Origin of the sequence: Accumulibacter sp., from assembly GCF_031732815.1 — a bacterium.
Lineage (GTDB): Bacteria > Pseudomonadota > Gammaproteobacteria > Burkholderiales > Rhodocyclaceae > Accumulibacter.
In genome coordinates this window covers 1-56,331 of sequence record NZ_JAVMKF010000003.1, presented here as the reverse complement: position 1 = coordinate 56,331, position 56,331 = coordinate 1, and the positions used below count along the sequence as shown (strand labels likewise).

General features: G+C 63.6%; 55 protein-coding genes (1 of these 55 only partly in view). 29 read left to right on the top strand and 26 right to left on the bottom strand.

From position 1 onward, the window contains the following. The 7 genes from trpE to dsbD all read left to right on the top strand — a co-directional run. Positions 1-60, top strand: part of the annotated coding region (gene trpE / locus RKP46_RS00375; RefSeq protein WP_311104788.1) for an anthranilate synthase component I (this coding region is incomplete at its 5' end). 1,295 nt of the annotated region lie to the left of the window's left edge; 60 of its 1,355 annotated nt are in view. 73 nt (positions 61-133) lie between these two features. Next, positions 134-1,633, top strand: a complete 1,500-nt coding sequence (locus tag RKP46_RS00370; RefSeq protein ID WP_311104787.1) for a sodium:solute symporter family protein — start codon at positions 134-136, stop codon at positions 1,631-1,633. Between the two features lie 126 nt (positions 1,634-1,759). Next, positions 1,760-2,866, top strand: a complete 1,107-nt coding sequence (locus RKP46_RS00365) for a VanZ family protein (RefSeq protein WP_311104786.1) — start codon at positions 1,760-1,762, stop codon at positions 2,864-2,866. A gap of 62 nt (positions 2,867-2,928) precedes the next feature. After that, positions 2,929-3,237, top strand: coding sequence for an NAD(P)H-dependent oxidoreductase subunit E (locus RKP46_RS00360; RefSeq protein ID WP_311104785.1), 309 nt, complete (start codon positions 2,929-2,931; stop codon positions 3,235-3,237). Between the two features lie 75 nt (positions 3,238-3,312). Then, a complete protein-coding gene (locus RKP46_RS00355; RefSeq protein WP_311104784.1) occupies positions 3,313-3,951 on the top strand; it encodes a serine aminopeptidase domain-containing protein in 639 nt (212 codons plus the stop codon). Positions 3,952-4,056: 105 nt separating this feature from the next. Continuing rightward, positions 4,057-4,380: a divalent-cation tolerance protein CutA gene (cutA, locus tag RKP46_RS00350; RefSeq protein ID WP_409194083.1), complete on the top strand. Its 324-nt coding sequence runs from the start codon at positions 4,057-4,059 to the stop codon at positions 4,378-4,380. Continuing rightward, a complete protein-coding gene (gene dsbD / locus RKP46_RS00345) occupies positions 4,381-6,168 on the top strand; it encodes a protein-disulfide reductase DsbD (RefSeq protein ID WP_409194082.1) in 1,788 nt (595 codons plus the stop codon). A gap of 13 nt (positions 6,169-6,181) precedes the next feature. Here the strand turns inward: dsbD and hemL are convergent, their stop codons facing one another. From hemL to RKP46_RS00330, 3 genes are read right to left on the bottom strand one after another with little or no spacing between them, the layout of a single operon-like run. Continuing rightward, a complete protein-coding gene (gene hemL / locus RKP46_RS00340) occupies positions 6,182-7,465 on the bottom strand; it encodes a glutamate-1-semialdehyde 2,1-aminomutase (protein WP_311104783.1) in 1,284 nt (427 codons plus the stop codon). After that, on the bottom strand, positions 7,452-8,105 hold the full coding sequence (gene thiE / locus RKP46_RS00335; RefSeq protein WP_311104782.1) for a thiamine phosphate synthase: 654 nt from the start codon (positions 8,103-8,105) through the stop codon (positions 7,452-7,454). The genes hemL and thiE overlap by 14 nt, the downstream gene beginning before the upstream one ends. Then, positions 8,102-8,941, bottom strand: coding sequence for a hydroxymethylpyrimidine/phosphomethylpyrimidine kinase (locus RKP46_RS00330; RefSeq protein WP_311104781.1), 840 nt, complete (start codon positions 8,939-8,941; stop codon positions 8,102-8,104). The genes thiE and RKP46_RS00330 overlap by 4 nt, the downstream gene beginning before the upstream one ends. A gap of 456 nt (positions 8,942-9,397) precedes the next feature. On the opposite strand from RKP46_RS00330, the gene RKP46_RS00325 reads away from it, so the two are divergent. The 5 genes from RKP46_RS00325 to RKP46_RS00305 all read left to right on the top strand — a co-directional run bounded on the left by RKP46_RS00325 (position 9,398) and on the right by RKP46_RS00305 (position 18,360). Further along, positions 9,398-9,757, top strand: a complete 360-nt coding sequence (locus RKP46_RS00325) for a response regulator (RefSeq protein WP_311104790.1) — start codon at positions 9,398-9,400, stop codon at positions 9,755-9,757. Between the two features lie 47 nt (positions 9,758-9,804). Further along, positions 9,805-10,167 carry a response regulator transcription factor gene (locus RKP46_RS00320; RefSeq protein WP_300332709.1) on the top strand — a complete coding sequence of 121 codons (363 nt, stop codon included), beginning with the start codon at positions 9,805-9,807 and terminating at the stop codon, positions 10,165-10,167. Positions 10,168-10,181: 14 nt separating this feature from the next. Continuing rightward, positions 10,182-10,691, top strand: a complete 510-nt coding sequence (locus tag RKP46_RS00315; protein ID WP_311104780.1) for a chemotaxis protein CheW — start codon at positions 10,182-10,184, stop codon at positions 10,689-10,691. Between the two features lie 88 nt (positions 10,692-10,779). Next, entirely contained in the window at positions 10,780-12,945 is a 2,166-nt protein-coding gene (locus RKP46_RS00310) for a methyl-accepting chemotaxis protein (RefSeq protein WP_311104779.1), read from the top strand. Between the two features lie 39 nt (positions 12,946-12,984). Beyond that, entirely contained in the window at positions 12,985-18,360 is a 5,376-nt protein-coding gene (locus RKP46_RS00305) for an Hpt domain-containing protein (RefSeq protein WP_311104778.1), read from the top strand. On the opposite strand, the gene RKP46_RS00300 is transcribed toward RKP46_RS00305, so the two are convergent. Further along, positions 18,338-19,789: a deoxyribodipyrimidine photo-lyase gene (locus RKP46_RS00300; protein ID WP_311104777.1), complete on the bottom strand. Its 1,452-nt coding sequence runs from the start codon at positions 19,787-19,789 to the stop codon at positions 18,338-18,340. The genes RKP46_RS00305 and RKP46_RS00300 overlap by 23 nt on opposite strands. Positions 19,790-19,839: 50 nt before the next feature. Between RKP46_RS00300 and RKP46_RS00295 the strand changes: the two genes are divergently transcribed. The 5 genes from RKP46_RS00295 to RKP46_RS00275 are packed head-to-tail and all read left to right on the top strand — an operon-like array spanning position 19,840 to position 23,583. Further along, positions 19,840-20,400, top strand: coding sequence for a YqgE/AlgH family protein (locus tag RKP46_RS00295; RefSeq protein WP_311104776.1), 561 nt, complete (start codon positions 19,840-19,842; stop codon positions 20,398-20,400). Next, on the top strand, positions 20,393-20,878 hold the full coding sequence (gene ruvX, locus RKP46_RS00290) for a Holliday junction resolvase RuvX (protein WP_311104775.1): 486 nt from the start codon (positions 20,393-20,395) through the stop codon (positions 20,876-20,878). The genes RKP46_RS00295 and ruvX overlap by 8 nt, the downstream gene beginning before the upstream one ends. Further along, positions 20,865-21,371: a bifunctional pyr operon transcriptional regulator/uracil phosphoribosyltransferase PyrR gene (gene pyrR / locus RKP46_RS00285; protein WP_311104774.1), complete on the top strand. Its 507-nt coding sequence runs from the start codon at positions 20,865-20,867 to the stop codon at positions 21,369-21,371. The genes ruvX and pyrR overlap by 14 nt, the downstream gene beginning before the upstream one ends. After that, a complete protein-coding gene (locus RKP46_RS00280; protein WP_311104773.1) occupies positions 21,364-22,323 on the top strand; it encodes an aspartate carbamoyltransferase catalytic subunit in 960 nt (319 codons plus the stop codon). The genes pyrR and RKP46_RS00280 overlap by 8 nt, the downstream gene beginning before the upstream one ends. 3 nt (positions 22,324-22,326) lie before the next feature. Beyond that, on the top strand, positions 22,327-23,583 hold the full coding sequence (locus tag RKP46_RS00275) for a dihydroorotase (protein WP_311104772.1): 1,257 nt from the start codon (positions 22,327-22,329) through the stop codon (positions 23,581-23,583). A gap of 130 nt (positions 23,584-23,713) precedes the next feature. Here the strand turns inward: RKP46_RS00275 and RKP46_RS00270 are convergent, their stop codons facing one another. The 4 genes from RKP46_RS00270 to RKP46_RS00255 are packed head-to-tail and all read right to left on the bottom strand — an operon-like array spanning position 23,714 to position 26,048. Further along, complete coding sequence (locus RKP46_RS00270) at positions 23,714-24,004, bottom strand: DUF167 domain-containing protein (RefSeq protein ID WP_311104771.1); 291 nt, start codon at positions 24,002-24,004, stop codon at positions 23,714-23,716. A gap of 3 nt (positions 24,005-24,007) precedes the next feature. Further along, positions 24,008-24,547: a YggT family protein gene (locus tag RKP46_RS00265; protein WP_311104770.1), complete on the bottom strand. Its 540-nt coding sequence runs from the start codon at positions 24,545-24,547 to the stop codon at positions 24,008-24,010. Next, complete coding sequence (proC, locus tag RKP46_RS00260) at positions 24,544-25,362, bottom strand: pyrroline-5-carboxylate reductase (protein ID WP_311104769.1); 819 nt, start codon at positions 25,360-25,362, stop codon at positions 24,544-24,546. The genes RKP46_RS00265 and proC overlap by 4 nt, the downstream gene beginning before the upstream one ends. Continuing rightward, a complete protein-coding gene (locus RKP46_RS00255; protein WP_311104768.1) occupies positions 25,359-26,048 on the bottom strand; it encodes a YggS family pyridoxal phosphate-dependent enzyme in 690 nt (229 codons plus the stop codon). Before RKP46_RS00255 ends, proC begins: the two co-directional genes overlap by 4 nt. Positions 26,049-26,117: 69 nt before the next feature. Between RKP46_RS00255 and RKP46_RS00250 the strand changes: the two genes are divergently transcribed. Both RKP46_RS00250 and RKP46_RS00245 read left to right on the top strand, forming a co-directional pair. Beyond that, entirely contained in the window at positions 26,118-27,164 is a 1,047-nt protein-coding gene (locus RKP46_RS00250) for a type IV pilus twitching motility protein PilT (RefSeq protein WP_311104767.1), read from the top strand. 26 nt (positions 27,165-27,190) lie between these two features. Then, on the top strand, positions 27,191-28,327 hold the full coding sequence (locus RKP46_RS00245) for a PilT/PilU family type 4a pilus ATPase (protein ID WP_311104766.1): 1,137 nt from the start codon (positions 27,191-27,193) through the stop codon (positions 28,325-28,327). Between the two features lie 145 nt (positions 28,328-28,472). Here RKP46_RS00245 and RKP46_RS00240 read toward each other — a convergent pair whose 3' ends face one another. Genes RKP46_RS00240 through RKP46_RS00230 form a run of 3 tightly spaced genes read right to left on the bottom strand, consistent with a single transcriptional unit; the run spans position 28,473 to position 30,984 of the window. After that, positions 28,473-29,648, bottom strand: a complete 1,176-nt coding sequence (locus RKP46_RS00240; RefSeq protein WP_311104789.1) for a THUMP domain-containing protein — start codon at positions 29,646-29,648, stop codon at positions 28,473-28,475. 20 nt (positions 29,649-29,668) lie between these two features. Next, positions 29,669-30,085: a CopD family protein gene (locus RKP46_RS00235; RefSeq protein ID WP_311104765.1), complete on the bottom strand. Its 417-nt coding sequence runs from the start codon at positions 30,083-30,085 to the stop codon at positions 29,669-29,671. Continuing rightward, complete coding sequence (locus tag RKP46_RS00230; protein WP_311104764.1) at positions 30,073-30,984, bottom strand: SDR family oxidoreductase; 912 nt, start codon at positions 30,982-30,984, stop codon at positions 30,073-30,075. Before RKP46_RS00230 ends, RKP46_RS00235 begins: the two co-directional genes overlap by 13 nt. Positions 30,985-31,023: 39 nt before the next feature. Here RKP46_RS00230 and RKP46_RS00225 point away from each other — a divergent pair, with 39 nt between their 5' ends. Continuing rightward, the gene (locus RKP46_RS00225; protein ID WP_311104763.1) at positions 31,024-32,097 is read left to right on the top strand and encodes a CDP-6-deoxy-delta-3,4-glucoseen reductase; all 1,074 of its coding nucleotides are present in this window, start codon (positions 31,024-31,026) and stop codon (positions 32,095-32,097) included. Continuing rightward, the gene (locus RKP46_RS00220) at positions 32,090-33,265 is read left to right on the top strand and encodes an HDOD domain-containing protein (protein WP_311104762.1); all 1,176 of its coding nucleotides are present in this window, start codon (positions 32,090-32,092) and stop codon (positions 33,263-33,265) included. Before RKP46_RS00225 ends, RKP46_RS00220 begins: the two co-directional genes overlap by 8 nt. A gap of 12 nt (positions 33,266-33,277) precedes the next feature. Here RKP46_RS00220 and RKP46_RS00215 read toward each other — a convergent pair whose 3' ends face one another. The 7 genes from RKP46_RS00215 to ilvD all read right to left on the bottom strand — a co-directional run bounded on the left by RKP46_RS00215 (position 33,278) and on the right by ilvD (position 40,822). After that, complete coding sequence (locus tag RKP46_RS00215; protein WP_311104761.1) at positions 33,278-33,982, bottom strand: ABC transporter ATP-binding protein; 705 nt, start codon at positions 33,980-33,982, stop codon at positions 33,278-33,280. A 15-nt stretch (positions 33,983-33,997) separates the two neighbouring features. Then, complete coding sequence (locus tag RKP46_RS00210; protein ID WP_311104760.1) at positions 33,998-34,774, bottom strand: ABC transporter ATP-binding protein; 777 nt, start codon at positions 34,772-34,774, stop codon at positions 33,998-34,000. Positions 34,775-34,776: 2 nt separating this feature from the next. Further along, a complete protein-coding gene (locus RKP46_RS00205) occupies positions 34,777-35,850 on the bottom strand; it encodes an ABC transporter permease subunit (RefSeq protein WP_311104759.1) in 1,074 nt (357 codons plus the stop codon). After that, positions 35,847-36,770, bottom strand: coding sequence for a branched-chain amino acid ABC transporter permease (locus tag RKP46_RS00200; RefSeq protein WP_311104758.1), 924 nt, complete (start codon positions 36,768-36,770; stop codon positions 35,847-35,849). Before RKP46_RS00200 ends, RKP46_RS00205 begins: the two co-directional genes overlap by 4 nt. Before the next feature lie 197 nt (positions 36,771-36,967). Continuing rightward, complete coding sequence (locus tag RKP46_RS00195; RefSeq protein WP_311104757.1) at positions 36,968-38,275, bottom strand: branched-chain amino acid ABC transporter substrate-binding protein; 1,308 nt, start codon at positions 38,273-38,275, stop codon at positions 36,968-36,970. Positions 38,276-38,445: 170 nt separating this feature from the next. After that, a complete protein-coding gene (locus RKP46_RS00190; protein ID WP_311104756.1) occupies positions 38,446-38,751 on the bottom strand; it encodes a c-type cytochrome in 306 nt (101 codons plus the stop codon). A 214-nt stretch (positions 38,752-38,965) separates the two neighbouring features. Beyond that, the gene (ilvD, locus tag RKP46_RS00185; RefSeq protein WP_311104755.1) at positions 38,966-40,822 is read right to left on the bottom strand and encodes a dihydroxy-acid dehydratase; all 1,857 of its coding nucleotides are present in this window, start codon (positions 40,820-40,822) and stop codon (positions 38,966-38,968) included. A gap of 81 nt (positions 40,823-40,903) precedes the next feature. Between ilvD and lgt the strand changes: the two genes are divergently transcribed. The 4 genes from lgt to ppk2 all read left to right on the top strand — a co-directional run bounded on the left by lgt (position 40,904) and on the right by ppk2 (position 44,975). Beyond that, positions 40,904-41,701 carry a prolipoprotein diacylglyceryl transferase gene (gene lgt / locus RKP46_RS00180; protein WP_311104754.1) on the top strand — a complete coding sequence of 266 codons (798 nt, stop codon included), beginning with the start codon at positions 40,904-40,906 and terminating at the stop codon, positions 41,699-41,701. Positions 41,702-41,740: 39 nt separating this feature from the next. Continuing rightward, positions 41,741-43,129 carry a malonyl-CoA decarboxylase gene (locus RKP46_RS00175; RefSeq protein WP_311104753.1) on the top strand — a complete coding sequence of 463 codons (1,389 nt, stop codon included), beginning with the start codon at positions 41,741-41,743 and terminating at the stop codon, positions 43,127-43,129. A gap of 64 nt (positions 43,130-43,193) precedes the next feature. Beyond that, positions 43,194-43,670, top strand: a complete 477-nt coding sequence (locus RKP46_RS00170; RefSeq protein WP_311104752.1) for a VOC family protein — start codon at positions 43,194-43,196, stop codon at positions 43,668-43,670. A 210-nt stretch (positions 43,671-43,880) separates the two neighbouring features. Continuing rightward, a complete protein-coding gene (ppk2, locus tag RKP46_RS00165; protein ID WP_311104751.1) occupies positions 43,881-44,975 on the top strand; it encodes a polyphosphate kinase 2 in 1,095 nt (364 codons plus the stop codon). A gap of 154 nt (positions 44,976-45,129) precedes the next feature. Here the strand turns inward: ppk2 and RKP46_RS00160 are convergent, their stop codons facing one another. Continuing rightward, the gene (locus RKP46_RS00160; RefSeq protein WP_311104750.1) at positions 45,130-45,573 is read right to left on the bottom strand and encodes a cache domain-containing protein; all 444 of its coding nucleotides are present in this window, start codon (positions 45,571-45,573) and stop codon (positions 45,130-45,132) included. 247 nt (positions 45,574-45,820) lie between these two features. Between RKP46_RS00160 and RKP46_RS00155 the strand changes: the two genes are divergently transcribed. Together RKP46_RS00155 and RKP46_RS00150 are read left to right on the top strand one after the other, a co-directional pair. Beyond that, the gene (locus RKP46_RS00155; RefSeq protein WP_311104749.1) at positions 45,821-47,845 is read left to right on the top strand and encodes an NADPH-dependent 2,4-dienoyl-CoA reductase; all 2,025 of its coding nucleotides are present in this window, start codon (positions 45,821-45,823) and stop codon (positions 47,843-47,845) included. Positions 47,846-47,943: 98 nt separating this feature from the next. Next, the gene (locus tag RKP46_RS00150) at positions 47,944-48,531 is read left to right on the top strand and encodes a TetR/AcrR family transcriptional regulator (protein ID WP_311104748.1); all 588 of its coding nucleotides are present in this window, start codon (positions 47,944-47,946) and stop codon (positions 48,529-48,531) included. A gap of 72 nt (positions 48,532-48,603) precedes the next feature. Here the strand turns inward: RKP46_RS00150 and RKP46_RS00145 are convergent, their stop codons facing one another. The 7 genes from RKP46_RS00145 to RKP46_RS00115 form a co-directional block, all read right to left on the bottom strand. Beyond that, entirely contained in the window at positions 48,604-48,963 is a 360-nt protein-coding gene (locus RKP46_RS00145) for an STAS/SEC14 domain-containing protein (protein WP_311104747.1), read from the bottom strand. Between the two features lie 190 nt (positions 48,964-49,153). Beyond that, positions 49,154-50,335, bottom strand: coding sequence for an acetyl-CoA C-acyltransferase family protein (locus RKP46_RS00140; protein WP_311104746.1), 1,182 nt, complete (start codon positions 50,333-50,335; stop codon positions 49,154-49,156). Positions 50,336-50,360: 25 nt separating this feature from the next. Further along, complete coding sequence (locus RKP46_RS00135; protein WP_311104745.1) at positions 50,361-51,287, bottom strand: CobD/CbiB family protein; 927 nt, start codon at positions 51,285-51,287, stop codon at positions 50,361-50,363. Further along, positions 51,284-52,474, bottom strand: a complete 1,191-nt coding sequence (locus RKP46_RS00130; protein ID WP_311104744.1) for an ABC transporter ATP-binding protein — start codon at positions 52,472-52,474, stop codon at positions 51,284-51,286. The genes RKP46_RS00135 and RKP46_RS00130 overlap by 4 nt, the downstream gene beginning before the upstream one ends. Continuing rightward, a complete protein-coding gene (gene modB / locus RKP46_RS00125; protein WP_311104743.1) occupies positions 52,465-53,133 on the bottom strand; it encodes a molybdate ABC transporter permease subunit in 669 nt (222 codons plus the stop codon). The genes RKP46_RS00130 and modB overlap by 10 nt, the downstream gene beginning before the upstream one ends. A 143-nt stretch (positions 53,134-53,276) precedes the next feature. Continuing rightward, complete coding sequence (gene modA, locus RKP46_RS00120) at positions 53,277-54,053, bottom strand: molybdate ABC transporter substrate-binding protein (protein WP_311104742.1); 777 nt, start codon at positions 54,051-54,053, stop codon at positions 53,277-53,279. Positions 54,054-54,057: 4 nt separating this feature from the next. After that, complete coding sequence (locus tag RKP46_RS00115; protein ID WP_311104741.1) at positions 54,058-54,765, bottom strand: aldehyde dehydrogenase family protein; 708 nt, start codon at positions 54,763-54,765, stop codon at positions 54,058-54,060. A gap of 222 nt (positions 54,766-54,987) precedes the next feature. On the opposite strand from RKP46_RS00115, the gene RKP46_RS00110 reads away from it, so the two are divergent. Next, positions 54,988-55,767 (top strand): IclR family transcriptional regulator, encoded by a 780-nt coding sequence (locus RKP46_RS00110; RefSeq protein WP_311104740.1) that lies wholly within the window; start codon positions 54,988-54,990, stop codon positions 55,765-55,767. Positions 55,768-55,915: 148 nt separating this feature from the next. Beyond that, the coding region (locus RKP46_RS00105; RefSeq protein WP_311104739.1) for a helix-hairpin-helix domain-containing protein at positions 55,916-56,331 on the top strand (416 nt) is incomplete at its 3' end.

The window sequence follows — 56,331 nt, the reverse complement described above, 5'->3', positions numbered from 1 at the left end:
GCGCGCGCCGTTCTGCACGCGGCAGAACTCGCCGAGCACGGTCTCGATACGCGCTGTTGAAGCATGGCGCGCGGCTGAGGAAAGTCGACGGTCGTCGAAGGGAAGCACCACCTTGCATGTGTGAGGTTTCCGAATGCTGATCTGGTTCATCGTCATCTACCTGCTGCTTTCGATCGGCATCGGCCTGTATGCGGCAACCCGGGTGCATAGCGCCAAGGATTTCGCCGTTGCCGGCCGCAGCCTGCCGCTGCCCGTGGTGACGGCCACGGTTTTCGCAACCTGGTTCGGCGCTGAAGCGGTCTTCGGTGTGTCGGCGACGTTTGTCAAGGAAGGCTTGCGCGGCGTCGTCGCCGATCCCTTTGGCGCCAGTCTGTGTCTGGTGATCGCCGGCGTCTTCTATGGCACGACGCTCTATCGTCTGAACGTACTCACGCTGGGCGATTTCTTTCGCCTGCGCTACGACCGCAGCGTTGAACTGCTGACCACGCTGTGCATCGTCGCTTCGTATCTCGGTTGGGTATCGGCGCAGATCAAGGCGCTTGGCCTGGTCTTCAATGTTGTCACCGACGGTGCGGTCAGCGCGCACGCCGGAATGATTCTCGGCGCAGCGATCGTACTTACGTACACGACCTTCGGCGGGATGTTCTCGGTGGCCATTCTCGACTTCGTCCAGATGACGGTCGTCATGGGCGGCATGGCCTACATCGGCTACCTGGTTACCGGTATGACCGGTGGCGTCGAGACGGTCGTCCGGCAGGCAGCGCAGGCCGGCAAGCTCGACTTTTTCCCGAGCGGCGGGATCGCCGAATGGCTGGCTTTCCTCGCTGCGTGGATGACGATGATGCTTGGCTCGATTCCGCAACAGGATGTCTTTCAGCGCATTACCTCGGCGCGCAGCGCGCGTATCGCGATCCAGGCCTCGCTGCTCGGCGGGGCGCTCTACTTCTGTTTCACCTTCATCCCGATGTTCATCGCCTACTCGGCGACGCTGATCAATCCCGAACAGTTCAATCGCCTGATCGAGAGCGACTCGCAACTCGTGCTGCCGACGCTCGTCCTTGAGCATACGCCGCTGCTTGCTCAGGCGGTTTTTTTCGGTGCCGTTCTCTCGGCGATCATGAGCTGTTCTTCGGCGACTCTGCTCGCACCGTCGGTCGCGTTTTCAGAAAACGTCGTGCGCGGTTTCTTTCCGGCAGCCGGCGATCATGCTTTCCTGCGCATGATGCGCATCACGCTGGTCTGCTTTACCGGTATTGTCCTCGTCTTTGCGCTCAATTCGGAAGCGTCCATTTTCAAGATGGTGGAGAACGCCTACAAGGTCACCCTGGCCGGCGCTTTCGTTCCTCTGGTGTTCGGTGCCTACTGGCGACGTGCGACGACGCAAGGCGCCTTGGCCGCGATCATCGGTGGCCTGGCCGCCTGGCTGCTCGCCGAGACGCTGCTCGAGCAGCCGCTGGTTCCGGCGCAGCTCATCGGCCTGCTGGTCAGTATCGTCGGCATGCTGAGCGGATCGCTGCTGCCGCAGCGCATTGGCCGGGGAGGCCCGCCAGGCGATCTGCATCACCGTCTGCACCACCACGCCGCCGCGCAAACGCACCATGCCGAAGCGCTGCACGCGCATCGGAAGAAGTAGGCAACCCGCCGCAGCGCGCTGCGTCAGGGGTCACTGAGGCCGGACACGGCGAGTGGGTGGCTGCGCCGACTTCGCGGCGAGCGCGAAGCACTACAATGACGACTTTTCTCGCTGCCTGTCTGTCTGATGGCGTTCTCCCGCAGATCACCCGAGACTCCGGCCGACGGCAAGCCTGCTCGCCGCAGCTTGCCGCCGGCGATGCGGCTGCCGCTGGCGCTGGCGCTCGCGTACATCGTCGTGATCAGCTACGCCAGCCTCTATCCACTGAGCGGCTGGCGCCACGTCGGGGTTCCCCCGCTGGCCTTTCTTAGCGCCACCTGGCCGCGCTACTGGACCGTCTTCGATCTGTCGATCAACGTTGTCGCTTACCTTCCGCTCGGTTTTCTTCTCGCGCTTGCCTTGCGCCGCGTGCCCGGCCGGTGGAGCGCGGCGTTGCTCGCCGCGCTCCTCGGCGGCGCGCTCAGCTTCAGTCTGGAGTGTCTGCAGAACTGGTTGCCGGCGCGCGTTCCGTCCAATCTCGATCTCGCCTGCAACAGTGCCGGCGCGGCTGTCGGAGCGATAATTGCCGTCTGGAACGGCAAGCGGATTTTCCGGCGGATCACGCAGATCCAGCAGGACTTGCTGGCGCAGGTTCCCTACGCTGAAGCAGGCCTCGTTCTGATCGGCTTCTGGCTGGTGTCGCAACTGTCGCCGGAAACGCTGCTCTTCGGTACCGGCGACCTGCGCCATGTACTTGGTCTGACACCTGCCCTGCCTTACGCGGCGTCATCCTTCTTCGTTCTCGAAACCGGCGTCATTGCCTGCAACACCATGAGTATCGGTCTCTTCGTCCGCACCATGTTGCTTGACCGCGCGCAGTCGTCGATGGTCCTGCTTGCCTTCTTTCTGCTCGCTCTGGCGATCAGGACCCTCGCTGCGGCCGTCCTGGTGGCACCGGAAGACGCCTTCGCCTGGCTTACCCCGGGTGCCCAGATCGGTTTGCTGGTGGGGAGCGTCCTCCTCGCCATCGTCCTTTTTCTGCCGGCGGGAGTGCGCGTCGCGCTGGCTGGCGTCGCGTTGATGGTGGGCACCGCGCTGGTCAACCTGGCGCCACCCAACCCGTATTCGGAGGCCGCCCTGGCCGCCTGGCGGCAGGGGCATTTCCTCAACTTCAACGGATTGACCCGCTGGGCGGCGAGTCTGTGGCCCTTCCTCGCACTGCCCTATCTGACCGTGCTCGGCCGGCGCTTGTAACGGGAATACGTTACAATCTCCGGTCGTCGCTGGTCGCCATAGCGCGCAAGGAGCATCGGTTCATGAGCCATTTCAAGTATCACGTCTTTTTCTGCTGCAATCAGCGGGGTGAAGGCGAAACTTGCTGCAACGACGCGGGAGCGACCGCGGCGCAGACCTATGCCAAGGACCGGGTGGCCGAGTTGCAACTGAAGGGGGCGGGCAAGGTTCGCATCAACAAGGCGGGCTGCATGGACCGCTGCGACAATGGCCCGGTCGTCGTCATCTATCCGGAAGGCGTCTGGTACAGCTACGTTGATCACGAAGATATTGAAGAAATCATCCAGGAGCATCTGCTGCATGGGCGCGTCGTCGATCGCTTGCGCATCTGACCGCGCTGGCGGCATTGGCTGCCGGACGCTGGAGTCGGCGGCGTCGGGCAAGCGGCCGGCGTCGAGGGCCTTGCCATGAGGCTGGCGGCAGAGCATGTGCTGATCGACGGGCCGGTCGGCAAGATCGAGATCACCGTGGAGAATCCCGGAGCCCCGCGCGGCATTGCGCTGGTGGCGCATCCGCATCCGCTGTTCGGCGGCGGCAATACCAACAAGGTCGTGCAGACTCTGGCCCGTACGTTCAACCACCTCGACTATGTCGCTTTGCGGCCGAATTTTCGTGGCGTCGGACAGACCGCCGGCGAGCACGACGATGGTCATGGCGAGAGCGAGGATCTGCTGGCGGTGATTGCCGAAGCGAAATGTCGCTACGGCAACCTGCCGGTTGCACTCGCCGGCTTTTCCTTTGGCGCCTACGTGCAGACGCGCGTGGCTGAAGCGCTCTGCGCGCTGGGCCACCCCGCGCAGCGCCTGGTTCTCGTCGGTACCGCCTCGGGTTTTGTCGAAGGTGCACGTCTCTACCAGACGCGTACCGTTCCCTCCGACACGATCGTCATCCACGGCTCGGAGGACACTACGGTGCCGTTGGCGAATGTCATCGCCTGGGCGCGGCCGCTTGATCTGCCGGTGGTCGTCGTGCCCGGCGCCGATCACTTCTTCCATCGCCGGCTGCATGTGATTCGCGAGATCGTCAGCCGCGCCTGGCGGCACTGACCTCGATGGCGCAGCAAGGGCAGCGCGTCAGCAGGCGCTCGGGGCAGTCTGTCCGCGCCGCTTCGGATAGCCGGTGCGCAAACGCCGGGGAGTAGAATCGCTCCTGTGACTACCTTGCTCGTTCTGACCAACTTGCCTGACCGATCGGTCGCCGAGGCGCTGGCGCAGGATCTTGTCGCACAACGCCTGGCCGCCTGTGTAAACATCCTCTCCGCGTGCCGGTCGGTCTACCGTTGGCAGGGAACGATCGAGACCAGCGATGAAGTGCCCTTGCTGATCAAGACGACGAGCGAGCGTTACCCGGCGCTGCAAGCTGCGATCCTTGCCCGTCACCCGTACGAACTCCCGGAAGTGATCGCCTGGCCGATTGCGCATGGTTTGCCGGGCTATCTCGCCTGGGTCGCCGACGAAGTGGCGCAGGGCGACTGATTGGTCAAGACTGCCGTGATCCGCTGGCTGTTTTCCTTGCTGCTGTTGGTCGCCCTGAGTGGGCACGCGGATGAGTTTCTCGATCCGGCTGTCGCCTTTCAGCCAACGGCACGCGCCCTCGACGAGCGCACGATAGAAGTCCGCTTTGCCATTGCCAAGGGCTATTACCTGTACCGCGACAAGTTTCGCTTTGCCCTCGAGCCGGCCAGCGTGTCGTTCGATCCGCCGGCATTGCCGCCGGGCAAGACCAAGGATGACGAAACCTTCGGCAGAGTCGAGGTGTACTACGACGAAGTACTTGTTCGGTTGTCGGTCACGCGGACCAGCTCGGGGCCGTTGCCGCTGACCCTGAAGCTCAGCTCGCAAGGCTGTGCCGACGCTGGCGTCTGCTATCCACCGCAGCAGCACAGACTGGCCGTGCAACTGCCGGACGGATCCCTTGGCGGTTCACCCTCGGCTGGCGCCGCCGATCGAGCCCCGCTGAACGACGAGTCAGGCCGCATTGCGCGCCTGTTTCAGCACGCCGGTTTCTGGCTGCTCGCCGCCAGCTTCTTCGGCTTTGGCCTGTTGCTGTCGCTGACCCCCTGTGTTTTCCCGATGATTCCGATCGTTTCGAGCATCATCGTTGGCGCCGGGCGCGATGGGCACGGCGTATCGCATCTGCGCGGCTTTTCCCTGTCGCTCGCCTACGTCGTGGGCATGGCGCTGACCTACGCCGTCGCCGGTGTCCTTGCCGGGCTGAGCGGGACCCTGCTCTCGTCGGCGCTGCAGAACCCATGGATCGTCGGCAGCTTCGCCGGAATCTTCGTCGTTCTCGCCTTATCGATGTTCGGCTTCTTCGAATTGCAACTGCCGACCTTCGTGCAGAGCAAGGTGGCCGACGAGGCGCGTCAGTTGCGCGGTGGTTCGCTCCCTGGCGTGGCCTTGATGGGTGCGCTCTCGGCGGTGATCGTCGGGCCTTGCGTTGCTGCGCCGCTGGCTGGTGCGCTGCTCTACATCGGTCAGACCGGCGATGCCCTGCTCGGTGGCAGCGCGCTTTTTGCGATGGGCCTGGGAATGGGCGTACCGCTGCTGGCGGTCGGCGTATCCGCTGGTACGCTGCTGCCGAAGTCGGGGCCGTGGATGGAAGCGATCAAGAAGACCTTTGGCGTGGTTCTCCTGGCCACAGCGCTGTGGCTGCTTGCGCCGCTACTGCCGGCGGTGGTCGGCATGCTGGCCTGGGCCTTGCTGCTGATCGTATCGGCCAGTTATCTGCATGCACTCGACCCGCTTCCAAGCCACGCCAGGGGGTGGCAGCGTTTCTGGAAGGGAATCGGCATCGTCCTGCTGCTCGCTGGCGCAGCCTTGCTGCTTGGCGCTCTGGCCGGCTCGCGCGATCCCTTGCAGCCGCTCTCGGTCTTGCGCAGTGCGGCTGCCGGCGGCGACACGCGTCCCCTGCCCTTCGTACGCATCGGCTCGGTCGATGAACTGGCGGCGCGCGTCAAGTCGGCGCAGCAGCCGGTATTGCTCGATTTCTACGCCGACTGGTGTGTCACTTGCAAGGAAATGGAACGGACGACGTTTGCCGATCCGCGCGTGCAGGCCGAACTCGCCGGATGGACGCTGCTGCAGGCCGACGTGACCGGCAACACGGAGCAGGACAAGGCGTTGTTGCAGCGTTTCAAGGTCTATGGCCCGCCGGCGATCGTCTTCTTCGACCGTACCGGCAAGGAGATCGAGGGCGTGCGCGTCGTCGGCCTGCAGCGTGCCGACGAGTTTCTCGCTCTGCTGCTCAGTCTGCGCGGGTAGCCGCTGCCTTTCCTTACCAGTTGCGGAAGATCTCGTCGGCAGCCGCCACTGTTGCGGCAATCTCCGCTTCCCCATGAGCCGCCGAAACGAAGCCGGCCTCGAAGGCCGACGGCGCGAAGTAGTGTCCCGCCGCCAGCATGGCGTGGAAGAAGCGCCTGAATGCCGCCTGATCGCTGTCCAGTGCCTGCGTGTAGCTTTGCGGACATTCGGTGCGGAAGTACAGCCCGAACATGCCGCCGATGGCCTGCGCCGAAAAGGGAATGCCCGAGCGCCTGGCGGCATCCATCAAACCGTTCACAAGTTGCTCGGTACGCTGCGTCAGCGTTGCGTAAAAGCCTTCCTCGCTGCGCACCAGCTTGAGCGTCGCCAAGCCGGCCGCGACCGCCACCGGGTTCCCCGACAAGGTGCCAGCCTGATAGACCGAACCGAGCGGCGCGACCTTGGCCATCACCTCACGCCGGCCGCCAAACGCGCCAACCGGCATGCCGCCACCGATCACCTTGCCGAGCGTGGTCAAGTCCGGCGTAATCCCGTAGAGGCCCTGTGCACCCTGCGCTCCGACGCGAAAACCAGTCATCACTTCATCGAAAATGAGGAGCGCGCCGTGCTCGCTGCACAACTCGCGCAATGCGCGCAGGAACTCGGGACGCGGCGCGATCAGGTTCATGTTGCCGGCGACCGGTTCGACGATGACGGCGGCGATCTGGCTGCCGCGCTGGGCAAAGCTTGCCGCGATTCCGGCAAGGTCGTTGTAGTCGAGCACCAGCGTGTGCTTGACGAGATCGTCTGGAACACCGCTCGAACTGGGCGTACCGAAGGTCAGCAGACCGGAACCGGCTTTTACCAGCAGGCTGTCCGAATGCCCGTGATAGCAGCCTTCGAACTTGATCAACAGATCCCGGCCGGTAAAGCCGCGCGCCAGACGGATGGCGCTCATTGTTGCTTCGGTTCCCGAACTGACCAGACGGACCATTTCGAGCGATGGCAGCGCGGTACACAGCAGTTCAGCCATTTCCACTTCGCTCTCGGTTGGCGCGCCAAACGACAAACCCCGCGCGGCGGCCAGACGAACCGCTTCGACGACGGCCGGATGAGCGTGGCCGAGGATTAACGGACCCCACGAGCCAACGTAGTCGACATAGCTGCAGCCGTCGGCGTCGATGACGCGCGGGCCACGACCCTCGGCGAGAAAGCGCGGCGTGCCGCCGACCGAACGGAAGGCGCGTACCGGAGAGTTTACGCCGCCTGGAATGTACTGTTGCGCGCGTTCGAACAGTTTCTGATTATGGGAAGTCACGACTGATATCCTTGAACAGGTTTTGGTAGGCGGCCGCCCGTGCCATTACCTCGGGTGCCGCGAAGAGGTCGCTGATCACCGCCAGCAGGTCGGCGCCGGCAGCCAGCAGGCGGGGGGCGTTCTCCAGTGTGATGCCACCGATCGCACAGATCGGGAGGGCGAACTCCTGCCGGCAGTGGGCAAACAGCGACAGGTCGGCGCGCACGGCCAGCGGTTTCGTTGCCGACGGGAAAACCGCGCCCAAGGCAAGATAATCGGCGCCCGCCAGGACTGCCTGGCGCGCCAGCGCGGCATCGGCGTAGCACGAACAGCCGAGCAGCCGATCAGGTCCGAGGCGCCGGCGGGCCGCGCACCAGTCGCCGTCGTCGCGGCCAAGGTGTACGCCGTCGGCGTCTATCGCCAGAGCCAGGTCGAGATCGTCGTTGATCAGCAGTGGCGCGGCAAACTCGCGGCAGAGTGCGCGCAAGGCGGACGCCGTTGCCCGGCGTTCGTCATCGCTGGCAAGCTTGTCGCGGTACTGCACGACAACTGCGCCGCCGGCCAGCGCCGCGCGCACTCGCAGGAGGAGATCGGCCCGGGTCAGCCCTTCCGGGGTGATCGCATACAGGCCACGCAGGGGGCGCCGGCGGGCTGCCGTCATCGCTCACCCCGTAGCGGCGCATGCATGGCAAAGAAACGATTCGGGACATGCTGGCCGCGTCCGGGACGAAACCCGGCTGCCAGCGTCTGCCAGGTATAAGCCTGCGCCAGGTACACCGCGTCGACGACCGACGAGCCGCGGGCAAGGAAAGCGGCAATGGCTGCAGCCAGCGTGCAGCCCGAGCCATGGTAACTGGCGGCCAGGCGGGGCCAGCAGTCGCGCCGCAGCAGACCGTGGCCACGGCGATAAAGCGTGTTTTCAACCTGTTCGGTGGCGGCGTGCGTTCCGGTCAACAGGACATATTCGCAGCCGCCTTTCAGCAGGTGCTCCACTTGCTTCGGTCCAGCCGGCTGCTCGTCATTCGGGCTCATTCCGCTCAAGCGGCTGGCTTCGAGCGTGTTCGGGGTGAGCAGCGTGGCGAGAGGAAAAAGCTGATTGACCAGCGCGTCAATCGTCCTTTCGTCGGCCAGTGGGTCGCCGCGCCCCGAGGCGAGAACCGGGTCGACGACCAGGGGCAGGTGCCGATGTTCGGCAAGCACGGCGGCAATCGCGGCGATGCACTCGACGCTGCCGGTCAGGCCGATCTTGCACGCGGCGACCGGCATGTCCGCCAGGAGCACGCGTGCCTGCTGCTCGACATGCGCTGGATCGACCGGCAGCAGGCGGCTGACGCCGACGGTATCCTGTATTGTCAGTGCAGTTATTACCGAGAGCGGATGACAGCCGAGCGTGCCGATGGTCATCAGGTCGGCCTGCACACCCGCTCCGCCGGAAGGATCGCTGGCGGCAAAGCTGAGAACGAGCGGCGGGGTGTGTGGGTCAAAGCGCTCATCCATGTGCTGCGGGCTACCTGCGAAGAAAATGCTAGTGTCGAAGAAAGAAAGACTTGGCAGCGGGTCAGTGCATTGGCTAGAATCTGTCCAAGTCCTGCGCGATTCTAACCGAAAACCTGGGTCGGTCTCGCACGCAGCCAACGGCCCGCCAGCGCTCGCCCGGCGAGCAGCAAGCGGCGGTGCGCTCGCCGTCGAGTGCGTTGTGCCGTCGGTCGGAAGTAGCCGCTGGCAGTCGCTCGGCGATGAGTAGTGTGGCCGTTTGCGGCGAGCCAGGCTTCTCCTTGCGGAAGGCATAATGGACGTATTGGCAAGACAATGCGGTATAGTAACGGGTCGTCGGAATCTGCGGCCGCTCGTGTTGACTTCCGGCATCACTGGCAAGCCTGGCCGTTTGGCGACCGGGACTATCACTGGAGGATGGACTTGACTGAAGCTGCTGACCTGCGCGGAATCAAGGTCATGGTTGTCGACGACAGCAACACGATCCGGCGCAGCGCCGAGATCTTCCTCGTGCAGGCGGGTTGCCAGGTGTTGCTCGCCGAAGATGGCTTCGACGCATTGGCGAAGATCGCCGATCATCAGCCGGCAGTCATCTTCTGCGACATCCTGATGCCGCGCCTGGACGGTTACCAGACGTGCGCTCTGATCAAGAAGAACCAGCGTTTCCGGGCTACGCCGGTGATCATGTTGTCGTCGAAAGACGGCTTGTTCGATCGCGCTCGCGGTCGGATGGTGGGCTCGGACCATTACCTCACCAAACCGTTCACCAAGGAAAGCCTGTTGAAGGCAGTTGCCGCGTATGCCCCGCCGGCAAGCTGAGCCGGCGTGGGAATCCTGACAGGCACCCGAAAAGGCACGAACAACTCATGACCATCAAGAAAATCCTCGTTGTCGATGATTCGCCGACCGAGCGTCATGTCATGAAGACCCTGCTGACCGGTAGCGGTTACGAGGTGATCACCGCGGAAAGCGGTGAGGAAGCGATTGCCAAGGCAAAAAGCGAACTGCCCGATCTGGTCTTGATGGACATCGTCATGCCGGGCCTCAACGGTTACCAGGCGACACGCACGCTCAGCCGCGACCAGGTGACCAGAAACATCCCGATCATCGTGTGTACGACGAAAGGTCAGGAAACCGACCGGATCTGGGGATTGCGTCAGGGGGCCCACGACTACCTGGTCAAACCGGTCAACGGTCAGGAGTTGCTGGCCAAGATTGCTGCGTTGTAGCAAAGCGAAAAGGGATGGCCAAGAAGATCAGCCTGCACGAGTTCCAGTCGTACCTCGCGGCGCGACTGACCGGAAGCACGGCCGAGAAATCGGCCGGATTGCTTGGAATTCAGGCGGGTTCGGACTACTGGTTGCTCGATCTGGCGGATTCGGGCGAGATCGTACCGCTTACCCCGCTGACCACTGTCCCACTGACCAAGCCCTGGTTTGCGGGAATTGCCAACATTCGCGGCAGCCTCTATTCGGTGATCGATCTGTCTGCCTTTCTCGGCAACGAGCCGACGCCACAGAACGCGGCTTCCCGCCTGTTGCTGATCGGCACTCGTTACGGGACCAACGCGGCGCTGCTGGTTACGCGCATGGTCGGCCTGCGTTATGTTGACGCGTTGACTCCGCAGGCGCCTGACGGGCGTGCGCCGGCATGGGCGCGCGAAGCTTACACCGACAACGAAGGTCGTCACTGGAAGAAGATCAAAGTGCGCGAGTTGCTGAGCGATGGCGCGTTCATGGACATTGGCGTTTGAAGCGCATTCGTGTTGAGGCGCTTTCGTATCAAGCAAGACTTGCCGACAGCTATTCACGCCGTCGAGGCAGTGTAAACGGAGAAGCAAAATGACGATCAAGACTAAGCTGTCCGCGTTCTTGTCGCGGGTGACAGGGGCGGGCAGCGAGACCTCTTCAGCTCGTACAGTCATGGAATCCGGTCAGCCGGAACGAAAGGCCGAGGCAGCGCATTTGCCCGCCTTCCTCCGGCAGTATCCGATCGGTCAGCAGATGCAGATCCTCGGGGCGTGCCTGCTGCTCGTCGTACTGATCATTGCCGTCATCGTCTTCCGGGACAGTCGCCAGGCAAGCAACGGCACTGCCTATGTCGCTGCTGCCGGCGAGATGCGCATGCTGTCGCAGAGGCTGGCCAAGGCCTCGAGCCTGGCGCTGCTGGGTGATGCAAATGCATTCCAGCAACTCAAGGATTCGCGCGAGGGCTTCGCCACCAATCTCGATCGGCTGACCAACGGTGGTCAGCTCGCCGGGACGACGGTGCCGGCGTCACCGGACAGCGTTCAGCCGCAACTGCAGGCCTTGACGCAAACCTGGGACAAGACGGACAAGAATGCTGCACGTCTGCTTGAAATGGAGAAGAACCTGATTTCTCTTGGCAAGGATGTCGCTTCGATCAACGAGAAGAACCCGCAGTTGCTCGAGGTAGCAGAACAGGTGGCGGCGCTCAAGATGCAGAACAGCTCCGGGCTGCGCGAGATTGCTGCTGCCAGCCAACTGGTGATGCTGACGCAAAGGATCGCCAAGAACGCCAGCGCGCTGCTGGTCGGCGATGCGATCGATCCGGAGATCGCCTTCCTGCTCGGCAAGGATACGAATACCTTTCGCGACACCTTGCGTGCGCTGAGCAAGGGAAGCGATCAACTGCGCATCGCTGCGGCGACCGATTCTGAGACCAAGCAAAAACTCAACGAGCTCGACGCTCGCTTTACCGAGTACCGCACGGCGGTCAGCGGCATTCTCGCCAACATGCAGAAGCTGGTGATCGCCAAACAGGCAGGCTCGCAAATCTTCCGCGACAGCGAAGAACTGCTGCAACTGACCGACCAGCTTGCCCAGGGATACCAGGGTAGTCTCGGGCAACGCGCTGGCTACGCCATCAGCCTGCTCGTCCTTGTTCTCGTGGCCTTGCTGTTGCTCTACCTGATTGCGCGCACCTATCTTGCCGAGAACCTGCGGCAAGCGGAAAAGGCCGAGCAAAGCCGGCAAGCCAGTGAACTCCTCAATCGACAGAACCAGGGCGCCATCCTGCGCCTGATGAACGAACTTGGTGACCTCGCCGACGGCGATCTCACCGTTACCGCAACGGTTTCCGAAGACATCACCGGCGCCATTGCCGACTCGATCAATTACACCATCGAGGAGCTGCGCGTCCTTGTCGGGCGAATCAACGATGCGGCTGGCCGGGTGACCGTAGCCACCGGCATCGCCCAGCAGACATCCGCGGAACTGCTCGCTGCGGCCGAGCGCCAGGCAGCCGAGATCAAGGGTGCTGGCCAGTCGGCGCTGGCCATGGCCACTTCGATGACCAACGTCTCCGACGACGCGAAGCAGTCGGCGACGGTTGCTCGTCAATCGCTCTCGGCGGCTGAAAAGGGCACCAAAGCGGTCACCGACTCGATCAAGGGAATGAACAAGATTCGCGATCAGATTCAGGAGACCTCGAAACGGATCAAGCGACTTGGCGAATCGTCGCAGGAGATCGGCGAGATCGTCGAATTGATCTCGGATATCACCGAGCAAACCAACGTTCTCGCGCTGAACGCGGCGATACAGGCGGCATCGGCCGGCGAGGCCGGACGTGGATTTACCGTGGTCGCCGAGGAGGTGCAGCGGCTTGCCGAACGCTCGGGGGAAGCGACGAAGCAGATCGGCGCCATCGTCAGGACGATTCAGAACGATACCCAGGACACGGTCTCGGCCATGGAGGAGTCGACGCGCGAAGTCGTTGTCGGCGCACGCTTGTCGGATGCCGCTGGTCAGGCGCTGGCCGAGATCGAGAAAGTTTCGCGCGAGCTCACCGAACTGATCGACACGATTTCTGCAGCGACGCGACAGCAGGCCGAATCGGCTACGAAGGTTGCCCGCAAGATGCAGGAGATTCTGCTGGTGACTGGACAGACGACGGCCGGCACTCAGAAGACAGCGGCGGCGATTGGCGAGCTGGCCGGTCTCGCGACCGAACTCAAGGGATCGGTGGCTGGTTTCAAGGTGTCCTGACCTAGCTCCCAGGAAGCCGGAACGGAGGGACTGCGCGCAATGAATTCCCCGACGGACTTCGATATCGGCCCGCTCGCCTGGGTCAAGAGCGAGATTGACCTCGCATTGCAGCGTGCTGACGATGCGCTGAAAGAGTTCCTCGCTGGAGCCGCGCAAGGGCGGTGCGAGCGCACTCAACTGAGGTTCAGTCGCACGCACCTGCACCAGGTACACGGTGCTCTGACCATCGTTGGTCTGGACGGCGTGACGCACTTTGCCGACGCGCTGGAGTCGCTGCTCGAGACACTGGAATTGCAGCCAGCGGCGCCGGAGACGGAGGCCATCGCCCTCGTGCAGCGCGCGCTGGCGGCGATCGGGCATTTTCTCGACGATCTGGTCGACGGACAACCCAATCAGCCGCTGCGGCTCCTGCCGCTCTACCGGGAGATCCAGTCGGCGCGCGGCGCGGCGCGCGTTGCCCCGACCGACCTCTTCTTTCCCAATTTGCGCGTTCGCCCACCGAGGCGCAGCGGACCGCCGATGCGCCTCGGTCGCAGCGAACTGCAGAACCACTTGCGGCAACAGCGGGCGCACTTCCAGCGTGGCTTGCTGAGCTGGCTGCGGGCGCCGCTGGAGGCAGCCGGCGTACAAGAAATGCGGGCTGCCGTCAAACATGTCGAAGCGGTACAGGAGACTCCTTCTGCGCGCTCGTTCTGGTGGGTTGCCGGTGCCTTCCTGAGTGCGCTTGCCGAGCGTTCGCTCGTTCGGGACGCCGAGACGCGGCAGCTGTGCGCGCGCATTGACTTGCAGATGCGCCGCTTGCTCGAGGGCTCAAAGAACGTTGCAGAACGCTTGATGCGCGACGCCCTTTACCTTGTGGCGATTGCCGAGAGCAAGGATCGCGCTGTGCTGCGGGTCAAGGACGCTTACCAGTTGACACCGCTGTTGCCGACGCCAGCGGCGCCGCCGGTGGCCGCGGAAGCGCTGCGCCGCTCGCTGCGCGACGCGATCGCCGCCAGTGAAGAAAGCTGGAACCGGTTCTGCGCCGGAATCGTACAGGCGCTGCCGACCTTCAAGAGCAACATCGGAACGCTGGCGACCCTGGTGGAGGATCTCGGGCAGGCGGACTTTCGTCGCCTGGTCGAGATCATGTCGCGCGTCGCCGGTATCCTGAATCACGATCCGACGCGCCATACCGACGCGCTGGCGATGGAGATGGCGACAGCCATACTTCTTGCTCAGCACGCGTTGGAAAATATGCAGCACCTGGAGCAGAGTTTCGGTCATCAGGTAAACGTCATGATCGAACGGATTCATGGCTGCCTGACGGGCGCTGCGCCGCCGCCCGAATCCGAGCATCCGTCGCTCGACGAAATGTCGCGCCGGGCTCAGGAAAAGCTGTTGATCGTTCAGGTTGCCAAGGAGATCCAGAGCAACCTCGCGCTGGTCGAGCAGGTGCTGGACACGTTCTTCCGCGACCCGGAGAAGCGCGTCGAGCTGCATGGCCTGGAAGGCCCGCTGCATCAGGTCGCCGGCGCGCTGACCATGATGCGCCATGACGATGCGGTAGTCGTTTTGCAGCAGTGCGCGGCTCAGATCAAGGCCTTTGCTGAGGCAGATGCGCTGCCGCCGGAGGACGATTTCGAGCGCGTGGCCGAACAACTGTCGCTGATCGGCTTCTTCGTCGATGCTCTGCAGCATGGCGCGACGAGCTTCACCAAGTTTGTCGACCGTCTGCGGGCCGAGCCCGGCAAGGCGGCCGGCGATCAGGCGGAAGCCACCGTCGAGCAGGAGGTCGAACAACAGAAGATCGAGGCGCACGCACTGCTCGTTGCGCTGCGCGAGCAGCCAAGCGATGTCGAACTGCGCCAGGAAATCCGGCAGAACCTGGCCGCTCTGCAAAAGGATGCCGACCTGGTGGCGGACAGCGAACTCGGTCAGCAAACGAAGCAGGTTCTTTCCGCTCTGGCGGCGGGTGGCGATGCTGCCGAGCAGATCGACGAAGCGATGGCGACGCTCAAGCCGGCGGCTCAGCTCGCTCCTGAGCCTTCGGCCAAGACGGTGATGCTGGCCCAGGCGAGTACTGAGGAGGTCGATGCCGAGCTGCTCGAGATATTTCTCGATGAGGGTGAGGAAGTTCTGGTCAGCATCAAGCGTGATCTGCAGGCACTGCGCAAACACCCGCATGATGTCGAGGTGTTGACCTCAATTCGCCGTTCTGTCCATACGTTGAAGGGCAGTGGCCGGATGGTCGGCCTGCGTGACCTGGGTGAAGTTGCCTGGTCGGTCGAACAGGTACTCAATCTTTGGCTGCGCCAGGAGAGCGAGGTCAATGCATCGATCTTTGACCTGTTGGGACAGTCATACGCGGTCTTCCTGGCGTGGGTCGACCATCTGAAGACCGGCCATGGTCAACCGCCTGACGCAGATGGCGTGACCAGCCTTGCGACAAGCCTGATTGGTGGAGCCGATACCACTCCAGCCTTGCCGTCGGCGGTTGCCGCAGAAGCGCCCGTCGTACCCGACGACGCGTCGCCCGTCACGCTTGACATCATGCCGGCAGGCGTCAGTCCGGTATCGGCGAGCGAGGCACAGCCGCCGGCGGCCGAAAGCGAGCCGGAGTTTACGCTGCCGCCGTCTTTGGCCGAGATTTTCAACGACGAAGCGAAGACGCATCTGGCCACGCTGCAAGCCGAGTTCTCCGTACTGGCTGCCGATCCGCTGGCGGCGACGACGAACGAGATGTATCGCGCGGCGCACACGCTGGCCAGCATTGCCGGAACCGTCGGGCTCCCGGTGGTGAATCATCTGGGGCGCGCTCTCGAAATGGCGCTGCAACGGCGCAATTCGACCGCCCATCCAGGCAACTTCGAAGCGCTTGAGGTGGTCCGCCAGACCATCGATGAACTGGCCTTGATGCTGGCACCGATTGCCGGCAGACGGCAGCCCCAGCCAGCGAACAGCCTGGTCGAGCGCTTGACGGCGCTTTATCCCGAGGAGCGCGCAAGGCCGAAACCGGGGCCGGCCAGTCCCGAGGTCAGCGTGCCGCAAGCGCTTGCCGAGGTGCCGGCGCCAACGGCCAGTCCGGCTGCGACCGGTCTGGTCGCCGCGCCCGATGGGCCGCTACTGCGCGACGAACTGGACGAGCAACTGCTGCCGCTGTTCATCGACGAAGCGCTGGATCTGGCGCAGCGGATCACCCAGCAGCTCCTCGCTTGGCGGGAAGACCCGGCCAACTCGGAAGCCGCGCGTGGGCTTGCCCGCCTGTTCCATACGCTGAAGGGAAGTGCACGCATGGCCGGGGCGATGAACCTCGGGCAAATGACGCACGCGATCGAAACGCGCCTGATCGAGGCGCAGGCTGCAGGCCAGGCCTCGGTCGAACTGATCGACGATGTCGACGGCGCTTTTGACGCGATCGTTCAGATCGTTGACGGCTTGCAGCGCGGTCACGCCGGACACGCTCATCTCGAACTCGCCGGCGAGCGTGAGTCGGCAGCGCCGATGGCGGCGCCCGCTGCGTTGGCTGAGTCGGCTGTGGCGAGCGAGCCGGAACCTGTCGTGAGTCTGCCAGAGTTTGCCGAGGCAGAGGGCGACGGTGCCGTGCAACGCGCCAGCTTGCGCGTGCGTGCCGACCTGATCGACCGGTTGGTCAACGAAGCAGGCGAGCTGTCGATTGCTCGCTCGCGCATCGAAGGAGAGATGCGGGCGATCAAGGTTTCGCTGCTTGACCTTACCGAAAACGTCATCCGCCTCCGTCGCCAGTTGCGCGATATTGAAATTCAGGCCGAGACGCAGATGCAGTCACGTACGGCGCAGGCAGGCGAAGGGCGGGCCGATTTCGATCCGCTCGAGTTCGACCGCTTCACACGTTTCCAGGAACTGACGCGGATGATGGCGGAATCGGTGAACGATGTCGCCACAGTACAGCAGACGCTGCTGAAGAATCTTGACGATGCCAACGCAGCGATCCTGGCACAGGCGCGGCTCAACCGCGAAGTGCAACAGGAGCTGATGTCGATTCGGATGGTGCCCTTCGGCAGCATTGCCGATCGCCTCTACCGGATCGTACGGCAGGCGGCGAAGGAACTGGGCAAGCGCGCCAACCTCGAGATTCGTGGGACGCAATTGGAACTCGACCGGACGGTGCTCGACAAGATGCTGGCGCCGCTCGAGCATATGCTGCGCAACGCGGTTGCCCACGGTCTGGAGAGCACCCAGGTGCGCCTGGCGCGGGGCAAACCGGAGATCGGCGAAATTGCGTTGACCCTGACCCAGGAAGGCAACGAGATCATTCTCAATTTCTCCGACGACGGTGCGGGTCTCGACCTCGATGGCCTGCGCGCGCGCGGCCTGGCGGCAGGCTTGCTGACCCGGGAGCAGGCGGCCGACGACGATCGGGTCGTCGATCTGATCTTTGTTCCTGGCATATCGACGGCCAGCGAGTTGTCGCAGTTGTCGGGCCGCGGGATAGGCATGGATGTTCTGCGCAGCGAAGTCACCAGCCTCGGTGGTCGTATTGAAGTGTTTTCCAACGCCGGGCAGGGGACGACCTTCCGCCTCTATCTACCGCTCACGCTGGCGGTCACCAAGGCTTTGCTGGTGCGTTCCGGCAGCACGCAGTATGCGATTCCTTCGGCCATGATCGAGCAGGTTCTCGACCTTCGCGAGAAGGGTCTGGCGCGCATTCGCGACGGCAACTTTGCCGTTTGGGGGGAGAATCGCTACCCATTTCACTACCTGCCACATCTGCTCGGCGACCTGCGGGCACTCCCCGAAAGACACTCGCGCTACTGGGTCCTGCTGCTGCGCAGCGGTACAAACAGGATCGCGGCGCAGGTCGACGCTGTGCTGGGGAACCAGGAGATCGTCGTCAAGAACATCGGGCCGCAGCTTGCCCGGGTCATTGGCGTCGACGGGGCCACTGTTCTTGGCAATGGGCAGGTAGTTCTGATTCTCAATCCGGTGGCTCTTGCCAGCCGGGTTCGCACGCAGGCTGCGGTCTCGCCGGTGCCGGTGCAGCACAAGGGCGAGGAGACTGCGGCCCTTGCCGGTGACTTGCCAACGGTGATGATCGTCGACGACTCGCTCACCGTGCGCAAGATTACCAGTCGTTTGCTGGCGCGCGAAGGCTACCAGGTGACCACCGCCAAGAACGGTGTCGAAGCGCTCGAACAGCTGACGCAAGCGTTGCCGGACGTCATGCTGGTCGATATCGAGATGCCCCGCATGGACGGTTTCGAGCTGACCCGCAACATTCGTGCCGACAAGCGCTTGCGCAAGATTCCGATCATCATGATCACTTCGCGTACGGCCGAGAAGCATCGCCAGTACGCGCTTGATCTGGGCGTCGATCATTATCTTGGCAAGCCCTATCAGGAAGACGAACTCCTCCGACTGGTCGGCCGGCACGTCAAGGAGCGGCGCGATTCCTGACCACTGAATAGCGCGCCAGCGTCCGCCGGCGTGCTGTTTCGTGGTCAACCAGCGGCTCGTGAATGGCACCCCCGGTGAAAGTTGCGCACGCCGCCTGTTCCGACTGGGACATTCGCCAGGGCGCGTGCAGATGCCGATCGGGAACCTTGCTCAACTCCGGAAGGTAGCGGCGAATGAACTTTCCGGCTGGGTCGAAGCGCTCCGACTGAGTGAGCGGGTTGAAGATGCGAAAATACGGCTGGGCATCGCAGCCGGTCGAGGCCGCCCATTGCCAGCCGCCGTTGTTGGCCGCCAGATCGAAGTCATTCAGCTTCTGTGCGAAGTAGGCTTCGCCGCGGCGCCAGTCAATACCCAGATCCTTGCTCAGGAACGAAGCGACGACCATGCGCAGGCGGTTATGCATGTAACCCGTCTGATTGATTTGGCGCATGGCCGCGTCGACCAGCGGATAGCCCGTGCGCCCGGCGCACCAGGCGGCGAAGGCGTCGTCAGCCCATGTTCCCTGTTCCCAGGCGATGGCATCGTATGCGGGCTTGAACGCGTTTTTGGTGACGTGCGGAAAGTGGTCGAGAATCATGAAGTAGAAATCGCGCCAGATGAGCTCGCCGAGCCATGTCGCGGCGCCTCCGGCAGGGTCGAGCAGGGCGCCGTGGGCGATCGCCTGGAGGACAAGACGGCGGATCGAAACGGTACCAAAGCGCAGGTGCACGGAAAGATAGGAAACGCCCTTGACGGCGGGAAAATCCCGTTGCTCGGCGTAGCGCGCGATTCGCCCGAGAAAGTCGTCGAGCAAGCGCTGCGCGCCGTTCATCCCGGCCGCCAGGCGCGCCTGATCGTGATCGATGGCGTGAAAGCCGAGCGCCGACAAGGTGGGCACCTGGCTGGCACCCGCTGGCGCGGCAAGGGTAGCGCTAGGCTGACCGGGCGCTGGTCGATGAGCTTCAGTCAGACGGGCGAGCCAGGCTCTCCGGTACGGCGTGAACACGGTGTACGGGCGGCCAGCGCGATTCAGGATCTCGTCGCCATCGAACATCACCTGATCCTTGAACGACCGAAAACCGATGCCCGCCCGGCGCAGTGCTGCTGCCACCGCCGCATCGCGCTCTTTGGCCAGCGGCTCGTAGTCGCGGTTGACGAAGACGGCGGCAACGCCCAGCTCCTGCACCAGGCGCGGGATCTCTTCGCGTGGCCAGCCGTGGCGGACGATCAGCCCGCCGCCACGCAAGCGCAGCGCTGCATCGAGTTCGACCAGCGAATCGCGGATGAACTCGACCCGCCGGTCAGTACGTTCGGGCAGTGCAGCGAGGATTTCGCGGTCGAAAATGAAGGCACAATAGACGCGCCGTGCCTGGCGAAGCGCTTCACCGAGGGCGCTATGGTCCGTGTCGCGCAGGTCGCGGCGGAACCAGACGAGAATCGAATCAGACATGGGTTGGCTTTGTCACCGCCGAAGGCGGCGATTGGAATTAGAATAGGGCCATGGAGAGCATCAATTTTACCGATCATTTTCTCATCGCCATGCCAGCGATGGCAGATCCGTACTTCGCCAGGACGCTGGTCTACATCGCCGAGCATAATGCACGTGGTGCTTTGGGCGTCATTGTCAACCGCCCGCTCGATATGAGTCTCGGGACGCTGCTCGAACGAATCGACGTTCGTCTCGACGCCCCTGAGGTGGCCAAGCTGCATGTCCTCTTCGGCGGACCGGTGCAGACCGACCGCGGCTTCGTGCTGCACCGGCCAGTCGGCCAATGGCAGTCGACGCTGGCCGTCAATGCCGAGGTCGGCTTGACCAGTTCGCGCGACGTTCTACTTGCGGTGGCGCGCGACGGTCAGCCACGCGACCTGCTGGTGACGCTCGGCTACGCCGGCTGGTCGGCTGGCCAGCTCGAGCACGAGGTTGCGCAGAATGCCTGGTTGACCGTTCCCGCCGATTTGCGCATCCTGTTCGAATTGCCCTACGAAGAGCGCCTCGCTTCGGCGATGGAACTGCTGGGCGTCAACCTGACGAACCTTGCCGACGAAGCCGGCCATGCCTGAAGCAAGTGCGCAAACAGTCAGCGGAACCGTGCTCGCCTTCGATTTCGGCGAGAAGCGTATTGGTGTCGCCGTTGGCGAGTGGCTGCTGCGTCGGGCGCACCCGCTCACCGTCATCGAACGGCAGAACGATGCGCAAGGGTTGGCACGCATTGCCGCACTGATCGATGAGTGGCAGCCGGTCAGCCTGGTCGTCGGTCGACCGGTTGCGCTGGATGGTTCGGCGCATGCGCTGACTGCACGCTGCGAACGTTTCGCCCGGCGATTGCGCGAGCGCTTTCGGCTTGCCGTCGCTTTTGCCGACGAGCGCCTTACCTCGTGCGAAGCTCAGGAAAGGCTGCGCGCGGCAGGGCACAATGCGCGTCAAGCCAGGAAGCATATCGATAGCGTTGCCGCCCAGATCATTCTGCAGAATCACTTCGACGCCGCTGCCGGCGATCTCTCCCAACCACAGGGATGCCAGACCCATGTCCCGTCTTGAACTCCCGGACGCCGAAACACAGTGTACCGAACTCGCTGATCAGATTCGTCCCCGGTTGCACCCGGATAGCGTACTGGTTGGCATTCACAGTGGGGGCGTCTGGGTTGCCCGGCGCCTGCATGAATTGCTTGGCCTGAGCAGCGATCTCGGTCTGATCGACGTTTCCTTCTATCGCGACGACTACGGCGAGAGAGGCCTGCACGCGCGCGTCAGACCGAGCTCGATTCCTTTCGATGTCGAAGGCCGCCCACTGATTCTGGTCGACGACGTGCTATACACCGGGCGGACCACACGCGCGGCGATCAACGCGCTGTTCGATTACGGGCGTCCGGCGCGCATTCAGCTTGCCGTGCTGGCGGATCGCGGCCAGCGCGAGTTGCCGGTGTGTGCCGATTTCTGCCCCTGGCGGGTCAACTTGGAGCCGTCGCTGGAACTGATCCTGTCGACCGATGAAGGCGGTCGCCTGCAATGGACGGTTGCCCAAGATGCATAACCCGCAACTCAACGCCAATGGCAAGCTGACGCACCTGCTGTCGATCGAAGGTCTGCCGCGCGAAGTGATTGTCCACATTCTCGACACCGCGTCGAGTTTTCTCAAGGTCTCCGATCGGGAAGTCAAGAAGGTGCCGTTGCTGCGCGGAAAGAGCGTCTTCAACCTCTTCTTCGAGAACTCGACGCGCACCCGGACGACCTTCGAGATCGCCGCCAAGCGGCTGTCGGCCGATGTCATCAATCTCGACGTGACGCGCTCGTCAACCGCCAAGGGTGAGACCCTGCTGGACACCGTCGATAACCTGGTTGCCATGCACGCCGACATGTTCGTCGTCCGCCACGCCGCCAGTGGTGCGCCGCATCTGATCGCCGACCACCTGCGCCGTCTGCAGCGTAGCGATGTGCATGTCGTCAATGCGGGCGACGGACGCCACGCGCATCCCACACAGGGCTTGCTCGACGTGTATACGATCCGGCATTACAAGCGCGATTTCAGCTCCTTGGTGGTTGCCATCGTGGGCGACATCCTGCATTCGCGGGTTGCTCGCTCGGACATCCATGCGCTGACCACGCTCGGCGTTGCCGAGGTACGGGCGGTTGGTCCGCAGACCCTGTTGCCCGCTTGCGTCGAAAGCATGGGGGTGCGTGTCTTCAACGATCTGCGCCTCGGCTTGCGTGACTGCGATGTCGTGATCATGCTGCGCCTGCAGAACGAACGCATGAGCGGAACCCTGTTGCCGTCGGCGCGGGAATACTTCCGCTGCTACGGATTGACTCCGGCGATGCTCGCACTGGCCAAGCCGGATGCCATCGTGATGCACCCGGGGCCGATGAACCGTGGCGTCGAGATCGACTCCGACGTTGCCGACGGAGCGCAGGCGGTCATCCTGCCACAGGTGACTTTTGGTATTGCCGTGCGCATGGCGGTGATGAGCATAATCGCGGGAAACTGAACGGTGAGCGGAGAGAAACTGCACATACGCAACGGCCGGCTGATCGATCCGGCCGATGGCCTCGACCGGGTCGCCGACCTGTTCATTGCCGATCGCCGCATCGTCGGCGTCGGTCAGGCGCCGGCGGATTTCTCGGCCGACCGCTGCATCGACGCTGCCGGGCTGGTCGTCTGTCCGGGTTTGGTCGATCTCTCGGCCAGGCTGGGCGGAATCGAGCCCGAACTCGCGGCGGCAGTCGCCGGTGGCGTCACCTCGCTGGCGTGTCCGCCCGACACCAAACCCCCGCTCGACGAGCCGGGCCTGGTCGAACGCCTCGTCCGCCGCAGTGAAACCCTTGCCCTGGCGCGCGTTTTTCCGGTCGGCGCCTTGACGCAGGAACTTGCCGGGCAGAAGCTGGCCGAGATGCACGGTCTGTCACGTGCCGGGTGCATCGCTTTTTCGCAGGCCAGGCGGCCGATCGTCAACACCATGTTGTTGTTGCGCGCCATGCAGTACGCGGCAACCTTCGGTTATGCGGTTCGCCTGCGTCCGCAGGACGACTTTCTCGCCTGTGAAGGCGTGGCGCACGACGGTGAGGTCGCTTCACGTCTTGGCCTGACTGGAATTCCAGTCTGCGCCGAGAGCGTCGCGGTGGCCACGGCGCTGCAGTTGGCGGCGCAGACCGGAGTTCGTCTGCACCTTTCCCGCCTTTCGTCAGCCGCCGGAATGGCTCTCGTTCGCCAGGCGAGGCACGGCGGAATGGCGGTGACCTGTGACGTATCGGCGCACCATCTACACCTGTCGGAAGCCGATATCGGCTACTTCGATACGAACGCGCGTCTGGATCCACCCCTGCGCTCAGCGAGTGATCGGCAGGCGCTGCGCGCCGCTGCGCGGGAAGGACTGGCTGTCGTTTGTTCGGATCACACGCCGATCGACGCCGACGGGAAGCAGTTGCCGTTTGCTGAAGCCTTGCCAGGTGCGACCGCCCTCGAACTGCTGTTGCCCCTGACGCTCCTCTGGGCGGCGCAGGATGATCTCCCTCTGACGCTTGCGCTCGCCCGGGTGACCTGTGATCCGGCGGCGGTTCTCGGCCTCGAAGCGGGATCGCTGCGCGCTGGCAGGCGGGCCGACGTTTGCCTGTTCGATCCTGCGCAAACGTGGCGGGTGACCGCTGCCAGCTTGCGCAGCCAGGGCAAGAACACGCCTTTCCTCGGGCGCGAGGTCAAGGGGCGGGTGCGCATGACGCTGGTTGATGGGCGCGTCGTCTTCGCTGCCTGAATCTTGTCGGCGGGGCGGATTGCGTGCGCTTTGCACAAGTGGACCGTGGGTAACGCGGAAAAGGGCGGCGGCTCGCTCGCTCCACTCTTCCCGATGCCTGCCGCTGGCTCCTCGCCCGAGCGGCAGCTGATCAGTCGGCGCGCAGGCGTGCCTCGCTGTCGGCCGGCGCGCCGACGACGCTCAGCAGCTTGCGCCGCGAGGTGCGACCGCTCGTCACTGCGACAGCCGATCCGGCGATGCCCAGCCGCTGTGCGATGAAATTGCACAGGGCAGCGTTCGCCCGCCCGTCGACCGGCGGTGCCGTCAGACGGATCTTGAGCGCATCGCCATGCGGTCCCGCTACCTCGTTTCGTTTCGCTCCGGGTTGTACGTGTACGCTGAGGACGAGCCGGTCGCCGCTTCGCCGGGCCCAGTCGACCACCGGCTAGATGAAAATCAGAATGAGTTGCGCCAGCACGATGGCGATCAACGGTGACAGGTCGACTGCACCAATCGGCGGCACCAGGCGCTGGATCGGGCGCACGATAGGTCGGGTAAACTGCGTCAGCGGCTGGCTCAGCGGTGAGTAGGGGCTGACCCAGGAGAGAACCGCCTGCACCAGTAGCGCGCCGATAAACAGGTAGAGGCTCAGTCTTACTGTGGCCAGAACGCCGCGCCAAAGCGCGAAGAGCAACAGATCAGCGCCGGTAGACAGCGGCCATGGGCTGCGCAACGACAGCAGGACGAAAGCAAAGGCAATCTGCAAGAGAAGCGCTGGCAGCAGACTGGCCAGATCAAGCCCCCAGAAGCCTGGCAAGAGCTTGCGCAATGGCCTGACCAGCCAGTTGGTCAGTTCGACGACGAAGGTTCCCAGGCGATTGCTGAACGACACGCGGAAGGCCTGCATGAAGAAGCGGAGCAGCAAGGCAAAGCTGAAGAAGCTGACCAGTGCGTCGAGCAGGAACAACAGCGCCTGAACGATCATTGGGCGTCCTGTCCCAGCAGTCTGCCCAGTTCGCAGCCCCTGGCGTTGGCCGCGAGTACTCCGGCGATGAAGCCTTCCTTGACGCCGCGTTCGTCCATTCGGCGCAGCGCTGCCTCGGTCGTTCCGCCCTTGGAAGTGACGCGTTCGCGCAGGACGCTGGCCGCTTCGTCCGACTGGGCCGCCAGCTTGGCCGCTCCGAGCACGGTTTCGATCGACAATTGGCGGGCTTGGGCGGGGCTCAAGCCGAGTTCGCTGGCGGCCTGTTGCAAGGCTTCAATGAAGAGGAACACGTAAGCCGGGCCACTGCCCGAGACCGCCGTCACCGCATCCATTTGCGATTCATCGGCAATCCACAGGGTGCTGCCCACTGCCTGCAGAATCCGTTCGGCACCCAGGCGCTCGGCCATCGAGACGGCCGGCATGGCGCACAGGCCGGTGATTCCGGAGCCGATCAGTGCCGGCGTATTGGGCATTGCGCGGACGATCTTTCCGTAGTCGCCGAGCCAACGCGACAGGTCGCCGAGCCGCAGGCCGGCAGCGACGCTGATCACCAGTTGCTGTCTGAGGTGAGCGATCAGGGGCGTACACGCCTCGCGCATCTGTTGCGGCTTGACCGAGAGCAACACCGCGTCGCAGTCGAGGGCCGCGGCCGTCGGCGTTTCATAGCAGCGCACCCCATAAACCAGGCGAAGCTTTGCCCGTCCTTGGGCGCCAAGTTCGATGACGGCGATGTCGGTGGCGGCAAAGCCGGTCTTCACCAGTCCACCGATCAAAGCGTTGGCCATGTTGCCGCCGCCCAGGAAAGTGATCTTCATGCTGTGGTTCTCTCGCCAAAAATTGCCGTGCCGACACGGACCAGGGTTGCTCCTTCGGCAACTGCTGCTTCAAGGTCATCGGACATGCCCATCGAAAGCGTATCAAACTGCAGGCCGGTGGCTTGCATCTGCTCGGCCAGCTCGCGCAGCCGGCGAAAGGCGTGCCGCTGTTCGAGGAAATCCTTGCTCGGGCGTGGAATGGTCATCAGGCCGCGGAGGCGCAGCCTGGGCAGCGCGGCAATTGCCTGCGCCAAAGGCGTCGCTGCACCCGGTGCAACGCCGCCCTTGCTCGCCTCGCCACTGACATTGACCTGCAGACAGACGGACAGCGGCGGCAGGCTGGCCGGCCGCTGGGCCGAGAGACGCTCGGCAATTGACAGTCGATCGAGCGAATGGACCCAGGCAAAATTTTCGGCCACCAGCCTCGTCTTGTTGGCTTGCAGCGACCCGATGAAATGCCAGTCCAGGGTCAGCGCCGACAGCTCGCGGGCTTTCGCAACGCCTTCCTGGACATGATTCTCGCCAAAGGCCAGTTGCCCCGCGGCCGCCACTGCGCGGATGCAATCGGTCGAGCGTGTCTTGCTGACGGCAAGCAGGCGAACTTCCTCCGGCTTGCGCCCGAACTGCCGCGCAGCAGCGGCAATTCGCGCGAGAACGGCTTGCAGCTTGGCGGGAAGTGTGGTCATAATCGAGCGTTGCGCAGATTAGTCGAAGTATAGCACTGCCCCCCTGCAACCGCCCGAGGACCGAAACGGATGGATATCACCGAACTGCTCGCCTTCAGTGTGAAGAACAAGGCGTCCGACCTGCACCTGTCTTCGGGTTTGCCGCCAATGATCCGGGTCAATGGCGACGTGCGTCGGATCAACCTGCCGGCGATGGAGCACAAGGATGTGCATTCGATGGTTTACGACATCATGAGCGACGCCCAGCGCAAACACTATGAAGATTGCCTGGAATGCGACTTTTCCTTCGAGATCCCGAATCTGGCTCGTTTCCGCGTCAATGCCTTCGTCCAGAATCGCGGCGCAGGGGCGGTCTTTCGAACCATTCCGTCGAAGGTGCTGACCCTCGAGGAGCTGAATTGTCCGCGCATCTTCAAGGACATCGCGGAGTATCCGCGGGGCATCGTGCTGGTCACCGGGCCAACCGGTTCGGGCAAGTCGACCACACTGGCAGCGATGGTCAACCACGTGAACGAGACGGCTTACGGCCACATCCTGACCGTAGAGGATCCGATCGAATTCGTCCACCAGCCAAAGAAATGCCTGATCAACCAGCGCGAAGTGGGTCCGCACACGATGTCCTTCCAGAACGCGCTCCGGTCTGCTTTGCGCGAAGACCCTGACGTGATCCTGGTCGGTGAAATGCGCGATCTGGAAACGATACGCCTGGCGCTGACCGGTGCGGAAACTGGCCACCTTGTCTTCGGTACGCTGCACACCTCGAGCGCCGCGAAGACGATCGACCGGATCATCGACGTGTTTCCGGCAGCGGAGAAGGAGATGGTCCGTGCCATGCTCTCCGAGTCATTGCGCGCGGTCATCGCGCAGACGCTGCTCAAGACGAAGGACGGCCAGGGGCGCGTTGCGGCGCACGAGATCCTGATCGGCACGCCGGCGATCCGCAATCTGATTCGCGAGAACAAGATCGCGCAGATGTACTCGGCTTTGCAGACGGGACAGCAGTTCGGCATGCAGACACTTGATCAGAGCCTGACCGAACTGGTCAAGCGAAACCTGGTGTCTACGCCTGAAGCACGCAGCAAGGCAGCTAACAAGGACGCTTTCTACGGCGCCTGAGGCCGGCACAGATTGGGGAAGAGGGAATGGAGCACGATCAGGCACTGAAATTCATGCACGAGCTTCTGCGCTTGATGATGCAGAAGAACGGCTCTGACCTTTTCATCACGGCGCACTTTCCGCCAGCCATCAAGATCGACGGCAAAGTGCTGCCGGTTTCCAACCAGCCACTCCAACCGCAGCACTCGGCCGAGCTTGCGCGGTCGATCATGAACGATCGCCAGGCGGCCGAGTTCGAAGAAAAGAAAGAATGCAATTTCGCCATCTCGCCGACCGGCATCGGGCGCTTTCGGGTCAATGCGCTACTCCAGCAGGGGCGGGTGGCCATCGTCTGCCGGACGATCAACCTGTCGATTCCAACCCTGGACGAGCTTGACCTGCCGCTGGTCCTGAAGGATATCGCGCTTACCGCGCGCGGCCTGGTGATCTTTGTCGGAGGTACGGGTACGGGCAAGACGACTTCGCTGGCGGCGCTCGTCGACCACCGCAATCGAAGCACCCAGGAACACATCATCACGATCGAAGACCCGATCGAGTTCGTGCATGAACACAAGAAGTGCATCGTCACCCAGCGCGAGGTCGGGGTCGACACCGATTCCTGGGAAGTGGCGCTGAAGAACACTCTCCGCCAGGCGCCGAACGTCATCATGATGGGCGAGATTCGCGATCGCACGACGATGGATTATGCTATCGCTTTTGCGGAAACCGGCCACCTCTGCCTGGCGACGCTGCACGCCAACAGCACCAACCAGGCGATCGACCGCGTGATCAACTTTTTCCCGGAGGATCGCCGCGCGCAACTGCTGATGGACCTGTCGCTCAATCTGAGGGCGATCATTTCGCAACGGCTCCTGCCCAAGAAGGACGGCAAGGGACGCGTTCCGGCGGTCGAAGTCATGCTCAATTCGCCGCTGATTTCCGACCTGATCTTCAAGGGGCAGGTGCACGAGATCAAGGAAGTGATGAAGCGCTCGCGCGAACTCGGCATGCAGACCTTCGATCAGGCACTGTTCGATCTGCACGAGGCAGGTCAGATCACCTATGCCGACGCCTTGCGCAACGCCGATTCGCTGAACGACCTGCGGCTGCAGATCAAGCTGCACGGCAAGGAATCGAAGGACCGGGATCTGACTGCCGGCATCGGCCACCTGGATATCGTCTGAGAAACCTTTGGCCCCAGGTCGTCAGGGCGGCGCGGGTGACGAGCACTGGGGCTGGTCCGGCTATCGCCGGCAAGCGCCGCTCGCTCTCAGCGCGCAGGCGCGCGCCTGCCGTTGCCGGTAGGCGCGTCGGCAGGTTCGGCGCCGCCTAGCCGGTCTCCGGCTGGGCAGCGCCGGTCGGCGGGCGGCGGTTGCTTCCGGCGACCATCCTGAATTCGTACAGGCGGCATTCGAGCGGCCCGTTGAAGAGCGGCGTCTTGCGGCTCGGGTTGAGGCGAACGAGGCGCGGCAGGCGAGTGTCGGCGCTGATGAAGAAGCACGTCCAACCCGCAAAGCGCTGCTTCAGCGCGCTGCCCAGGCGAGCGTAGAACTCGGCGGGCTCCTCGCTGGTGTGAACGCGTTCGCCGTACGGCGGGTTGGCGATCATGATGCCCTGCGCGGCCGGTGCGGCGCGCTCGAGCAAGTTGCTCACCGTCAGCGTCACGGCGGGCAGGAGACCGGCGCGGTCGAGGTTGGCCAGGGTGGCGCGCACGGCCACTGGCGAGATATCGCCAGCAAAGATCGCCGCCTCGTCGGCCGCGCGCTGTTCCAGCCGCGCCGCATCAAGCAATTCTTGCCAGACTTGCGGGGCGAACGGGCGAAGTCGCTGAAAGGCGAACGAGCGTCCGCTGCCGGGCGCGATACCAAGGGCAATCTGCGCGGCTTCGAGGACAAAGGTACCGCTGCCGCACATCGGGTCGAGCAGCGCGACCCCGGGCTGCCAACCGGTAAGGCGCAGGATGCCGGCCGCCAGGTTCTCCTTCAGGGGCGCGTCGACCGATTTCTGGCGGTAGCCGCGCTGATAGAGCGGCGCGCCTGAGGTGTCGACATAGAGCGTGCATTCGTCTTCGCCGAGAAAGGCGTGCAGGCGAATGTCGGGCTGGCGTGTGTCGACGTTCGGGCGCCGGTCCGTGTCGCGGCGAAAGCGGTCGCAAATCGCGTCCTTGATGCGCAGTGCGACGAAGTCGACGCTTTTCAGCGGGCACTTGATCGCATTGACGTCTACTCGAATCGTCTGCTCGGCGGTGAACCACTGCGGCCAGGGGGCAGCCAAGGCCAGCCGGAAAATGTCTTCCTCGCTGCGGTACGGCGCGTGCGCGACCCGCCACAAAATGCGTGTGGCAATGCGCGAGTGCAGGTTGGCACGATAACAGACCGTCCAGTCGCCGGCGAAGTGCACACCCCCCGGAATCGGCTCGCCAATGCGTGCTCCGGCGGTTGTCAGATCCTCGCTCAGCAAGGGCTCGAGGCCGCGTGGGCAACTGGCAAAAAAGGTTTCCACGATCATCGCTCCGGTTGGCGGCTTCAGAAGGGTTTGAGAACCGCAAGGTAAGTCGCTGCCAGCAGCGCGAGCACCGGCATCTCATTGAACCAACGAAACCAGACGTGTCCGCGCCGGTTCTGTCCCTGCCGGAAGCTCTGCAGGATGCGGCCACAATAAGCATGATAGGCGACCAGGAGCAGGACGAGCGCTGTCTTGGCGTGCAGCCATCCGCCCGCGAAGCCGAAACCCAACCACAGCCAGAGTCCCAGCGCAATCGCCAGCACGCCAATCGGCGTCATGAAGCGGTAGAGCTTGCCGGCCATCAGGAGCAGTCGCTCGCGCTCGGCGACGCTGTGCGGTTCTACCATTGCCAGATTGACGAAAATGCGCGGCAGGTAGAACAGGCCGGCGAACCAGCTGACCACCATCCACAGATGGAGCACCTTTACGATGAGCACTGCTGCTTCCTTTCTCTCCAGGCGGCGTCGAGGCCATCGCGCACCTGTGGATAACGCAAGGTGACGCGTAGCTCACGCTTGATCCGCTCATTGCTCAAGCGCCGCGATTCACGCATGAACGAGAGCTGGACGGCCGACAATTCCTGCTCGGCTGCGCCTGGCGTGAGGCGCGGCGGGCGCGGCAAACCGAAACGGTCGGCAACCAGATCGAAATAGTCACCCATTCTGATTTCCGAATCGTCGGTCGCATTGTACGCCCGGTTGCATCGTCCTCGGCGCAGCGCGGCACACGCCAGCCTGGCCAGATCATCGGCATGAATGTGATTGGTGAACACATCGTCGTCGGCGCACAGGACGGGCTTGCCTTCGGCCAGACGGGCAAGCGGAAGGCGTTCTGCGGCATAGATTCCCGGGGCGCGCAGGATGCTGACGACGACTCCGCGGCGGCCGAACGCGCGCAACTGGCGCTCGGCGTCGACCCGTCGTCGGGCACGTGCGGTCGTTGGCTGCACGGCGCTGGTTTCGTCTATCCGACGGCCGGCACAGTCGCCATAGACGCCGGTCGTGCTTATATACACGATTCGCTGTGGTAGACTGCGCCCACGGGCGAGGGCGGCGAGCAGTTGGCGAGTACGCCGATCGCCTTGCCAGGGGCTGGCGACGTCCTCGCCGAGGGTCGATGGGGGAGCAAGGTGAACGACAACATTGGCCAGGCCGGCGATTCGCCGCAAGCTGTCCGGCTGATCGAGATCGGCGACTACCGGGTGCGCGCCTTGCGAACGCCAGAACGAGCGCTGTGTCGCATCGCGAATCAGCGCCAAGACATGGTAGTGGCCGCGCAGATGCGGCAGCATGCGGCGCGCGATGTCGCCGCAACCGACAATCAGCAGCTTTTGCACGGTGCGATTCTTCCGGGTTCAGACATCAGCGTATAGGCAATGGTTTATCAGGTCACCATTCAGGAAAGTCAGCGTGCTTTTCTGGTCGAACCGGACGAGACCATTCTCGCCGGGGCGTTGCGGCAAGGGGTCAGATTGCCGTACGGATGTCGCGAAGGCGTGTGCGGCGCGTGCCGGGGGCGCGTGCTGCTTGGTCAGGTCGAACACGGCGAGGCACAGTTCGCGGTGCTCAGTGCAGTGGATCGGCAAGCGGGTCTGGCGCTTTTCTGCTGCGCCAGAGCGCGCAGCAATCTGAGCATAGAATGCCGCGAAGCTGCAGCCGGCAATGATACTCCGATTCGCACCCTGCCGGCGCGCATCGTCAGACTTACCCGTGCTGCTCCCGATGTCATGCTCGTTGACCTCAAGCTTCCCACCGGCGACCGGCTGGAGTTCTGTGCCGGTCAGTACATCGACATCCTGCTCGGCGAAGGTCGGCGGCGCGCTTTCTCGCTGGCCAATTCGCCGCAGGCGGACGGCTGTCTGCAATTGCACGTGCGCCACATCGTCGGCGGACGCTTTACCGATCGCCTTTTCGGCCAGATGAAGGAGCGTGACATTCTGCGTCTCCGCGGCCCCTTTGGCAGCTTCTTTCTGCGCGACGCGCCCGACAAACCGGCTGTGCTGGTCGCCGGAGGTACCGGCTTCGCGCCGGTCAAGGCAATCGTCGAGCAGGCGATTGCCGAGGGTAGTTCGCGCGCGCTGCATGTCTATTGGGGTGGGCGCCGGCGCGCCGACCTCTACCTGCTTGAGCTTGCCGAGGGATGGGCCCGTCAGCATGCCAACATCCGGTTCGTTCCGGTCCTTTCGGACTCGCTGGAAGACGATCGCTGGAGCGGCCGCACGGGTCTGGTGCATGCAGCGGTGATGGCCGATTGGCCGCAGCTTGCCGGCTGTCAGGCCTATGTTTGTGGTTCGCCGGCGATGGTTGCCGCCAGCCGCAGGGATTTTCTGGCCCGCTGCGGATTGCCGGGAGAAGACTTCTTTGCCGATTCCTTCGACTTCGCGGCCGATACAATTGGGGCAATCGGCGCCTCCGATGATGCCGCGGAAAGGGTAGAAGACCATGCGTGAAGTTTTCCTGTCGCACCAGTCGATGGTCAATCGTCAGAGCAGGATCATTGCCACGCGCCTCGTGTTGAACCTCGATGGCGGGGCGGCCATGGCTGACGCAGTGGGCACGCTCAACGCGCTTGCCAGTGTCTGGCCGCCCGGCGACAAGCCACTTTTCATCAGTTGTGGCAAGGCGAACTGCACGGCCGAGGTACTTGACTGGTCGCCGCCGAGGAACGCGGTGATCGAGATTCCCGCTGCCAGCCTGGTTGGCGACCACGCTCCAGCCTTGCTCAGCGCATTGCAGGTGTGGCAGCCCAGCGTCTGTCTCCAGTTTGATTCCGCTGCCGTTCAGGCGCTGTCGGCAGCCGTCCAGTTTCGCTTTATCGGTTTAGACGCGCAGCAGTTCAGCCTGCCACAACTGAAGATGCTGGGTGCACGCACGCGAGCGCTCGGCATCGGCATTGCATTCAATGTCGAGAGCAGCAAGGATTTTCACGCCTGCCTGGACGCAGGCTTGAGCGCCGCGTGTGGCTGGTTTTTCACAAAGGGGATCAATCAGTCGGCCAAGACGCTGACGCCCGGACAGGCGAACATCGTGCGCGTGCTCAATCTTGTCCGCAAGAACGCGGAAATCCGCGAAATTGAAGCGATCCTGCGCCAGGACGTGGCGATCTCCTACAAGCTGTTGCGCTATATCAACTCGGCGGGCTTTGGTCTGTCGTGCGAGATTCAGTCGTTCCGCCATGCGGTGAGCATCCTCGGCTATGACAAGCTGAACCGCTGGCTCTCACTGCTGCTGGCCACGGCCAGCAAGGATCCGATGGCCACCGCGCTGATGCACACCGCCTTATGGCGTGCGCGTCTGCTCGAACTGCTGGCGCACGGCCTGGTTGACCGCTCCGAGTACGACAACCTGTTCATCACCGGCGCTTTCTCCTTGCTCGATATCCTGCTCGGCATCAGCATGGAGCAGGTGCTCGAAACGATGCGCCTGCCGGATGCCATTTCCGACGCCCTGCTTGGCAACGGCGGCCGCTACGGGCCTTTTCTCGACCTGGCGTTGGCCAGCGAGCGTGCCGATGGCGCGGGAATGGCCGCGCAGGCGGCGATGCTCGGGCTGCGCGCGGACGCAGTCAACCGCGCGCAACTGCAGGCTTTGGCGTTTGCCGAATCGATGGAGTTCTAGGCGCGCGGCGATTCACTCGCCGAGATAGGCAGCTCGCACCTTGGGGTCGGCGAGCAGTCTGGCCGATTCGTCGGTTAGGCTGATCGTGCCGCTCTCCATGACGTAGCCTCGCTGACTGACTTCCAGCGCCAGCTTGGCGTTCTGCTCGATGAGCAGGATGGTCATCCCCTGGCTGGCGACCGTGCGGATCACCTCGAAGATCTTCTGGACCATGATCGGCGCCAAGCCCATCGACGGTTCGTCGAGCAGCATCAACTTCGGCTGGCTCATCAGCGCACGACCGATCGCCAACATCTGCTGCTCGCCTCCGGACAGGGTTCCGGCCACCTGCTGCGCGCGTTCGGCGAGGCGTGGAAACAGGCTGAAGACGTGTTCCAGATCGCCTTCGACCGCCTGCTTGTCGTTGCGGCTGAAAGCGCCCATGCGCAGGTTCTCGCTGGTCGTCATGCGCGGGAAAATGCCTCGCCCCTCGGGGACCAGCGCGATGCCCTCAGCGACCAACTGATGCGCCGGCAGTGAGAGAAGCTCCTTGCCGCGGTATCGAATGTTTCCACCGACTGGATTGACCAGTCTGGCCAGCGCGCGCAGCGTGCTGCTCTTGCCGGCGCCGTTGGCACCGATCAGTGCCACCATCTCACCTTCGGCGACATGAAAACTGATTCCGCGAACTGCCTGAATTCCCCCGTAGGAAACGCGCAAGCCATTGACTTCGAGCATATCTGATCCGTTTCTTCAGGCCAGTGAGCCGCCAAGATAAGCCTCGATGACGCGCGGATCCCGTTGTACGACCGCTGGCACGTCTTCGCAGATCTTCTCGCCGTAGTCGAGCACGGCGACTCGCCCGCACAGCCCCATCACCAGTTTCACGTCGTGTTCGATCAGCAGGACGGTCACTCCGTCCCGGCAGATTCCCTCAACCAGGACGCGCAGGGCGTCGGTTTCTGTCCCGTTCATGCCGGCGGCAGGCTCGTCGAGGGCGAGCAGCTTGGGTTCGGTGGCAAGCGCACGGGCAATCTCCAGGCGCCGCTGATCGCCGTAGGACAGGTTCTTGGCGTAGTCGTGCGCGCGTTCGTAGATGCCGACGTAGTGCAGGAGTTCTTCCGCACGACGGGTGATCGCTGCTTCTTCGGCGCGCGTCGTCGAGTTGCGCGTAATCGCCCCGAGGACTCCGGCGCGCGTCCGCAAGTGGCGCCCAACCATGACGTTTTCGAGCGCCGTCATGTTGCCAAACAGACGAATGTTCTGGAACGTGCGCGCGATCCCAACCTCCGCTGCCTTGTGCGGGGCATCGGCTGCGAGCCGCGTGCCGTCAAAGACGAAATGCCCGCTTTCGTTCCTGTAAAGACCCGTCAGGCAGTTGAAAAAGGTTGTCTTGCCGGCGCCGTTTGGCCCGATCAGGCCATAGATTTCGCCCCGCCGAATCGTCAGTGAGACATCGTGCAGCGCCTTGACCCCGCCGAAGTGCTTGGCAACGGCATGCGCTTCGAGAAGAATCTGTTGCGTGCTCATGGTCAGTCCGTGCTTTCGGACAGCTCTCGCCGGCGCTGCGGTGAGGGCCACAGTCCGGCTGGGCGAAAACGCATGACCAACACCAGAGCCAGGCCGAAGACAAGCATGCGCAGACTCTCCGGGTCGATCAGCATACGCCCGAAAACCATCTTCTGAAGAGGTTCTATCCCGTAGCGTAGTGCCTCCGGCAGGCCGGTCAGGAGCACCGCACCAAGAATTACGCCGGGAATATGTCCCATTCCCCCCAGGACAACCATGGCCAGGATGGTGATCGACTCCATCAGCGAGAAGCTCTCCGGGCTGACAAAGCCCTGCATGGCGGAGAAGACGCCGCCAGCGATGCCACCAAACGAAGCGCCCATGGCAAAAGCGAGCAGCTTGATGTTGCGTGTGTTGATACCACACGCCTTGGCAGCCACTTCGTCTTCGCGAATTGCCTGCCAGGCGCGGCCGATGCGGGAGTCCTGCAGGCGAATATTGATCACGATGACCAGAATGGCCAGGGCAACAAGCAGGAAGTAGTACTTCTGTGGTCCGCTCAGCGTCACACCCAGGACGGTGCTCGTTTGCGACAACGAGAAGTCGCCGATGCGGATCGGATCGATCAGAGTAATTCCCTGCGCGCCGTTGGTGATGTTTATCGGTGCATTCAGGTTGTTCATGAAGATGCGGATGATTTCCCCGAAGCCCAATGTGACGATTGCCAGATAGTCACCGCGCAACTTGAGTGTGGGCGCTCCGAGCAGAACGCCGAAGATGCACGCCAACCCGGCGCCAAACGGCAGGATCACCCAGAAGGGCAGGTGAATGGCAAAGTGCGGCGAGGCGAGCAGGGCATAGGTGTAGGCGCCCACGGCATAGAAGGCAACGTAGCCGAGATCGAGCAAGCCTGCGTAACCGACGACGATATTCAGACCGAGCGCCAGAAAAACATAAAGAATGGCGAAGTTGGCGATGCGCACCCAGGCCTGTCCGCCGAGAGCGGCAACGAAAGGCACGAGGAGGAGTACGACACCGATCAGCAGCAGAGCCAGCCAATGCTGGTGCCGCCCCAGGGGTTTGACCGCGTTGCTCATGCCCGATCTCCAGTGCGCTCGCCAAAAAGACCCGATGGACGAAACATCAGGACGATGATGAGGACGATGAAAGCAAAGATGTCCTGATAATGGCTGCCGAGGAAATCGCCGGTCAGATCGCCGATGTAACCGGCACCAAGCGCCTCGATGATGCCGAGCAGCAGGCCACCGGCCATCGCTCCGGCGAGGTTGCCGATGCCGCCGAGAACGGCCGCGGTGAACGCTTTCAGGCCAAGCATGAAACCCATCTGGTAGTGGGCGATTTCGTAGTAGGAGCCGACCATGCAGCCGGCAATGGCGCCCAAGGCCGAGCCGATGACGAAGGCCATGGCAATCACGCGATTGATATCCACTCCCATCAACGACGCAACCTGCGGATTCTGTGCGGTAGCGCGCATGGCCATGCCGATGCGCGTGCGGTGCACCAGGTAGATCAGGCCGATCATCATGAGCGCTGCAAGAAGGACGATCGACACCTGGACGTTGGTGAAGCTCGCTCCAGCCAGGTCGTAAATCTGCTTGTTGATCATCGGGGGAAAGGTGATGTAATTGCGCCCCCAGATGATCATCGCCACGTTCTGCAGGACGATCGACATGCCGATCGCGGTAATCAGCGGGGTCAATCTTGGGGCGTGGCGCAGCGGGCGATAGGCGACGCGTTCGAGTGCCCAGCCCAGCACCATGCAGACCAGCGTCGAGACGACCAGTCCGAGGGTGAGGATCAGCAAGGGCGGCATTCCCGAACCGGCAAGCGAGACGATGACTGTGAAGGCGACCATCGTGCCGATCATCACCACTTCGCCGTGCGCGAAGTTGATCAGCCCGATGATGCCGTAGACCATTGTGTAACCCAGGGCAACGAGGGCATAGACAGCGCCCAACGTGACGCCGTTGATCAGTTGCTGGATGAGAGTATCCATGGTCAGATTTTTCGCACCAGATTATCGCGTGACAGGCATCGTGCGCGGACCGCCAGCGTGCTGCGGAGCGCTGCCGGAGAATCGCCCCCGGCTGCGCACGACATGGCTGGACAGTTGCCGCCAGCTGGCAAGTGCCGGCACGGCAGCCAGGCTGCCGTGCCGCGCGCTGCGAGGCTTGCCCAGCCTCTTGCGACAGGTTACTTCTTCGCTTCCGGAGCCGGAGCCGGAGCCGGAGCCGGAGCCGGAGCCGGAGCGGCGGCCGGCGCAGCGGCCGGTGCGGCAGCGGGTGCCGGCGCGGCTGCTGCCGTACCGCCTTCCGTCTTCAGGGTGACCAGCTTGCCATCCTTGATCTCGAAAACGGTGATTGCCCCGTTCTTGATGTCGCCCTTCTCGTCAAACACGATCTTGCCGGTAACACCGTCATACGCGGTCTTGCCGACTTCAGCCAGGTACTTGGCCGGGTCGACCGAGTTCGCCCGCTTCATCGAGTCGATCAGCACCATCACGGCATCGTAGCTGTACGGCGAATAAATCTGGATTTGGCCGTACTTCTTGGTGAAATCTTCGACGAACTTCTGACCATTGGGCAGCTTATCAACCGGCAGCCCGGCCTGCGTGCAGATTACGCCTTCCGATGCAGGTCCGGCCAGCTTGATCAACTCCGGCGAGCAGCCGCCGTCACCCGTGGTGAACTTTGCCTTGATGCCCAATTCCTTCATCTGCTTGAGCATCGGACCGCCGACTGCATCCATCCCGCCGAGGAAGATGACATCCGGGTTCTTCGCCTTGATCTTGGTCAGAATGGCTTTGAAGTCAGTCGCCTTGTCATTGGTGAATTCACGCGCGACGATGCTCGCCCCGGCTTCCTTGGCGGCCTTCTCGACCTCGTCCGCCAAGCCCTGACCATAAGCCGTGCGGTCGTCGATGATGGCTACCTTCTTCGCGCCCATATCCTTGGCGGCGTAGGTCCCGACGACCGAACCCTGCTGAATGTCATTCGCCATGACGCGGAAGGTTGTCTTGAAGCCCTGCTGGGTGTACTTCGGATTGGTGGCCGAGGGTGAGATCTGCGGCAGTCCCGCCTGATTGTAAATCGCCGAGGCGGGAATCGTCGTGCCCGAGTTAAGGTGACCGACGACGCCGGCGACCTTGGCATCGACCAGTTTCTGGGCGACGACCGTACCCGTCTTCGGATCGGCCTGGTCGTCCTCGCCGAGCAGTTCGAACTTGATGACCTTGCCGTCTATCTCGATCTTCTTGGCATTGGCATCGTCGACCGCCAGGCGTGCACCGTTCTCGTTGTCCTTTCCGAGGTGCGCGATGGGACCGGTCAGCGGGGCGACATGGCCGATCTTGACGACCATCTCGGGCTTCGGCGCGGGCGCTGCGGCGGCGGGCGCGGGGGCTGGGGCGGCAGCCTTGGGTTCCTCCTTCTTACCACAGCCAATCACCGCCAGCGAAGCAGCCAGAACGACAAGTACACCGGGAATACGTACATGGTCCATGAGTTTTACCTCCAATGTTGTGGTGTTACTGGGATGGCGAACGGGCGATTGTCCAAGCACATCATGACCTTGTCAACATGCGCGTGGCTGCGCGAGCACTTCGCCGGCTGCTCAGGCGGCACAAAAACAAAAAAACCGGCCAGCGGCCGGTCTTCTTGCTGCGCCGAAGATCACTTCTGGCTGAGAATCCACTTGACCAGTTTGGTGGCTTCTTCCGGCTTCACAGCAGCGTTTGGCGGCATCGGTACCTGACCCCATACGCCCTTGCCACCCTTGATCACCTTTTCCGCCAGCATCGCTTCGTCCTTGGCCGTGTACTTTTTCGCCACATCCTTGTAAGCCGGGCCGACCAGCTTCTTGTCGATGGCGTGGCACGACAGGCAGTTCTTTGACTTGGCCAGGGCTTCATCGGCCTGGGCGACGCCGGCAGACAGGATGCCGGCCGCAGCCAGCAGGCACACGTGGATCGCTTTCATGCTCTTACTCCGTTCGGATGGGTGGGTTGAAACAGTCGGATAGTATTTCACTTCGGGCAAGTTGGGAAGACTGTTAACGTACCTTGCCGGGAGCGCCTACCACCAGCCGCTAAACGCACCTGAGCTGCCCTCGTTGACGCTTCGGTGTGGGCGAGACGCGCAGTCGCCGGAGGTCTGGCCGCGCCCGCCGAGCGCTCCGGCTCAAGCGCGCCGGTCACCGTGCCTGGATCTGCCCGAGATCGCGTACGGCCCCGGTTGCCGCCGAGGTGGCGAGTAGCGCATAGACCTGCAGGGCGTGCGAAACGACGCGCTGGCGGGGAACCGCCGGCTGCCAGGCGGCATCGCCGCGGGCGAGCATTGCCGCCCGGCGGGCTGCCAGTTCGGCCTCGTCGAGTGCCAGGTGAATGCGCCGCTGCGGGATGTCGATTTCGATCACGTCGCCGTCAAGCACCAGGCCGAGCGCGCCACCTTCGGCGGCTTCGGGTGAAACGTGTCCGATCGACAGGCCGGAGGTGCCGCCCGAGAAGCGCCCGTCGGTGAGCAAGGCGCAGACCTTGCCCAGTCCTTTCGCCTTCAGATACGAAGTCGGATACAGCATTTCCTGCATTCCGGGTCCACCTTTCGGCCCTTCGTAGCGAATCACGACCACCTCGCCCGGCTTGACCTGATCGCCCAGGATGGCGTTCACGGCGTCGTCCTGACTTTCGAAGACGCGCGCTGTGCCGCGGAACAGCCAGATGCTCTCGTCGACGCCGGCGGTTTTGACGATGCAGCCGTCGCGCGCGATGTTGCCGTAAAGAACGGCGAGGCCGCCATCCTGCGAATAGGCATTGGCCTGATTGCGGATACATCCGCGGGCGCGGTCGAGGTCGAGGTCCGGGTAGTGCCGGTCCTGGGAGAACGCCGTCTGCGTCGGAATCCCGCCGGGCGCCGCTTTGAAGAAATCGAGCACGTGTCTATCCTGCGTGCGCCGCACATCCCAGGTATCGATCGCTTCGCCCAGGCTGCTCGCATGCACCGTCGGAACGTCACGATGAATCAGGCCGGCGCGCTCGAGTTCGCCGAGCAGGCCGAAGATGCCGCCGGCACGGTGCACGTCCTCGATGTGGTAGTCGGGCGTTGCCGGAGCGACCTTGGCCAGGCAGGGAACGCGGCGCGAGATGCGGTCGATGTCTGCCATCGTAAAGTTGACGCCGGCTTCGCGCGCTGCGGCCAGAATATGCAGGACGGTGTTTGTCGAACCGCCCATCGAAACGTCCAGCGCCATGGCGTTCTCGAAAGCGGCGAAGCTGCCGATGCTGCGCGGCAGCACCGAGGCGTCGTCGTCCTCGTAGTAGCGCCGACAAAGCGCGACGATGCGGCGGCCGGCCTGGACAAAGAGGCTTTTGCGCTCGGCGTGGGTGGCCAGCAAGGTTCCGTTGCCGGGCAACGAGAAGCCCAGTGCTTCGGTCAGGCAGTTCATCGAATTGGCGGTAAACATGCCTGAGCACGAGCCGCAGGTGGGGCAGGCCGATCGCTCGAACGAGTCCACCTCTTCGTCCGAACAGGCGGTGTCGGCACTCTTGACCATTGCATCAACGAGATCGACGGCAATCAGCTTGCCCCCCCAGTTCACCTTGCCGGCCTCCATCGGGCCGCCCGAGACGAAGATGGTCGGAATGTTCACCCGTAGTGCGGCAAGCAGCATGCCGGGCGTGATCTTGTCGCAATTCGAGATACAGACCATCGCATCGGCGCAATGCGCATTGACCATGTACTCGGCCGAGTCGGCGATCAGGTCGCGCGAAGGCAGCGAGTAGAGCATCCCGTCGTGCCCCATCGCGATTCCATCGTCGATTGCAATGGTATTGAACTCCTTGGCAATGCCGCCAGCCGCCTCGATCTCGCGTGCGACCAGTTGCCCGAGATCCTTGAGGTGAACGTGACCGGGTACGAACTGGGTGAATGAATTGACGACGGCGATGATCGGCTTCCCGAAGTCGCCGTCGCGCATTCCGGTAGCCCGCCAGAGCGCGCGCGCGCCGGCCATGTTGCGGCCATGGGTGGATGTGCGTGAACGATAGTGGGGCATGGCAGATCTCCAGGCAAGCGCGCTCGAAGGTGGGAAGGATATAATCGGGATTCTATCCGAAAGCTCTGAGGTGTTACCGGCGTGCTGATTCATCCTCAGTTCAACCCTGTCGCGCTGTCGCTTGGTCCGCTCAAGGTGCACTGGTACGGGCTGATGTATCTGCTTGCCTTCGCCCAGTTCTGGTGGCTTGGCCGTCGACGCATCCTCCGGCAACCGGCGGTGATCAGCCAGGGGTGGACGCTCGGACAACTCGACGATCTGCTCTTCTACGGTGTACTCGGCGTCGTCCTCGGCGGTCGTCTGGGACAGGTTCTATTCTACGAACCTGGCTATTATCTGACCCAGCCGCTGGAGATCTTCGCCCTGTGGAAGGGGGGCATGTCGTTTCATGGTGGTTTGCTCGGCGTTCTTGTCGCGATGGCCGTGTACGCCCGGAAGAGCGGTCGGGCCTGGATCGACCTGACCGACTTCATTGCCCCGCTAGTGCCGCTGGGCCTTGCCTGCGGCCGCCTCGGCAACTTCATCAACGGCGAACTCTGGGGCCGGGTGGCCGATCCGGACCTGCCGTGGGCAATGGTCTTTCCGCACGTCGATGGCTTGCCACGCCATCCCTCGCAGCTCTATCAAGCGGGTCTCGAGGGGCTCGCGCTGTTTGCCATACTCTGGCCATTAGCGCGCAAGGGCACGCCACGAGGTGCGATTTCGGGGGTTTTCCTGATCGGTTACGGCGTCTTCCGCTGGGTTGCCGAGTATTTTCGCGCGCCTGACGCGGGGATCTTCGGGTTTTCGCATACGGTGAGCATGGGGCAGTGGTTGTCACTGCCAATGATCCTGGTTGGACTCGCTTTTGTCGTCTTCGCCTATCGCCGTGCCGACTGATCCGGCTGGCACACCGGGCGCAAGACAGAGGAGAAGAAAATGCCTGCAGGAATCGTCAGTCGCGGACTGAGCAAGGTGCGCACCTTGCTCGCTGAGGGAAGCGGCTTGCGTCGTCTGGAAGGGAAGGAGCTGGCGCGCACGCGCGACCTGCTGCACGAATGCGCGACGGCAGTCGGCGGTGAGGTGTCGGCCAGGCAACGCGCCGTTCGTCTGGCCGACACGTATCTGCGCCTCGACGACGCGGGACGCAGCAGCTTCCTGCGGCTGATCGCCACCGAGTTCGGGCCCGATCCGGATCAGGTTGCGACGGCGCACGCTGCCTACCTGGCGGCGATTGGCAGCGACGCGCAATGGACGGCCGAATCGAAGCTGCGCAACGCCATGCGCTCGCCCCGCCTGCGCATACTCACGCAGTTCAATGCGCTGCCGCAGGGGGTCAAGTTTCTCGTCGATCTGCGCGCCGATCTGCTGCGCTATGCCGAACAGGACTCTGCGCTGCAGTCACTCGACCGCGAACTCGAGGCCCGCCTGGGGGCGTGGTTCGACGTCGGCTTTCTCGAACTGCAGCGGATCACATGGAGTTCGCCGGCGGCGCTGCTCGAAAAGCTGATCGAGTACGAAGCGGTACACGAAATCCGCTCGTGGAGCGATCTGAAGAACCGGCTCGACTCCGATCGCCGCTGCTACGCCTTCTTCCATCCGCGCATGCCGATGGAGCCGCTGATCTTTGTCGAGGTCGCCCTGACTGACCACCTGGCCGACAACGTTCAGGCGCTGCTCGATGAGCAGGCTCCGGTTTTCGATGCACAGCGCGCCAGCACAGCGATCTTTTATTCGATCTCGAACACCCAGGTCGGCCTGCGCGGCGTTTCCTTCGGCAATTTTCTGCTCAAGCGGGTGGTCGAGGACTTGAAGCGCGATTATGCGCGGCTGACCACTTTTGCTACGCTCTCGCCGCTACCCACCTTCAGGCGCTGGGCCGAGAAGAGCCCGGAGGAGTGGCAGAAGGCGTTCAGCGCGGCCGACCTCGAACGCATCGGCCGACATCTGGCGGCAAATGACCCACCGGTCACTGCTGCCGAGGACTTGCGCACGCTGCTTGCCGGCGATCGCTGGGCCGAAGACACGCGCCTGGTGCGTGCTCTGCAGCACGGACTTGCTCGCCTGGCCGCGCGTTATCTGCTGAACACCGGTCGTGGCGGGCGGCCGGTCGATCCGGTGGCACGCTTTCATCTCGGTAACGGCGCGCGCATCGAGCGCCTCAATTACCAGGCCGACTCGTCGGCACGTGGTCGCCGGCAATCTTATGGAATGATGGTCAACTATCTTTACGACCTGGATTCGATCGAAGAAAACGTCGAAGCCTTTTCGCGCGACGGGCAGCTTGCCTGTGCCGCCGCCATCCGCCGTTCTGCCCGCGACGCCTAGTCGCCTAGTTGGTCGGCGGCAGAACCTTTTCATGCAACCTCCTCACATCCAGAAAGACCATGCAATGAATCAACAGCGTCCTTTCAAAGTTCTCGGTATTCAACAGATCGCCATTGGCGGTCCTGACAAGATGAAACTCCGCCAGTTGTGGGTCGACATGCTGGGGCTCGAGATCACCGGCAATTTCGTCAGTGAGCGCGAGAACGTCGACGAAGACATCGCGGCGATGGGCAAGGGCCCGTTCAAGGTCGAAGTCGATCTGATGCAACCGGTTGACCCGGAGAAGAAGCCGGCTGTGCATGCCACGCCGCTCAATCACGTTGGGTTGTGGATCGACGACCTGCCCAAGGCGGTTGAATGGCTGACTGCCAACGGCGTGCGTTTTGCCCCGGGCGGGATTCGCAAGGGTGCTGCCGGTTTCGACATCACCTTCCTGCATCCAAAAGCCAGCCCGGAGTTTCCGATCGCCGGCGAAGGTGTGCTGATCGAACTGGTGCAAGCTCCGCCTGAGGTGGTTCAGGCGTTCGCCGCGCTCGCCTGAGCGAGGCCCTGCGACCGGCGCCTGGCGCCGGGAATTTCGCTATCCGGCACCGGCCGGGACCCTTCGGCAGCGAAGCGTCCCGGCCGAAATTCTTGCCGGTCCAGCAAAGCTTGCACGTTTTGTGCGCAAGAGTGTTCATTTCCGCGGAAAAAGAGACGATAATTGGCGCCCCAGGCCAGTCAGACGCAAAACCACACAATGGAGGCACCAATGAGTGAAGAAAAGCCCGTCTCGGGTGATGAATTGCCGGCCAGTCAGCCAGCCAGCACCGCCAGCGAGGCCGAGAGCCCGGCGCCCCCCCCGGCGGCCGAGAATGCGGTGCCAGCCAAGGCGGCAGCCAAGGCAGCCGGCAAGCACACTTCAGCAAAGGGTAACGGCGGGAGCAGCGGACAGAATGCCCCGACGAAGAAGGCTGCGGGCAAGGCGAAAGCGCAGGGCGAGAGCAAGGCGAAGTCTGACGACAACGGCAAGGCGGCCAGCGCCGAGGAAACGACGGCTGACGCATCGGCGCGCAACGGTTCGCGCAAGCCTGCGCTGAAATTGAAGTTCTACGAAGAGACCCTGGCCAGGTTGCAGATTGAACTGGTCAAGCTGCAGGAGTGGATCAAGTTCAAGAAGCTGAAGGTCGTTGTCCTGTTTGAAGGACGCGACGCTGCGGGCAAGGGTGGAACGATCAAGCGTATCACGGAGAGCCTCAGCCCGCGGGTGACGCGCGTCGTCGCATTGCCGGCGCCTACCGATCGCGAACAGACGCAATGGTATTTCCAGCGCTATGTGCAGCACCTGCCAGCCGGCGGCGAGATGGTCCTGTTCGACCGTAGCTGGTACAACCGCGCCGGCGTCGAACGCGTCATGGGGTTCTGCACCGACGAGGAATACCGCGAGTTCCTGCGCACCTGTCCCGAATTTGAGCGGATGCTCGTTCGCAGCGGAATCATTCTGATCAAGTACTGGTTCTCGGTGAGCAACGAAGAGCAGGAGCGGCGTTTCCAGAAGCGCATCTTCCATCCGGAGAAGCACTGGAAACTCAGCCCGATGGACCTCGAATCGCGCGCGCGCTGGGTCGAGTACTCGAAGGCCAAGGACGCGATGTTCGCGCATACCGACATCAAGCAGGCGCCTTGGTACGTGGTCGACGGCGACGACAAGAAGCGTGCTCGCCTGAACGTGATCACTCACCTGCTCAACATGATCGATTACGAGGACCTGACGCCGGAACCGATCGTTCTGCCGCCGCGGCAGAGCGAACACGGCTACGTCCGGCCGCCGATCTCTGATCAGACCTTCATTCCAGAGATCTACTAGGGCCAGAACAGCGGCCTGGGCCGCCGGCGTCAGCGTTCCGGCGGGCAAGCTCATCTGGCAAACGCGCCCGCGGGAGGATCAGGTCTGATCCTCCCGCGGGCGTCGTTCTGGCGAGCCCGCGGGCGGCGCGGTACCCCGGCTGGCGTGCCGACAACTACTTGTAGTAGCCGACCGCGCAGACCTGATCGCCGACTTTGGTGACATAAGCCACCTTCGCTACCGGTTCGGTTTGTCCCGGACGCGGCCACATGTAAGCGACTTCGGCAATAGCGCCCTCGCTGGCGGCGGCGTACACCTCGGCGCCGAGCGGCTTGCCGGTCTTGTCCTTCAGGTCCTTCAGGCTCTTGCCGAGGAGCGTCGGGTGGGCGGTGAAGTTGCCGTCCGGGCCTCCGCAATAGGGGTAGAGGTCGCGGTCCTTGAAGCCGCCCTCGCCTTTGGCAAACATTCCCAGCGCCTTTGCCTTGTCGGCTTTCACGGCGGCTACAGCCTTTTCGAGCATGGCCTTAGCCTCGCCCGGTGTGCCGAACTCCGTCGCCCAGGCCGTCCCGGCAAAACCGAGAGCGGCAAGAGTCGAAACCACTGCCAGTTCGCGTCGCATCGAAACCCTCCTTGTCAAGTGATTGTAAATTTCCCAGGCTGTACATCTGACCGGGCAGCAAGCCGGCACGCGCAACCTGCCTGCCGGATGGTAGCGCAAATTCGACTCTGGCATGCGCGCTGGAGGACTCAATTTATTCAGTCCTCCCCCTTGTTCGCCATTGGTTGATCGGCGATAATCAAGCAAGCGTTTGCTTGAATTCGTTTCCTGTCATCGAAAGACCAACCCGTCCCAGGAGAAAGTCAGAATGTTCGCGAAAGCGTACCCGCACCTGCTCGCCCCGCTCAACCTCGGATTCACCACGCTGAAGAATCGCGTTCTGATGGGTTCGATGCATACCGGCCTGGAGGAATCGCCGCAGGGCTTCGCCCGCCTGGCTGCCTTCTACGCTGAACGGGCGCGTGGTGGCGTAGGCTTGATTGTCACCGGCGGCATTGCGCCCAACCAGGATGGCGTGGTGATGCCGGGTGCAGCGGTGCTGGAGAACGCAGCGCAGGCCGAGGAGCACCGGCAGGTGACCGAGGCGGTGCATCGGGCAGGTGGCAAGATCGCCCTGCAGATTCTGCATACCGGACGCTATGCCTACCATCGCGGTGCGGTTGCGCCATCGGCCAGCCAGGCGCCGATTTCGCCGGTTCGTCCGCGCGAACTCAGTGAACAGGACATCGAGCGTACGCTCGACGACTATGCGCGTTGCGCCAGCCTGGCCCGTCTCGCCGGCTACGACGGCGTCGAGGTGATGGGATCGGAAGGTTATCTGATCAATCAGTTCATCGCGCCGCAGACGAATCTCCGCGACGATGCCTGGGGTGGCAGCTTCGAGAATCGCATCCGCTTTGCCGTCGAAAGCGTTCGCCGAGTGCGCGCTGCGGTCGGTGTCGACTTCATCATCATCTTCCGTCTGTCGATGCTCGATCTGGTCGAAGGTGGCAGCACCTGGGATGAGATCGTCAGCCTGGCGAAAGCGATCGAAGCGGCTGGCGTGACGCTGATCAATACCGGCATCGGGTGGCACGAGGCACGGATTCCAACGATCGCCACGATGGTTCCGCGGGCGGCGTTCACCTGGGTCACCAAACGCCTGATGGGCCAGGTGGGCGTTCCCCTGATCACGACCAATCGGATCAATACCCCCGAGCTTGCCGAAGAGGTGATTGCCGACGGTTGTGCCGACATGGTCTCGATGGCCCGCCCGTTTCTCGCCGACGCGGACTTCGTCAACAAGGCGGCGGCCGGGCGCGCCGACGAGATCAACACGTGTATCGCGTGCAACCAGGCGTGTCTCGACGAAATCTTTGCTGGCCGGCCGAGTACCTGCCTGGTGAACCCGCGTGCTTGTCGGGAGACCGAATTGCTTATCGGGCGAACGACGGCAGTCAAAAGAATTGCCGTCGTCGGCGCCGGGCCGGCCGGCATGGCGTGCGCGCTGCACGCCGCACAGCGCGGTCATCAGGTGGCCCTGTTCGAGGCAGCCGGCGAAATCGGCGGGCAGTTCAATCTGGCTCGGCGCATTCCAGGCAAGGAGGAGTTTGGCGAAACCCTGCGTTACTTTGCCGTCCAGTTGGCGCGGGCCGAGGTGACGATTGAACTCGGCAAGTGGTGCCAGGCGGCCGACCTTATCACGGCCGGTTTCGACCATGTCGTACTGGCGACCGGGGTCACCCCGCGTCGCCCGCAACTGCCCGGTATCGAGCACGAGAAAGTCATCTTCTATACCGACCTCATCGAGGGATATCGCGTCGCCGGAGCACGGGTAGCGATCATTGGCGCGGGAGGTATCGGTTTCGATGTGGCAGAGTTCCTGACCCACGTGGACGACGATCGCGAGGAGATTGCACGCTTTCAGCAGGAATGGGGAATCGACGCCGAGTATTCCGCGCGCGGCGGTCTGGCGACGCCCCAGCCGGAAGTTGCGCGACGCCAGGTCTGGCTCCTGCAGCGCAAGGCAGGCAAGCCGGGCGACGGACTGGCGCGAACAACCGGCTGGATTCGCCGGACGCTGCTCAAGAAGCGCGGCGTGCAGATGCTTTCCGGGGTGACCTACGAGCGCATCGACGATGCCGGCCTGCACATCGTACTTGACGGTCAGGCGCATTGCCTGGCAGTCGACCATGTGATTATCTGCGCGGGCCAGGAGGCGCGCCGTGAACTCGAGGCCGACCTGCGCGCAGCACAGGTCCCCGTTTCCTTGATCGGCGGTGCCGATGTCGCCCAGGAACTGGACGCCAAGCGTGCGATCGATCAGGGTACGCGCCTTGCTGCAGTGCTCTGACCGGCTGGTCGCTCGCCTGGCGGATCGCTGCCGGGACGGCAACTGCGACTACGTGCCGCTTGCTTGCCCGGCAGTCGGGGTGATGCTTGTGCCTGGCGATGACGGCTGAGCGCAAGCGGCAAGGCTCGGCGCTCGATGCGAATCGGCGCGACGAACTGCTGCGCGCGGCAGCACGCCTCTTCGTCGACAAAGGTTTCGCGGCGACGACAACGCGTGACATTGCCGAAGCCGTCGGCATGCGCTCGGGCAGCCCGTTCTATCACTTTCGCAGCAAGCACGAGTTGCTCAAGGCGGCCATGCTGGCCGGGCTGGATACCGGTCAGCGCCGCCTGCAGGCGGCGATCGCAGGAATTGATGATCCCGAGCGACGCCTGCGCGTGATGATTCGTACGCATCTGGGCAACCTGCTTGAAGGACAATGTCATGCGCCCATGCTGCTCAACGAAGCCCGTTCTTTGCAACCGGCCGCGCGGCGCGAGGTTGCCCTGCTCGCCGACAGCTATCAGCTTGTCTGGCAGCAAACGCTTGACGAATTGGTGACCCACGGCCGCTTGCGGCGAAGTGCGCCACCGGTACGCCTTTTTCTGTTCGGTCTGCTCAACTGGAGCAGTCAGTGGTACAGGCCAGACGGCAGGCTCTCGCTCGACGAAATCGCCGACGCGGCGGCCGACTTGCTGCTCAACTGAGACACCTCTGACGCGCCGCCATCCCGCCTGCTACGCGCGCTGTGCAGGCTGGCGATCGCCCTCAGCGGGAAATCAGGCCGCTGCTTCTTCGTCGTCGAGCCAGGCACGCGCCTCGCTTTCTTCGTCGAATATCTCGATGTCGGCATGCACGAAAATCTGCGACAGCCAGGCGCTCCAAGCGACCCACTGACTGTGCGTGAGCACGGCGATGCGACGGAAATCATTCGCATGAGCACGCGCGAAGACGATGTCTTCCCAGGCGACGTCAAGCGTGAAATCGGCCATCTCGCGCAGGTCGAACAGGAGGTCAACCTCGCCGACCAACGGGACAGAGGCGTTGACCGCGTATTCAAACTCCTTGTAGTCGGCCAGGGTGAATTCCGCATATACGGTAAGCTCGACGCGCTTGGGTTTCTGCTCTATGACGATCATCGCTGCCTCCCTCCAATCGCCTGCAAGTGTAGCACCAGTTCGCGCTTGCCGCCGGCCGTGGCGAGCCTTGCCAGTCGTGCGGCAAGGGCCTTCGGCACACCGTGCAGCGGCCTGCGGTTGCCGTCGCGCGTTCGGCCAAGGGAAAAAAAGACCCGACCGCGCTGCGGTCGGGTCCGTCCCAGTGAAACGCTCAGGCGCGTTCGAAGATCACCGCAATGCCCTGGCCTCCGCCGATGCACATGGTGACCAGCGCGTACTTGCCAGCGATCCGTTGCAACTCGTAAATGGCCTTGGTTGCGATGAACGCGCCGGAGCAGCCGACCGGGTGACCAAGCGCAATCGCGCCACCGTTCGGGTTGGTCTTCACCGGGTCGAGGCCCAGGCCTTTGGTGACTGCGATTGCCTGCGCGGCAAACGCCTCGTTGGACTCGATGACATCCATCTGGTCGAGTGTCAGACCGGCCTTCTTCAGCGCTGCCTTGGTGGCCGGGATCGGGCCTTCGCCCATGACGTCATTCGGTACTCCGGCAACGGCGTAGGAGACTAGGCGCGCAATCGGCTGGCGTCCGGCGGCTGCCGCGACATCGGCCGCGGCGAGGACGAGGAAGGCTGCGCCGTCGTTGATTCCGGAAGCGTTGCCGGCGGTTACCGTGCCGTCCTTGATGAAAGCCGGCTTCATTTTGGCCAGCGTCTCGACCGTGGTGCCGCCCTTGACGTGCTCGTCGGTGTCGAAAATGACATCGCCCTTGCGCGTCTTGAGCACGATGGGAACAATCTGCGACTTGAAGCGCCCTTCGGCAATCGCCGCTGCCGCGCGGCGCTGCGATTCGACCGCCAACTCGTCCTGCTCTTCCCGGCTGATGTTCCACTTCTTCGCCAGGTTTTCAGCGGTTACTCCCATATGGCCGACGCCGAAGGGGTCGTTCAGCGTCGCGACCATCATGTCGATCGCCTTGGCGTCGCCCATGCGCGCACCGGCGCGCATGGCCGGCAGCATGTACGAACCGCGCGACATCACTTCGACGCCGCCGCCGATGCCATAGTCTGCGTCGCCCAGCATGATGTTCTGCGCGGTGGTGACGACACCCTGCAGGCCGGACGCGCACAGACGGTTGACTGCCATGGCTACCGAATCCATCGACAGGCCGGCCTGAATCGAAGCAACGCGGGCGACATAGGCAAAGCGTGAGTCGGTCGGGATGCAGTTGCCCACCGTAACGTAGGTGATTTCCTGTGCGTCGACACCGGAACGGGCGATCGACTCCTTCATCACGATGCCGGCCAGTTCGTGCGGCTCCATGTTCGCCAGGGAACCATTAAATGTGCCTATGGCTGAACGGGCCGCGCTAAGTACAACGACTTCTCTGCTCATGAAGAAACTCCTGTAATAGAATCGATCAAACGCCTACCAGTCCGGCAAGCCCCAGTAGCAACAACGACAACACCCACAGCACGAGAGCCCGCCAGACCAGTCCGACGGCGCTCTCGATGAAGTCTACCTCTGCTTCTTCGCCGGTACCGAGGACAACCCGTTCGCTGATTGCGCGCGCTGCGTTGTCCGGCATTTCGAGACGAACCCCCAGCGCGCCGGCCCCGCTCGCCAGAACGATGCCCAGTCCATCGTCCGGAAAGCGGTCCGTTTGCGAACGCCAGCAATAGACGGCATCCTCGAAATTGCCGACGATGGCGAAGGTGGCTGCCGTAAATCGCGCAGGAAGCCAGTCAATGATAGCAAAGCTTCGCCGTGCGAAGCTTCCGAAGTCGTCACATTCGGTGTCTTGCCGCTTGCTCCAGGCCTCGGCAAAGGAGGCGCTGGTCCGGTAAAGGATGGCGCCGCACGGTCCTGGCAGGACGAGGAACCAGACCAGGACGGCAAAAAGGTGGCGGTGCGACGCGGCCAGCGTTTCTTCTATCGTCAGCCGTGCAAGGTCGGCCGGTCGCTGGCTACCCGTTGCACAGCCACGCCAGGCAGCGAGAAGTCCGGCTGCGCGCGCCGTTTCGCCTCGTCGCAAGGCGAGCAGTAGCGCATTGCAGCGATCGCCGAAGCGGCGAAAGCCGATTGCCAGATACAGAATGAAAACGTCCCACAGCCAGGCAAGCAGGGGGCTCATGCTATTCAGCAGCGCGCTGATCGCCGCGCCGGCGGCGATCAGTCCGCCGACTCCGATGCACCAGGCAAGTATCCCTTGCCGCCGCTCGCCGGCGCTGAGCCGGCTTTCCAGGAAGTCGGCCAGACGCGCCAAGGGCGTCTGCACAAAGCGGCCGTACGGCAGAGGCCGCAGGTATTCGACCAGCAAGACGGTCAGCAGCGAAAGGAAGCTCATTCGGAACTCCTGCGCGCCCGCGGCGCCGTTGGCTCGCCAGGCAAGGAACGAGGATAGCAGGAATCGACCCGGTCGACGGTGGCTGGGGCGCCGGCGGCAGCGTCGGCGGGCAGCAGGCGGATGGCCGACTTCTGCAATTGCAGCGCTACGACGGCGCCCGGGACAATGCTCCGGCGCATGGCAACCGATGCCCCGATGGCGAAGGTGAGGGCCGCCTCGCGCTGCTTGCCGACGCGCGCGGTGACCGTTGCGTGTCCCCGCCAGGCGAGTCGCTCGCTTACCAGCGCGTAGAGCGTGTTCTCGCGTTCGAGCTGGTGCTCGCGGACGAGCACGACGCCTGCTTCCGGAATGACCCAGCAGACGGCTTCGCCGGGGGTGAAATCGGCATGGTACGTCGCGCTCAGGCTGTGGCCCAGCCAATCGATGACCGTCGTGTCGGTCGCGCGCGACTGGTATACGACCTTGCCGACAAACAGGTTGGGCTGGTCGGTCAGGCGGGCGACCAGCGCGCTTGCCGGCCGTGCGAGCATTTCCTCCGGTGTTGCCGTCTGCAGCGTGCGGCCACGGTGCAGAACGGTCATCCGGTCGGCGAGCAGCGTTGCTTCTTCGAGGTCGTGCGTGACCAGAACGATCGGGATGGCCAGCGAGCGCCGGAGGTCGATCAACTGGTTGAGCAGTTTACGCCGGGTCACCCGGTCGACCGCCGAGAACGGTTCGTCGAGCAGCAGTACGCGCGGTTCGCGCGCCAGCGCACGGGCCAGCGCGACGCGCTGCTGTTGCCCGCCCGACAGTTCGTCAGGGCGACGGTGGTCGAAACCTTCGAGGTTGGCGCGCGCCAGCCAATGACGCGCGCGCCGCGCGCGCTCGTTCGCCGGCACGTCGGCGAGCGCCAGCATGACGTTGGCGAGCGCCGTCAAATGGGGAAACAAGGCGTAGTGCTGGAAGACAAAACCGACGCGTCTTTGCTGCGGCGGCAGGTCGATCCCCCGCCTGGGATCAAACCAGGTTTCCTCCCCGCAAACAACGTGCCCACTGGTCGGTCGGTGCAAGCCAGCCAGGCAGCGCAGGAGGGTCGACTTGCCGCTACCCGAGGGGCCGACCAGCGCGAGCAACTCGCCGCCTTTGCAAACAATGTCGGCGGCGAGCGGAATCGGTGCCGACTGTTCGATGTGCGCGCTCAGTCCCATCGGCCGGCACGCCTGCGACCGAGTCGGGAAACGAGTAGCACGGCGACAAAGGACAGGCCGAGGAGGAAGGCAGACATGCTGGCGGCAGCCGAATCGTTGAAGGCCTGCGCCTGGTCGTAGATGGCAATGGCGATCGTCTTGGTCTCGCCCGGCAGGCTGCCGCCGACCATCAGAACGACGCCGAATTCACCCAGCGTATGGGCGAAGCAGAGCGCGAGTGCCGCGGCGACACCTGGCCAGGCAAGGGGGAGTTCGATGCGCAGAAAGGTCTGCCAGCGCGATAGCCCGGAGACCCAGGCGGCCTCGCGAATTTCGCGCGGGATGGCAGCGAAGGCGCGCTGCATTGGCTGGACGGCAAACGGCAGATTGAAGATCAACGAGGCGGCGAGCAGTCCGTCGAAGCTGAAGACCAGCGTTCGCCCGCTCAGTGCGTGATAAAGCTGACCCAGCATCGACTCGCCACCAAAGCCGAGGAGCAGGTAATAGCCCAGCACCGTTGGCGGCAGGACGAGCGGCAGCAGGATCAGCGCCTCGAGCGCGCTGCGCCCGCGTGCGCTTGACCAGGCGAGCCAGCGTGCCAGCCAGATGGCGAGCGGGAGCAGCACGAGCGCGGTGGCACTCGCCAGTTGCAGCGAAAGCGCCAGGGCTTGCCAGTCCATCGCCCGCTCAGCTGTTGGCTGCAGGTCTACGCCGCGGCCAATCAGCAGCGTTGTTCATCGGCATGCTTCTTACTCGTCGCCTATCCAATTTAAATTTCCCGTCGGGTGCTGGTAGGGGTCGTGCGCCCTGGCCTGTCGGTGACTCAGTTTTCCGGCAGGAGGAAACCGTAGCGCGCGAGGACTGCGCGTGCGGCCGGTTGTTGCAGGTAGTCGAAAAAGTGTGCTGCCGCCTCATCTGCACCGCGCGTCAATGCCATACGCTGGCGGATCGGGGGATGCCAGGCGGCGGGAATGAGAACTGCGCTGCTGCGCCTCGCCAACTCGGGCGAACGACTGAGCGACCAGGCGACGATACCACCCTCAGCCGATCCGCTGAGGGCGAACTGGGCTGCCTGCGCGACGTTATCGCCGAGCACGAGTCTGCCCTGCAGCGCACTCCACAGACCGGCGTGTTCGAGCGCGGCGCGTGCGGCGCGGCCATACGGGGCGTGCTCGGGGTTGGCGATTGCCAGTCGCCGCAGGCGTCCGTCGGCGATCGCCGCGGCCAGGCCACTCAGTCGTTCGTCAGCCGTCAGTGGCGAGCCGTGCGGTACGAGCAGCGCCAAGCGGCCAATTGCGTACAGTCGACCGGTATCGCGCAGCCTTCCCTGCGCGGCGAGCCGCAGAACATACTCCTCGTCGGCCGAAATGAACAGTTCGAAGGGCGCCCCTTGGGCGATCTGTCGCGCGAAGTGGCCGGACGAACCGTAGGCAACCGATACCTGACGACCCGTTGTGCGGCGGTAGTCGGCGACGATTTCGGCGAGCGCGAACTGCAGGTCGGCTGCCGCGGCGACGGTTGTCGCCGGGCAGCGGCCGGGCAGGATGAGCACCGCCAGGCAAAGAAGCCAGGCGCGCCAGCCAGGCGTCGCGAGCGACACGCGTTCAGCCGACGATCGGCTTGCTGTGTCGCGCGGCGATCGCCTGTACCTCGCCGGACAGCGCGCTGTCGCCGGCGCATGCCAACCCGTCGACGGTGGCCAGCGAGCAGAGCGCCTCGACGACCTTCAGATCGCCGTGCAAGATGTTGTAGACGCCGGCCGGGAAGTCGCTGCAGGCGGTAAGCTCGGCCAGCGCAAAAGCGGCGGAAGGAGCCTGCGGACTCGGCTTGACGATCAGCGTCGCGCCCCCAAGCAGCAGTGGAACCGCCAGGCGCAGGGGGCCAAGGAGCGGTGCGCTCTGGTCACTGACGACGGCAGCGACGAGCGCTCGAGGCGTGCCGGGCGAGCCCTGTCCGGCGACGCGCAGGAGCGCCAGCGCGGCCTCGACCTCGGCCAGCGCAGCGCCCGAATCCTTCCCGCTTTCCTCGCTGATCAAACCGGCAAAATGCTCGGCAAGGTCGGCGAGTGCTTCACCTAGCGCTGCGAGCAGCGCTGCCCGTCGCTGCGGGCTGCTGGCTGACCAGTCGTCAAGCGCGGCGCGGGCCGCTGTGGCCGCCGCCAGCGCCTCGCGCGCGCCGCACAGTGGCGTACGCCGCCGGGTTTGACCGCTGTGCACTTCGCGCACTTCGCAAAAGGCCGGGGCCATGGTCAGAAAAGCGTGTCCGTTGATCCACAAGGGGATTGCCTGGATCTCGCGGCTGGCGTGCGTCATCGATCAATCTCCGGAACTGTTCGTCGACCGGCTTGCCGACCGGCGTCGCACGGCAAAGGCGGGCCGATGGTCGTCTGCCGACAGACAAGGCGCAGGGCAAGGCGCATGATGGTAAGATACTGCCGTATGACGCGGGGAGGCTCGGCGGTAGGCAGAACGTGCACTGTGAGCGTGCAATGTTAGTCTCCCGCACGGCAAAACGGAAGGTTCGAAGCGACAGCGATGGCGGAACAGCAGGCAGAACAGGGCTCCATTCAGGTCATTGAGCGCATGATGTCGCTCCTCGATACCCTGGCCCATGCGTCCGATCCGGTCAGCCTCAAGGTCTTGGCGCAAAGCACTGGTCTGCATCCGTCGACCGCACACCGGATTCTCGCTGCGATGACCGGGTCCGCACTCGTCGAACGGCACGAGGCGGGAACGTACGCGCTGGGCATCCGGCTGCTCGAACTGGGCAACATCGTCAAGTCGCGGATCAGCATCCGGCAGATTGCCCTGCCGCACATGCAGCAGTTGCACGAGTTGATCGGCGAGGCGGTCAATCTCGGAATCCGGCTGGAAGACGAGATCATTTACGTCGAGCGCACGTCCAGCGATCGCTCGCTGCTGCGCGTCGTCTACCTGGTTGGTGGGCGTGCGCCGCTGCATCTCACCTCGGTTGGAAAACTCTTTCTCGCGGCCGACGGTCTGAGCGAAGTCCGCGCCTACGCCCGACGCACCGGCCTTCCCGGCAAGACGCAGCACTCGCTGACGCGGCTCGACGCGCTGGAAAGAGAACTCGACAAGATCCGCCGGCACGACTATGCCGACGACAACGAGGAGGCGGAGATTGGTTTGCGCTGCATTGCCGCACCGATCCGCAACGACGAGGGACAGGTCGTCGCTGGTCTGTCAGTTTCGGCTCCGGCCGATCGCCACAATCCGGAGTGGGTCAAACCGGTAAAGGCAACTGCCGGTGCGATTTCGCAGGCGCTCGGCTACCGCAAGCCGGTGCGCCGATGACCGGGGCGGCGGATCGGTCATACTCTTCGGCTATTTCTGGCCGCTGGTCAACGCCAGCCGACCGGTGGCCGTTCATGGTATTTGCAAGACACGGGCGACCGCGCCCGGCCCGGTGATTCGCCCAACCCATCCCAACTGGAGGAGTTCCATGCCCAAGATCATTACCCTGTTGCTTGCCCTGCTGATGGTGACGTTGAACGCTCTTGCCGGCGTCAACGTGAATACCGCCAACGAGAAGGAACTGCAGATGTTGACCGGTATCGGCCCGGCGAAAGCCAAGGCGATCATCGACTTCCGGACAAAGAACGGCGAGTTCAAGACGGTGGATGATCTGCTCAAGGTTCCCGGCATCGGTCCGGCCGTGCTCGGCAAGATGAGGTCCGACGTGACCTTGAGTGGCGCAACCACCGGTAAGGCAAGCGCGGCGACGGCCGCTCCGGCGGCGAAGGCGGCAGCTCCGGCCGCCGCCGCCAGTACGCCGACTGCGGCCAGCGCGCCGGCGGCAGCCTCTGCACCAGGTGCGGCGGCGCCGGCCAAGCCGGTGACCTCGGCTGCGCCGGCAAG

Coding starts and splice junctions, on each gene's coding strand:
- RKP46_RS00370 (WP_311104787.1), top strand. CDS start 134: ATGCTGATCTGGTTCATCGTCATCTACCTGCTGCTTTCGATCGGCATC.
- RKP46_RS00365 (WP_311104786.1), top strand. CDS start 1,760: ATGGCGTTCTCCCGCAGATCACCCGAGACTCCGGCCGACGGCAAGCCT.
- RKP46_RS00360 (WP_311104785.1), top strand. CDS start 2,929: ATGAGCCATTTCAAGTATCACGTCTTTTTCTGCTGCAATCAGCGGGGT.
- RKP46_RS00355 (WP_311104784.1), top strand. CDS start 3,313: ATGAGGCTGGCGGCAGAGCATGTGCTGATCGACGGGCCGGTCGGCAAG.
- thiE (WP_311104782.1), bottom strand. CDS start 8,105: ATGACGGCAGCCCGCCGGCGCCCCCTGCGTGGCCTGTATGCGATCACC.
- RKP46_RS00330 (WP_311104781.1), bottom strand. CDS start 8,941: ATGGATGAGCGCTTTGACCCACACACCCCGCCGCTCGTTCTCAGCTTT.
- RKP46_RS00325 (WP_311104790.1), top strand. CDS start 9,398: ATGGTTGTCGACGACAGCAACACGATCCGGCGCAGCGCCGAGATCTTC.
- RKP46_RS00320 (WP_300332709.1), top strand. CDS start 9,805: ATGACCATCAAGAAAATCCTCGTTGTCGATGATTCGCCGACCGAGCGT.
- RKP46_RS00315 (WP_311104780.1), top strand. CDS start 10,182: ATGGCCAAGAAGATCAGCCTGCACGAGTTCCAGTCGTACCTCGCGGCG.
- RKP46_RS00310 (WP_311104779.1), top strand. CDS start 10,780: ATGACGATCAAGACTAAGCTGTCCGCGTTCTTGTCGCGGGTGACAGGG.
- RKP46_RS00305 (WP_311104778.1), top strand. CDS start 12,985: ATGAATTCCCCGACGGACTTCGATATCGGCCCGCTCGCCTGGGTCAAG.
- RKP46_RS00300 (WP_311104777.1), bottom strand. CDS start 19,789: ATGTCTGATTCGATTCTCGTCTGGTTCCGCCGCGACCTGCGCGACACG.
- RKP46_RS00295 (WP_311104776.1), top strand. CDS start 19,840: ATGGAGAGCATCAATTTTACCGATCATTTTCTCATCGCCATGCCAGCG.
- ruvX (WP_311104775.1), top strand. CDS start 20,393: ATGCCTGAAGCAAGTGCGCAAACAGTCAGCGGAACCGTGCTCGCCTTC.
- pyrR (WP_311104774.1), top strand. CDS start 20,865: ATGTCCCGTCTTGAACTCCCGGACGCCGAAACACAGTGTACCGAACTC.
- RKP46_RS00280 (WP_311104773.1), top strand. CDS start 21,364: ATGCATAACCCGCAACTCAACGCCAATGGCAAGCTGACGCACCTGCTG.
- RKP46_RS00265 (WP_311104770.1), bottom strand. CDS start 24,547: ATGATCGTTCAGGCGCTGTTGTTCCTGCTCGACGCACTGGTCAGCTTC.
- proC (WP_311104769.1), bottom strand. CDS start 25,362: ATGAAGATCACTTTCCTGGGCGGCGGCAACATGGCCAACGCTTTGATC.
- RKP46_RS00255 (WP_311104768.1), bottom strand. CDS start 26,048: ATGACCACACTTCCCGCCAAGCTGCAAGCCGTTCTCGCGCGAATTGCC.
- RKP46_RS00250 (WP_311104767.1), top strand. CDS start 26,118: ATGGATATCACCGAACTGCTCGCCTTCAGTGTGAAGAACAAGGCGTCC.
- RKP46_RS00245 (WP_311104766.1), top strand. CDS start 27,191: ATGGAGCACGATCAGGCACTGAAATTCATGCACGAGCTTCTGCGCTTG.
- RKP46_RS00225 (WP_311104763.1), top strand. CDS start 31,024: ATGGTTTATCAGGTCACCATTCAGGAAAGTCAGCGTGCTTTTCTGGTC.
- RKP46_RS00220 (WP_311104762.1), top strand. CDS start 32,090: ATGCGTGAAGTTTTCCTGTCGCACCAGTCGATGGTCAATCGTCAGAGC.
- RKP46_RS00215 (WP_311104761.1), bottom strand. CDS start 33,982: ATGCTCGAAGTCAATGGCTTGCGCGTTTCCTACGGGGGAATTCAGGCA.
- RKP46_RS00210 (WP_311104760.1), bottom strand. CDS start 34,774: ATGAGCACGCAACAGATTCTTCTCGAAGCGCATGCCGTTGCCAAGCAC.
- RKP46_RS00205 (WP_311104759.1), bottom strand. CDS start 35,850: ATGAGCAACGCGGTCAAACCCCTGGGGCGGCACCAGCATTGGCTGGCT.
- RKP46_RS00200 (WP_311104758.1), bottom strand. CDS start 36,770: ATGGATACTCTCATCCAGCAACTGATCAACGGCGTCACGTTGGGCGCT.
- RKP46_RS00195 (WP_311104757.1), bottom strand. CDS start 38,275: ATGGACCATGTACGTATTCCCGGTGTACTTGTCGTTCTGGCTGCTTCG.
- RKP46_RS00190 (WP_311104756.1), bottom strand. CDS start 38,751: ATGAAAGCGATCCACGTGTGCCTGCTGGCTGCGGCCGGCATCCTGTCT.
- ilvD (WP_311104755.1), bottom strand. CDS start 40,822: ATGCCCCACTATCGTTCACGCACATCCACCCATGGCCGCAACATGGCC.
- RKP46_RS00175 (WP_311104753.1), top strand. CDS start 41,741: ATGCCTGCAGGAATCGTCAGTCGCGGACTGAGCAAGGTGCGCACCTTG.
- RKP46_RS00170 (WP_311104752.1), top strand. CDS start 43,194: ATGAATCAACAGCGTCCTTTCAAAGTTCTCGGTATTCAACAGATCGCC.
- ppk2 (WP_311104751.1), top strand. CDS start 43,881: ATGAGTGAAGAAAAGCCCGTCTCGGGTGATGAATTGCCGGCCAGTCAG.
- RKP46_RS00160 (WP_311104750.1), bottom strand. CDS start 45,573: ATGCGACGCGAACTGGCAGTGGTTTCGACTCTTGCCGCTCTCGGTTTT.
- RKP46_RS00155 (WP_311104749.1), top strand. CDS start 45,821: ATGTTCGCGAAAGCGTACCCGCACCTGCTCGCCCCGCTCAACCTCGGA.
- RKP46_RS00150 (WP_311104748.1), top strand. CDS start 47,944: ATGACGGCTGAGCGCAAGCGGCAAGGCTCGGCGCTCGATGCGAATCGG.
- RKP46_RS00145 (WP_311104747.1), bottom strand. CDS start 48,963: ATGATCGTCATAGAGCAGAAACCCAAGCGCGTCGAGCTTACCGTATAT.
- RKP46_RS00140 (WP_311104746.1), bottom strand. CDS start 50,335: ATGAGCAGAGAAGTCGTTGTACTTAGCGCGGCCCGTTCAGCCATAGGC.
- RKP46_RS00135 (WP_311104745.1), bottom strand. CDS start 51,287: ATGAGCTTCCTTTCGCTGCTGACCGTCTTGCTGGTCGAATACCTGCGG.
- RKP46_RS00130 (WP_311104744.1), bottom strand. CDS start 52,474: ATGGGACTGAGCGCGCACATCGAACAGTCGGCACCGATTCCGCTCGCC.
- modB (WP_311104743.1), bottom strand. CDS start 53,133: ATGGACTGGCAAGCCCTGGCGCTTTCGCTGCAACTGGCGAGTGCCACC.
- RKP46_RS00115 (WP_311104741.1), bottom strand. CDS start 54,765: ATGACGCACGCCAGCCGCGAGATCCAGGCAATCCCCTTGTGGATCAAC.
- RKP46_RS00110 (WP_311104740.1), top strand. CDS start 54,988: ATGGCGGAACAGCAGGCAGAACAGGGCTCCATTCAGGTCATTGAGCGC.